The 55,959-nt window shown below is 60.6% G+C and carries 56 protein-coding genes and 3 pseudogenes (2 of these 59 running past the window's edge); 29 read left to right on the top strand and 30 right to left on the bottom strand.

Features of this window, described 5'->3' with window-relative positions:
• The 12 genes and pseudogenes from madM to F8N43_RS14840 all read right to left on the bottom strand — a co-directional run.
• Window positions 1–557, bottom strand: partial view of a malonate transporter subunit MadM gene (madM, locus tag F8N43_RS14895; RefSeq protein WP_150632798.1) — the 5' portion only. 208 nt of this gene lie to the left of the window's left edge; only the first 557 of its 765 coding nucleotides appear in the window; its start codon is at window positions 555–557; its stop codon lies off the left edge, out of view.
• A 1-nt stretch (window position 558) separates the two neighbouring features.
• Complete coding sequence (gene madL / locus F8N43_RS14890) at window positions 559–975, bottom strand: malonate transporter subunit MadL (protein WP_150632797.1); 417 nt, start codon at window positions 973–975, stop codon at window positions 559–561.
• 64 nt (window positions 976–1,039) lie between these two features.
• Window positions 1,040–1,951, bottom strand: a complete 912-nt coding sequence (mdcH, locus tag F8N43_RS14885) for a malonate decarboxylase subunit epsilon (RefSeq protein WP_150632796.1) — start codon at window positions 1,949–1,951, stop codon at window positions 1,040–1,042.
• Window positions 1,948–2,568 carry a malonate decarboxylase holo-ACP synthase gene (locus F8N43_RS14880; protein WP_150632795.1) on the bottom strand — a complete coding sequence of 207 codons (621 nt, stop codon included), beginning with the start codon at window positions 2,566–2,568 and terminating at the stop codon, window positions 1,948–1,950. Before F8N43_RS14880 ends, mdcH begins: the two co-directional genes overlap by 4 nt.
• Window positions 2,562–3,365 carry a biotin-independent malonate decarboxylase subunit gamma gene (gene mdcE, locus F8N43_RS14875; protein WP_150632794.1) on the bottom strand — a complete coding sequence of 268 codons (804 nt, stop codon included), beginning with the start codon at window positions 3,363–3,365 and terminating at the stop codon, window positions 2,562–2,564. Before mdcE ends, F8N43_RS14880 begins: the two co-directional genes overlap by 7 nt.
• The gene (locus F8N43_RS14870) at window positions 3,362–4,204 is read right to left on the bottom strand and encodes a biotin-independent malonate decarboxylase subunit beta (protein WP_150632793.1); all 843 of its coding nucleotides are present in this window, start codon (window positions 4,202–4,204) and stop codon (window positions 3,362–3,364) included. The genes mdcE and F8N43_RS14870 overlap by 4 nt, the downstream gene beginning before the upstream one ends.
• Entirely contained in the window at window positions 4,197–4,496 is a 300-nt protein-coding gene (locus F8N43_RS14865; RefSeq protein WP_150632792.1) for a malonate decarboxylase subunit delta, read from the bottom strand. Before F8N43_RS14865 ends, F8N43_RS14870 begins: the two co-directional genes overlap by 8 nt.
• A complete protein-coding gene (locus F8N43_RS14860) occupies window positions 4,496–5,371 on the bottom strand; it encodes a triphosphoribosyl-dephospho-CoA synthase (RefSeq protein ID WP_150632791.1) in 876 nt (291 codons plus the stop codon). The genes F8N43_RS14865 and F8N43_RS14860 overlap by 1 nt, the downstream gene beginning before the upstream one ends.
• Window positions 5,371–7,041, bottom strand: coding sequence for a malonate decarboxylase subunit alpha (gene mdcA, locus F8N43_RS14855; RefSeq protein ID WP_150632790.1), 1,671 nt, complete (start codon window positions 7,039–7,041; stop codon window positions 5,371–5,373). The genes F8N43_RS14860 and mdcA overlap by 1 nt, the downstream gene beginning before the upstream one ends.
• A gap of 130 nt (window positions 7,042–7,171) precedes the next feature.
• Entirely contained in the window at window positions 7,172–8,020 is an 849-nt protein-coding gene (locus F8N43_RS14850) for an RHS repeat-associated core domain-containing protein (protein ID WP_224787830.1), read from the bottom strand.
• Window positions 8,021–8,034: 14 nt separating this feature from the next.
• Window positions 8,035–8,380: pseudogene (locus F8N43_RS29875) on the bottom strand (hypothetical protein).
• Window positions 8,343–8,972, bottom strand: coding sequence for a transcriptional regulator (locus F8N43_RS14840; RefSeq protein WP_150637989.1), 630 nt, complete (start codon window positions 8,970–8,972; stop codon window positions 8,343–8,345). Before F8N43_RS14840 ends, F8N43_RS29875 begins: the two are co-directional and overlap by 38 nt.
• Window positions 8,973–9,279: 307 nt before the next feature.
• Here F8N43_RS14840 and F8N43_RS14835 point away from each other — a divergent pair, with 307 nt between their 5' ends.
• Window positions 9,280–9,651 carry a DUF6124 family protein gene (locus tag F8N43_RS14835; RefSeq protein ID WP_150637990.1) on the top strand — a complete coding sequence of 124 codons (372 nt, stop codon included), beginning with the start codon at window positions 9,280–9,282 and terminating at the stop codon, window positions 9,649–9,651.
• A gap of 146 nt (window positions 9,652–9,797) precedes the next feature.
• On the opposite strand, the gene F8N43_RS14830 is transcribed toward F8N43_RS14835, so the two are convergent.
• From F8N43_RS14830 to pilG, 6 genes are all read right to left on the bottom strand, one after another.
• Window positions 9,798–10,256 carry a chemotaxis protein CheW gene (locus F8N43_RS14830; protein ID WP_150632786.1) on the bottom strand — a complete coding sequence of 153 codons (459 nt, stop codon included), beginning with the start codon at window positions 10,254–10,256 and terminating at the stop codon, window positions 9,798–9,800.
• Window positions 10,249–16,254, bottom strand: coding sequence for an Hpt domain-containing protein (locus F8N43_RS14825; RefSeq protein ID WP_150653966.1), 6,006 nt, complete (start codon window positions 16,252–16,254; stop codon window positions 10,249–10,251). The genes F8N43_RS14830 and F8N43_RS14825 overlap by 8 nt, the downstream gene beginning before the upstream one ends.
• Window positions 16,255–16,291: 37 nt before the next feature.
• Window positions 16,292–18,349 carry a methyl-accepting chemotaxis protein gene (locus F8N43_RS14820; RefSeq protein WP_150632784.1) on the bottom strand — a complete coding sequence of 686 codons (2,058 nt, stop codon included), beginning with the start codon at window positions 18,347–18,349 and terminating at the stop codon, window positions 16,292–16,294.
• Between the two features lie 148 nt (window positions 18,350–18,497).
• On the bottom strand, window positions 18,498–19,031 hold the full coding sequence (locus F8N43_RS14815) for a chemotaxis protein CheW (protein WP_150632783.1): 534 nt from the start codon (window positions 19,029–19,031) through the stop codon (window positions 18,498–18,500).
• A gap of 10 nt (window positions 19,032–19,041) precedes the next feature.
• A complete protein-coding gene (pilH, locus tag F8N43_RS14810; protein WP_150632782.1) occupies window positions 19,042–19,407 on the bottom strand; it encodes a twitching motility response regulator PilH in 366 nt (121 codons plus the stop codon).
• Window positions 19,408–19,467: 60 nt separating this feature from the next.
• Window positions 19,468–19,872: a twitching motility response regulator PilG gene (gene pilG, locus F8N43_RS14805; protein WP_027926573.1), complete on the bottom strand. Its 405-nt coding sequence runs from the start codon at window positions 19,870–19,872 to the stop codon at window positions 19,468–19,470.
• A 234-nt stretch (window positions 19,873–20,106) separates the two neighbouring features.
• Between pilG and gshB the strand changes: the two genes are divergently transcribed.
• The 7 genes from gshB to F8N43_RS14770 all read left to right on the top strand — a co-directional run bounded on the left by gshB (window position 20,107) and on the right by F8N43_RS14770 (window position 26,123).
• Window positions 20,107–21,060, top strand: a complete 954-nt coding sequence (gene gshB, locus F8N43_RS14800; RefSeq protein ID WP_150632781.1) for a glutathione synthase — start codon at window positions 20,107–20,109, stop codon at window positions 21,058–21,060.
• A 77-nt stretch (window positions 21,061–21,137) separates the two neighbouring features.
• Window positions 21,138–22,037, top strand: a complete 900-nt coding sequence (locus F8N43_RS14795; protein WP_150637994.1) for an energy transducer TonB — start codon at window positions 21,138–21,140, stop codon at window positions 22,035–22,037.
• A 190-nt stretch (window positions 22,038–22,227) separates the two neighbouring features.
• Window positions 22,228–22,800: a YqgE/AlgH family protein gene (locus F8N43_RS14790; RefSeq protein ID WP_150632779.1), complete on the top strand. Its 573-nt coding sequence runs from the start codon at window positions 22,228–22,230 to the stop codon at window positions 22,798–22,800.
• Window positions 22,800–23,237, top strand: coding sequence for a Holliday junction resolvase RuvX (gene ruvX, locus F8N43_RS14785; protein WP_007945492.1), 438 nt, complete (start codon window positions 22,800–22,802; stop codon window positions 23,235–23,237). Before F8N43_RS14790 ends, ruvX begins: the two co-directional genes overlap by 1 nt.
• 82 nt (window positions 23,238–23,319) lie before the next feature.
• A complete protein-coding gene (pyrR, locus tag F8N43_RS14780) occupies window positions 23,320–23,823 on the top strand; it encodes a bifunctional pyr operon transcriptional regulator/uracil phosphoribosyltransferase PyrR (protein WP_008026190.1) in 504 nt (167 codons plus the stop codon).
• 27 nt (window positions 23,824–23,850) lie between these two features.
• Window positions 23,851–24,855 carry an aspartate carbamoyltransferase catalytic subunit gene (locus F8N43_RS14775; protein ID WP_123357320.1) on the top strand — a complete coding sequence of 335 codons (1,005 nt, stop codon included), beginning with the start codon at window positions 23,851–23,853 and terminating at the stop codon, window positions 24,853–24,855.
• A complete protein-coding gene (locus F8N43_RS14770) occupies window positions 24,852–26,123 on the top strand; it encodes a dihydroorotase (protein WP_150632778.1) in 1,272 nt (423 codons plus the stop codon). The genes F8N43_RS14775 and F8N43_RS14770 overlap by 4 nt, the downstream gene beginning before the upstream one ends.
• 94 nt (window positions 26,124–26,217) lie before the next feature.
• Here the strand turns inward: F8N43_RS14770 and F8N43_RS14765 are convergent, their stop codons facing one another.
• A complete protein-coding gene (locus F8N43_RS14765) occupies window positions 26,218–26,649 on the bottom strand; it encodes an NINE protein (RefSeq protein ID WP_150632777.1) in 432 nt (143 codons plus the stop codon).
• Window positions 26,650–26,899: 250 nt separating this feature from the next.
• Here F8N43_RS14765 and F8N43_RS14760 point away from each other — a divergent pair, with 250 nt between their 5' ends.
• Window positions 26,900–27,520, top strand: a complete 621-nt coding sequence (locus tag F8N43_RS14760) for a C40 family peptidase (RefSeq protein WP_150632814.1) — start codon at window positions 26,900–26,902, stop codon at window positions 27,518–27,520.
• 172 nt (window positions 27,521–27,692) lie between these two features.
• Here the strand turns inward: F8N43_RS14760 and F8N43_RS14755 are convergent, their stop codons facing one another.
• Window positions 27,693–28,727 carry a type IV pilus twitching motility protein PilT gene (locus tag F8N43_RS14755; RefSeq protein WP_150632776.1) on the bottom strand — a complete coding sequence of 345 codons (1,035 nt, stop codon included), beginning with the start codon at window positions 28,725–28,727 and terminating at the stop codon, window positions 27,693–27,695.
• A 57-nt stretch (window positions 28,728–28,784) separates the two neighbouring features.
• On the opposite strand from F8N43_RS14755, the gene F8N43_RS14750 reads away from it, so the two are divergent.
• The 9 genes from F8N43_RS14750 (at window position 28,785) to F8N43_RS14710 (ending at window position 35,500) form a co-directional block, all read left to right on the top strand.
• Window positions 28,785–29,471 carry a YggS family pyridoxal phosphate-dependent enzyme gene (locus F8N43_RS14750; RefSeq protein ID WP_150632775.1) on the top strand — a complete coding sequence of 229 codons (687 nt, stop codon included), beginning with the start codon at window positions 28,785–28,787 and terminating at the stop codon, window positions 29,469–29,471.
• 25 nt (window positions 29,472–29,496) lie between these two features.
• Window positions 29,497–30,315: a pyrroline-5-carboxylate reductase gene (gene proC, locus F8N43_RS14745; RefSeq protein WP_150632774.1), complete on the top strand. Its 819-nt coding sequence runs from the start codon at window positions 29,497–29,499 to the stop codon at window positions 30,313–30,315.
• A 24-nt stretch (window positions 30,316–30,339) separates the two neighbouring features.
• Window positions 30,340–30,927 (top strand): YggT family protein, encoded by a 588-nt coding sequence (locus tag F8N43_RS14740; RefSeq protein WP_150632773.1) that lies wholly within the window; start codon window positions 30,340–30,342, stop codon window positions 30,925–30,927.
• A 203-nt stretch (window positions 30,928–31,130) separates the two neighbouring features.
• A complete protein-coding gene (gene metX, locus F8N43_RS14735; RefSeq protein WP_150632772.1) occupies window positions 31,131–32,270 on the top strand; it encodes a homoserine O-succinyltransferase MetX in 1,140 nt (379 codons plus the stop codon).
• 7 nt (window positions 32,271–32,277) lie between these two features.
• A complete protein-coding gene (gene metW / locus F8N43_RS14730; protein WP_046029734.1) occupies window positions 32,278–32,898 on the top strand; it encodes a methionine biosynthesis protein MetW in 621 nt (206 codons plus the stop codon).
• 26 nt (window positions 32,899–32,924) lie between these two features.
• Complete coding sequence (locus F8N43_RS14725; protein WP_150632771.1) at window positions 32,925–33,359, top strand: DUF4426 domain-containing protein; 435 nt, start codon at window positions 32,925–32,927, stop codon at window positions 33,357–33,359.
• Window positions 33,356–33,952 (top strand): RdgB/HAM1 family non-canonical purine NTP pyrophosphatase, encoded by a 597-nt coding sequence (gene rdgB / locus F8N43_RS14720; protein ID WP_150637999.1) that lies wholly within the window; start codon window positions 33,356–33,358, stop codon window positions 33,950–33,952. The genes F8N43_RS14725 and rdgB overlap by 4 nt, the downstream gene beginning before the upstream one ends.
• Entirely contained in the window at window positions 33,949–35,154 is a 1,206-nt protein-coding gene (gene hemW / locus F8N43_RS14715; RefSeq protein ID WP_150632769.1) for a radical SAM family heme chaperone HemW, read from the top strand. The genes rdgB and hemW overlap by 4 nt, the downstream gene beginning before the upstream one ends.
• 22 nt (window positions 35,155–35,176) lie before the next feature.
• Complete coding sequence (locus F8N43_RS14710) at window positions 35,177–35,500, top strand: DUF3392 domain-containing protein (protein ID WP_017341283.1); 324 nt, start codon at window positions 35,177–35,179, stop codon at window positions 35,498–35,500.
• 128 nt (window positions 35,501–35,628) lie between these two features.
• Here F8N43_RS14710 and trmB read toward each other — a convergent pair whose 3' ends face one another.
• The 4 genes from trmB to F8N43_RS14690 form a co-directional block, all read right to left on the bottom strand.
• Complete coding sequence (gene trmB, locus F8N43_RS14705; RefSeq protein WP_150653965.1) at window positions 35,629–36,354, bottom strand: tRNA (guanosine(46)-N7)-methyltransferase TrmB; 726 nt, start codon at window positions 36,352–36,354, stop codon at window positions 35,629–35,631.
• 9 nt (window positions 36,355–36,363) lie between these two features.
• The gene (locus tag F8N43_RS14700) at window positions 36,364–37,158 is read right to left on the bottom strand and encodes a thiazole synthase (protein ID WP_008068101.1); all 795 of its coding nucleotides are present in this window, start codon (window positions 37,156–37,158) and stop codon (window positions 36,364–36,366) included.
• Window positions 37,159–37,218: 60 nt separating this feature from the next.
• Window positions 37,219–37,419: a sulfur carrier protein ThiS gene (gene thiS / locus F8N43_RS14695; RefSeq protein WP_191630134.1), complete on the bottom strand. Its 201-nt coding sequence runs from the start codon at window positions 37,417–37,419 to the stop codon at window positions 37,219–37,221.
• 90 nt (window positions 37,420–37,509) lie between these two features.
• Window positions 37,510–37,881: a DUF423 domain-containing protein gene (locus F8N43_RS14690; protein ID WP_150632767.1), complete on the bottom strand. Its 372-nt coding sequence runs from the start codon at window positions 37,879–37,881 to the stop codon at window positions 37,510–37,512.
• A gap of 74 nt (window positions 37,882–37,955) precedes the next feature.
• Between F8N43_RS14690 and mtgA the strand changes: the two genes are divergently transcribed.
• On the top strand, window positions 37,956–38,678 hold the full coding sequence (gene mtgA / locus F8N43_RS14685) for a monofunctional biosynthetic peptidoglycan transglycosylase (protein ID WP_150653964.1): 723 nt from the start codon (window positions 37,956–37,958) through the stop codon (window positions 38,676–38,678).
• A 188-nt stretch (window positions 38,679–38,866) separates the two neighbouring features.
• On the opposite strand, the gene rpoH is transcribed toward mtgA, so the two are convergent.
• The 4 genes from rpoH to ftsY form a co-directional block, all read right to left on the bottom strand.
• The gene (gene rpoH, locus F8N43_RS14680) at window positions 38,867–39,721 is read right to left on the bottom strand and encodes an RNA polymerase sigma factor RpoH (RefSeq protein WP_007897890.1); all 855 of its coding nucleotides are present in this window, start codon (window positions 39,719–39,721) and stop codon (window positions 38,867–38,869) included.
• A gap of 112 nt (window positions 39,722–39,833) precedes the next feature.
• On the bottom strand, window positions 39,834–40,856 hold the full coding sequence (gene ftsX, locus F8N43_RS14675) for a permease-like cell division protein FtsX (protein WP_150632765.1): 1,023 nt from the start codon (window positions 40,854–40,856) through the stop codon (window positions 39,834–39,836).
• Window positions 40,853–41,524 carry a cell division ATP-binding protein FtsE gene (gene ftsE / locus F8N43_RS14670; protein WP_020295825.1) on the bottom strand — a complete coding sequence of 224 codons (672 nt, stop codon included), beginning with the start codon at window positions 41,522–41,524 and terminating at the stop codon, window positions 40,853–40,855. The genes ftsX and ftsE overlap by 4 nt, the downstream gene beginning before the upstream one ends.
• Window positions 41,521–42,993 (bottom strand): signal recognition particle-docking protein FtsY, encoded by a 1,473-nt coding sequence (gene ftsY / locus F8N43_RS14665; RefSeq protein WP_150653963.1) that lies wholly within the window; start codon window positions 42,991–42,993, stop codon window positions 41,521–41,523. Before ftsY ends, ftsE begins: the two co-directional genes overlap by 4 nt.
• A 344-nt stretch (window positions 42,994–43,337) precedes the next feature.
• Between ftsY and F8N43_RS14655 the strand changes: the two genes are divergently transcribed.
• The 7 genes and pseudogenes from F8N43_RS14655 (at window position 43,338) to F8N43_RS14625 (ending at window position 51,600) form a co-directional block, all read left to right on the top strand.
• On the top strand, window positions 43,338–44,693 hold the full coding sequence (locus F8N43_RS14655; protein WP_150638005.1) for a M16 family metallopeptidase: 1,356 nt from the start codon (window positions 43,338–43,340) through the stop codon (window positions 44,691–44,693).
• A complete protein-coding gene (locus F8N43_RS14650) occupies window positions 44,686–46,176 on the top strand; it encodes a M16 family metallopeptidase (protein ID WP_150632762.1) in 1,491 nt (496 codons plus the stop codon). The genes F8N43_RS14655 and F8N43_RS14650 overlap by 8 nt, the downstream gene beginning before the upstream one ends.
• Window positions 46,176–46,787, top strand: coding sequence for a 16S rRNA (guanine(966)-N(2))-methyltransferase RsmD (rsmD, locus tag F8N43_RS14645; RefSeq protein WP_150632761.1), 612 nt, complete (start codon window positions 46,176–46,178; stop codon window positions 46,785–46,787). The genes F8N43_RS14650 and rsmD overlap by 1 nt, the downstream gene beginning before the upstream one ends.
• Window positions 46,788–46,969: 182 nt before the next feature.
• Window positions 46,970–48,235 (top strand): annotated as a pseudogene (locus F8N43_RS14640) (M16 family metallopeptidase); the annotation flags it as partial.
• Window positions 48,236–48,259: 24 nt separating this feature from the next.
• Window positions 48,260–49,615, top strand: a pseudogene (locus tag F8N43_RS14635) (M16 family metallopeptidase); the annotation flags it as partial.
• A gap of 154 nt (window positions 49,616–49,769) precedes the next feature.
• Window positions 49,770–50,768, top strand: coding sequence for a hydrolase (locus F8N43_RS14630; RefSeq protein ID WP_150632760.1), 999 nt, complete (start codon window positions 49,770–49,772; stop codon window positions 50,766–50,768).
• A gap of 4 nt (window positions 50,769–50,772) precedes the next feature.
• Window positions 50,773–51,600: an AraC family transcriptional regulator gene (locus F8N43_RS14625; RefSeq protein WP_150654021.1), complete on the top strand. Its 828-nt coding sequence runs from the start codon at window positions 50,773–50,775 to the stop codon at window positions 51,598–51,600.
• Between the two features lie 34 nt (window positions 51,601–51,634).
• Here F8N43_RS14625 and F8N43_RS14620 read toward each other — a convergent pair whose 3' ends face one another.
• Both F8N43_RS14620 and F8N43_RS14615 read right to left on the bottom strand, forming a co-directional pair.
• Window positions 51,635–52,489 carry a sulfurtransferase gene (locus F8N43_RS14620; protein ID WP_150653962.1) on the bottom strand — a complete coding sequence of 285 codons (855 nt, stop codon included), beginning with the start codon at window positions 52,487–52,489 and terminating at the stop codon, window positions 51,635–51,637.
• A 33-nt stretch (window positions 52,490–52,522) separates the two neighbouring features.
• Window positions 52,523–53,194, bottom strand: a complete 672-nt coding sequence (locus tag F8N43_RS14615; protein WP_150632758.1) for a TetR/AcrR family transcriptional regulator — start codon at window positions 53,192–53,194, stop codon at window positions 52,523–52,525.
• A 147-nt stretch (window positions 53,195–53,341) separates the two neighbouring features.
• Between F8N43_RS14615 and F8N43_RS14610 the strand changes: the two genes are divergently transcribed.
• The 3 genes from F8N43_RS14610 to F8N43_RS14600 form a co-directional block, all read left to right on the top strand.
• Window positions 53,342–54,772 carry a coniferyl aldehyde dehydrogenase gene (locus F8N43_RS14610; RefSeq protein ID WP_150638012.1) on the top strand — a complete coding sequence of 477 codons (1,431 nt, stop codon included), beginning with the start codon at window positions 53,342–53,344 and terminating at the stop codon, window positions 54,770–54,772.
• A gap of 28 nt (window positions 54,773–54,800) precedes the next feature.
• Window positions 54,801–55,346: a twin-arginine translocation pathway signal protein gene (locus tag F8N43_RS14605; protein ID WP_150638014.1), complete on the top strand. Its 546-nt coding sequence runs from the start codon at window positions 54,801–54,803 to the stop codon at window positions 55,344–55,346.
• 154 nt (window positions 55,347–55,500) lie between these two features.
• Window positions 55,501–55,959, top strand: partial view of a GMC family oxidoreductase gene (locus F8N43_RS14600; protein ID WP_150653961.1) — the 5' portion only. Its footprint extends 1,137 nt past the window's final position; only the first 459 of its 1,596 coding nucleotides appear in the window; its start codon is at window positions 55,501–55,503; the stop codon falls past the right edge of the window.

Here is a 55,959-nt window from a genome sequence, read left to right as displayed (position 1 = left end):
GCCATCGGTGTGCCGACCATCACCAGAATGGCCTTGATCAACCCGGTGGCAATCGACAACGCCATCACATCGGAACTGGCGCCAATCGCCGCACCAGTGACCGGCCCGACGATGTACGTCACCGCGCCCGCACCGATGGTGGTCATGCTCACCGCATCGCGATAACCGAACGCCCAGGCAATGCTCGCCCCGACAATGAACGGCAGAATCGTGCCCAGCAGCAGCGCGATCACGCCGATCATCCCGGCCTTCTTCGCTTCGGTGGCCTGCACTTCGAAGGCCGTGGCGACGATGGCAAAGTCGCGCAACATCGCGCCGCCCATCAAACCGATCCCCGAGAACAGTGTCAGGTCCGCCAGGCCTTTTTGCCCGCCGGTCAGGGTGCCGCCGACCCAGGCCAGTACCAGGCCAATGACGATGGCAATCGCCGAGCCATGAATCCGCCCGAACGTCAGGCGTTTAGACAACACCACCGACACCCACATGATCACGCCGACAAACGCGAACGCCGTGACCAGACCGTTATGTTCCAGACCTTTCTCGATGAGAGCCCACATATCAGCGACCTCCTACGGGTGTGCCAACGGGGATTGTTTCCTCGGGTTCATCGGGCAACGGTTCGCCTTTGTGGGTCCGGCTGATCAAGGCAATGGTGCAGCCGCAAAGCACCACCGAACCGATCGCGGCGAGTACCGCCACCGGGCCGCCGTGCAACGCGGTCACGACGTTCTGCTGTGCCGCCATCGCCACCACCACCGGAATGTACATCGCGCCCCAGAAGCCGACACCCATTTCGCAATCCTTGGTCATGCCGCCGCGCTTTTGCATCCACAACCGCGCGCAGATCAACAGGATCATCGCGATCCCGACACCGCCGACGTTTGATTTCACACCCAGCAACACGCCAAGCATGTCACCCATGATCACCCCTGCCAGCGTACAGATCGCCAACAGCGCCACACCGTAAATAATCATTGTTGTAGTCCTCAAAGTGCATCGTCGAATGTTGTTTTTGTTTTCGAAGGCTTGAGTCGGTGGTCTAGGGTTGGCGGCTTCCCTCCTCACGCAACAGCGCCTGCAAGGTGTCGAGCCGCGCCCCGTCGAACGCAATCACGGTGCCTTGCTCGAACACCCGGCGCGCCAGCCCGGTCAGCACCGCACCGGGCGGCAGTTCGATCTGTAGCCGTACGCCGCGCTCGTAGGCGCTTTGTACCGTGCCGCGCCAATCGACGATGCGGCACATGTTGTAAGCCAGGTCTTCGCGCAAGGCTTCGATGTTGATGATGGGCCGGGCGCGACTGCCGCTGAGATAGCCTAACGTCGGCGATTTCAGCAGCACCCTGGCGAAGGCTTCGGCCAGGGTTTTCGCTGGTGCATCCAGCAGCGGACAGTGCGACGGCACACTGACGGCCAAGCGTTTTGCCAAACCGGCACCGCGACGCTTCGCCAACACCGCCACTGCGTTCATTGCTTCATCGCTGCCGGCAATCACCACCTGGTTATCGGCGTTGATATTGGCCAGATAAACCGGTGAGTCGACGCTGTGAACCTGCGCCAGCAACGCTTCCACTGTCGCCAGATCGAGGCCGATGATCGCCGTCATGCCATAACCGTCTGGGTAAGCCTGCTGCATCAGCTCACCGCGCAGGCTGACCAGATGCAGCGCATCGCTGAAACTCAAGGCACCGGCCACCACCGCCGCGGGATAGGCGCCGATGGACAAGCCCGCCACGTAATCCGGTGCCATGGATAACTGACGCGACGCTGCGACACCGGCAATCAACAGGCATAGCTGAACCGCCCGTGTCGATTTCAGCGCTTCGGCAGAATCGAGCAACAACGCGTCTTCGCCGAGCACTTCACTGGCCTCGATCACCGTCTCGCGCGGCAAACGATGGAGCATGCCCGGCTGCTGCGCGCCTTGCCCTGGGAACACCAGCAAACTGCTCACGCTGCTTGCTCCTGCGGGTTCCACGGATCAATCACCAGACAGGCTTGACTGGCATCTTTCAGCAGCACCCGGCGTGCGGAACCGGCCCATTCACGCAGGGCGACGGCGCCGAAAGGCGTCTGCAATTGCATGTCCACCTGGCACACAGCCGTGTCCAGAATCTTCAGCAGTGCCTGCGCCTTCAAGCGATCCAACGGTTGCGGTGTGCGCAGGATCAAGTCGAGATCGCTGCCCTCGTGCAATGCCTGGAAACCGCTGGCCAATTCAAACCCGACGCTACCGCTGACACCCCACACCCAACCGCAGCCATCGAGCCGCGGCCGCAGTTGGCACAGGGCTCGCACTGCCGGCAGATCCCGATCAATCGAGACATGGCAAAGTTCTTCCGGCCTGACGCAACGGGAAATCGCATCGACCGACATCACCGTCGCAAAGCGCTGCTCACGCAACCGACCACGTACCCCGACCGCGATGACATCCGGCGCACTTGGCGCACGCCGAACCACCACTGGCTGTCCCGCATGGAGCGACTCGACCACCCACGCGGGCGCGTCCACGGGCAACTGCTCCGGGGTCATCCCCCACAGCAGGTCGTGAGCCAGAAACATGTTCACCACTGTTCTCTCAGCAGTTGGCGAACCTTGCTCGATGCGGCGCGGTTGCTCGCGCCCAAGCGGCCGCTCAAATCGCGACCGCTTGTGGCAACATCGCCAATCGCCAGACTCAGGCATTCCGTCACCCGCGCCAGATCCGCTGAGGTCGGCTGCTCAATCTGCTCCACCGACAGGGTTTCCCAAAGCAGACCGAGACTGGCGTAGCTGTCGATGTCATACGCCATCGGCGGCACACTGGCGGCCAGTGCCTCCAATTCTTCAACACTGCGCAAGGTCACCCGCGCCGCTGACGCCTTGCCCATCGCATGCACCATCACGCCCGGATCACGCAGCGCGATCAACCGATTGGCCTGATACCCATGGGCCAGAAACGCCCCGGACATCGCCTTGCCCACCAGCAAACCAATCACCGCATGGCCGGCCAACCGGGCGCGGGCATAACTGTCTGCCGCAGCGGCCAATGCCTGATGAATGCCGAGTGCTTCTTCGCGCCGACCGTAGGCCTGACTCGGCACATCGACGATCGCGATCACGGCGCGCTTGTGCGATTTGTCAGCGTCAGCCGCGATGATTTCATCCACAGCCTTGGCCAACCCCCAACCTTCCAGCAAACCCACTTCACCGTTGCGAGCGCGGACAAAACGGTTGTCGGGATCAGCCACCACCGCGATAAACCGCACGGGTTGTTCGCCCACCACACCATCAGCGACCTTCAACGAAGCCGGCAGGCCGTCCACCGGTTTCGCGCCCGCACTCAAGGCGTTGAACCAGTGCAAACCTCTCAGGGAATACGAACTCATGAGCGCTCTCCTTGATACAGATCGCGAACCGTCGCCGCATCGATTTGCGGCTCGGCGTCCAGGCGGGCCAACCGTTGCAGGAACAGATCGGCCTGACGGCTGCGTTGTTGTTCCGGCAAGCCTTGTTGCAGCAATTCACTGACCTGCTGCCGGATCTGCGCCACGTCATCGGCAACAAAGCGATCCGCCAACCCGCTGGCAAAACGTTGCTCGCCACCGGTCAGGCTCCAGATGAAAGGACGGTCGCGCGAGTCGTATTCCTCAAGCCCGGCTTCCTGTTCGATCACCTGCGGACCGTTCAGACCAAGCCGTGCTTCCTGAGTCACCAACAAATAGCTGCACAACCCGGCGGCAATCGACATCCCGCCAAAGCAACCGACGCTGCCCGCCACCACGCCGACAACGGGTTGGTATTGGCGCAGATCGACAATCGCCGCATGAATGTCGGCAATCGCTGCCAGCCCAAGGTTGGCTTCCTGCAACCGTACACCGCCGGTTTCCAGCAGCAACACGGCGCGGGTCGGAATGCCGTTTCGGTTGTCGTCAGCGGCCAGTTCCAGTGCTCCGGCAATCTTCGCCCCGCCGACTTCACCGAGGCTGCCGCCCTGAAACGCACCTTCGATGGCGGCGATGACCACCGGCAACCCACCGATGCTGCCCTTGGCGATCACTACGCCGTCGTCGGCTTGCGGCACCACGCCCTGGCGCGCCAGCCACGGCGACATGACGCGTTGAAACGGGTCGAGCAATTCGCGCAAGGTGCCGGTGTCGAGCAAGGCTTTCGCCCGTTGCCGCGCGCCCAGTTCGACGAAGCTGTGTTTGTTCAGGAGATCAGTCATGGCCAATCTCCTCAAAGCCTTGTTCCAGACGCAAGCGCACCACGCCGGGTGTCGCGCCGAAGTCGTGGATATCGATGGCCATCGCCGACGGTGTCTGGCCGTCGAACATCCGCGCAAACAGATGCTGCCAGCGTTGTTCGGCGCCATTGACCGAGGTCTGCACCTTGATGGTCAGCTTGCCGGCCTGACCCGGTTCAATCATCACTTCCAGATCGCCCGAGCCGACACAACCCACCAGCGTGCGTCCGCGTGGCGGCTGCCCGGCGGGGAATTCAAAGGATAAGGTTTCCATCAAAACGCTCCCTGGTTGATGCCGTCAGCCGACTCGATACGGTCGATGAACAGGCAGGCGGCGAGCAAGTCCGCAGCACCGCCGGGCGAGGCATTCAACGCGATTAATTGTTGGTCCAGCTCATGCAAACGACGTCGGCCGGCGAGGCTGGCACTGCCGCCCGCGTCAAGCACCGCTTGGGCGCCGAGCTGCATGGTTTGCAGGCCGTGTTCGCCGGCGCGGTAGAGCACGCAGGTGTCGGCCAGTCGGGTCATGATCGCCAGCAAGGCATCGAGTCGGGCGTTCTGTTCGCCATGGCCGGCGGCGCGGCTGCGTTTGAGTTGCGGCAGTGCGCGTTGAATCACCGAAGGGAAACCGAGTTGGGCTTCTTCTCGGGCACCGCGAGCGCCGTAGCGTTGGGCGACCTGGGCGCCGTGACTGAGCGGACGCGGGGCGTAGCGGTCATCGAGCAACGCCAGGCGCGCGGCGCGCAACGTGATTGAACCGCCAACGTTGGCGTGTGGCTCCAGTGCAGCAGCAGCCACCAATAGACCCAAGGCCCAGATCGCCCCGCGATGGGTGTTCACGCCGCCAGTCGTGGTGAGCATCGCTTGCTCCCCTTCCCGACCAATACGCCCGACAGCTTCGCGCAGCGGCAAACCAACGTCGCCAAACTCAATGGCCGCTTCCGCCATTTCCTTGAACGCCGGCCACAGCGACAACGCCGACGCGTGCATCAGCCCGAGGTGCAAATCGGTATGCGCGCCATTGCCGCGACGATCGACCAGCGCCGGTTTCGGCGACAAATCCGCTTCGTCGATCAGCGCGTCCACCGCCAAGTCCGCCAGCCGTTCGGCCAGGGTTAACGTTTTTGGTTGCAGGTTGAAGGCGTGCATTACCAGCTCCTGAATTTGGCGGGCGGGTTGTAGAGGCCACCGGACCACTCGACCAGATCCGCCACGCTTTTGGCGGCGAGCAATTCGCGGGTGGCGTCGGTGCGGCGGATGCCGAGGTCTTCAGGCAAGGCAATCAAGCCTTCGCGGCGCATGCGGGCGGTGTCTTTCGGGTTGTGGCGCAGGCCGATGACGGTCACGCCGGCGACGGCGGCGATCATCGCCTGGCGTTCTTCCAGCGAACGCGCCTTGTACAGATAGGCGATGCCTTCTTCGGTCAGCAGGTGGGTGACGTCGTCGCCGTAGATCATGATCGGCGCCAGCGGCATGCCGCTTTTCTTCGCCACTTCAATCGCGTCGAGGGTTTCGACGAAGGTCGGTTTGCCGCCCTCCTGGAAGGTCTCGACCATTTGCACCACAAGTTTTTTGCCGCGCTCGAGCAAGGGTTCCGGCGCATCGCCGTGGCGCATGTCGAGCCAGGCCGGCGTGCCGTGACGACGCCCACGCGGGTCGTGGCCCATGTTCGGCGCCCCGCCAAAACCGGCGAGGCGACCACGGGTCACGGTGGAAGAATGGCCGTCACCATCGACTTGCAGGGTCGCACCGATGAACAGGTCCACCGCGTATTGCCCGGCCAGTTGGCTGAACATCCGGTTGGAGCGCAGGGAGCCGTCACGCCCGGTGAAGAACACGTCGGGCCGCGCGGCGATGTAGTTTTCCATGCCCAGTTCGGTGCCGAAGCAATGCACGCTTTCGACCCAGCCGCTTTCGATGGCTGGAATCAGGGTCGGGTGCGGATTGAGCGTCCAGTTGCGGCAGATCTTGCCTTTGAGGCCGAGGGATTCGCCGTAGGTCGGCAGGATCAATTCGATGGCGGCGGTGTTGAAGCCGATGCCGTGGTTCAGCGACTGGACGTTGTGTTTTTCGTAGATCCCGCGGATCGCCATCATCGCCATCAGCACATGCACAGGCTTGATGTGCCGTGGGTCGCGGGTGAACAGCGGCTCGATATAGAACGGCTTGTCCGCCACCACCACGAAATCGACCCACGAGGCGGGGATGTCGACGCGTGGCAAGTCAGTGACGTCGTCCACCAACTGATTGACCTGCACGATGACGATGCCGTCGCTGAAAGCCGCCGGCTCGATCAATGCCGGCGTGTCTTCAGTGCTGGGGCCGGTGTAGATATTGCCGGCGCGGTCGGCCATGAAACCGGCCGAGAGCACGACGTTGGGAATCAGGTCGACCACCAATCGTGCGTAGAGCTCGATGTAGGTGTGGATCGCGCCGATTTCCAGCAAGCCATCTTCAAGCAATTGGCTGATGCGCAGGCTTTGAGTGCCGGCAAAGGAGAAGTCGAGCTTGCGCGCAATGCCACGCTCGAACAGGTCCAGGTGCTCGGAACGGCCGACGCTGGGCATGATCATGTGCAGGTCGTGGAGCTTGCCGGGATCAGCCTTGGCCAGTGAGCGGGAAAGAAAATCCGCCTGCTTCTGGTTGTTGCCCTCCAGTACCACGCGGTCGCCGGGCAGGATCAGGGCTTCGAGCGCCGCCACGATATTGTCGGTGGGCAGGACCACACCGTCGGCCAAGCCCTTGACCAACGCCAGACGCCGCTGCTTCTCACTGCGCCGCCGCGTCCATCGCGAGTCGGGGGATATTGTTGTTGTCATGACCACTCCACGGGTTCGCTGTCGTGGGGGTCACCTTAGGAGGGTTGGGTGGGGGGTATCAATCAAGCAGAGTGGTGGATTGTTACGGCTAGGGTAATGAATCATCAAAATCCCGGTTTTTAGCATTTGATCAATTGTTTCCCAAATTTTCATTTCTGATTAATCTTGATGCTGCTTTGATGTTAGAGGGCGAGGGAACAAGCCCTATACCTTCAACGACTTCAAAGCTTTCTTCCAAGTCAAACATCACACTACGGAGCTTATTACTATGTTGTTCTATATGACCGGCCCTTGGTGTTTTTATAAAATGCAGGAGTGCATCTTTCCGATACTTATGGACGCGAGTCTCATAAAAACGCTCCATAAGAGTATTGTTAAAATTACCGTCATCGGGCTGCGCTATGATCACCGGCATTTCCTCTGGAAACAGTCTAGGCCGTTTAACAGCTGGGGCCGGCGAAAAGCGTTTCGATGAAGTTTGAATACCAAACAGTTCTTTTGGTTGCAATTTACTCATACCAAATGGACTCTGTCTCGTACTATGTTTTACTAACTCAATATCCCTGCCGCTCCATGAATACCAAGGTGTTCTGGCAATTAATGCATGACGAGATTTAATATACGTCGTCGACGCGTTCGCGATCCATGGAGCAGAAAAACGGCCGCTTTCATCACTCCGATTAATCGGATCACCCAAACAATAAGCGTAAGTATTCACCCCACCCTTGCCAAACGGACTCAACTTGTCCGGACTATTAAACCGCATCAAAACCGGATTAAACGCCCGATATCCATTGCCCAACAAATAATCTCCGGTACTTGCTTCCGGAAATTCGCCGTTGAAACCAAGCCGACACATTGATGTGCTTTTTTTGCAATGATAGCCATAAGGCGTATAAGCGATTGAACCTGATGAACGCCTGTCAATCGCTTGTATTACCGACCGCTGCTGATCTGTGGCGAGTAACGTGATGTTCAAAGTCCGCACTCCTGCTAAACCTTTGCATAGCGCACATATTCGGCGTTATTGCGAAACTTTTCTACTATCAGAACTGATAGTTCGGGCGCAGACGGAAATTTTTTGGTGTGAATAAGTGTGCTCACACATTGGAACAAACATCCTCGTCGACTTGCCTGATCCTCATCCATATAGCCTTCGTACTCCGCCAGGTTCCGTCGCTCATGACACAAGGCGAATAGCCGAACCTGCACTTTGCCGATATCAGCGGTGTGAATCCACAGCCGAACGCAGCAACCCCTCACATTCCTTGCGATCCGGTGGCTCGGCTTTCAGTCCACCACTACGTAACAGGTTCTCCAGATTCTCGTTGCTGCCCATCCTTGGACTCCAAAGGGTTTCCCCCCATCAGGTTGATCTTGTCTTGCTGCGCTACCCGCACGACAAAACTGTTTTCAGCCGCCAGTTTTGCCGCCCAGTCGTCGGGGGTGTAGAGCGTCGGGTTGAGGACGCGGCCCAGTTGCTCCTCCAGAGGCATCAGCCGCTCCATGACTTCACTGTAGTGCAGGCCTTCGCCGATCAGCATGAGACCAATGTCACTGGATGCGTTTGCCTGATCCTTGGCGATAGAACCGTACACAAATGCCCAGGTGATCTGTTCGGCAAAGGGTTGAAGCGCCTGACGCAGAGGCTCGGCAATGCCAAAAGTTTTGCGGGCGATGCCCAACAGCTCAGCATAAATCGGGCATTGCGGATTGGCCTGATAGTGGGTCTGGTTGCCCTGGCGGCTCAGGGTCAGCACGCCTGCCTGTTGCAACCGATCCAGCTCTCGCATGAGGCTGCCTTTACCCACTTGAGCCCAGCGGGCGATTTCGTTGGCGTAAAAACTTCGATCGGGTTTGCCGAACAACAAGCCCAGCACTTTTTGCTGAGTGGTGGTGAACAAGGCTTCGCTGAGGGAAAGGTTTTTCACAGTGGCAACCGATGAGTCCCAAAAAGGGAACGATAGGTCCCTTTTTGGGAATCTTCAACCTTCGCCAGCCTAGCGGTGGGTTTGTGTTTAAAAGTTTGTCCGCAGGAACGGTGAGAGGCTACGCAGTCTGGCGTCGCAGCCTACAGCAATGCCGGAAGCCGCTGACTGGTGAGCTTTTGCGCGGATCTTTATCGTTTGGGGGTCGCTGCCAATTCAGCGACCGGGGTCTGGAACCTCCGAAAAAACGGGAGCAAATGCGCCATTCATAACGAATGGGACAACTCCAATCTGTAAGCGGAAACTCAATATGTCCAAGGAAACGCCAAACCCAGCAGACAACACTGACACCGATTCCCTAGAAGCTCTCGAAGCCGAGAAACTCAAAGAAGCCGCCGACCGCGTCTTCGCGCACTACTTCCCCCCGGCTGACGAAAAACCGGGCAAGCACCAAAAATTCCAGCTCTTCACCGTCTCCCCCGATATCAACACCGAAGCCCTTCTGGCCAATGCCTCTGAAGACCTGTTGTCCATCAGCGCCATTGCGGCCGATCTTGCGGACGGGGTGGAAGGCTCGCGCCGCTCGGTAGCCTTGGCGATCAGCCGAATGGCGGACGGCGTGCAGTTGTTGGTGGAGCGTGCGCTGGATCATCATGAGGCGTTGGCTCAGGCCAAGGTTTAGCCGTCAGGCTTGCGGTGAATTGAAGGCCGCCATCGCCGGCAAGCCGGTCTCGCTCCCACATTGGATCTGCGGTGTACACAAATCCCCTGTGGGAGCGAGACCGGCTTGCTCGCGATGGGGTCCGTGAAATCACAGCAAAATCAGGATCAGTCGATCAGCCCGGCACTCACCAACAATTCCTCCAGCGCCAACAAATCCGGCACCTTGGCCACCTGATCACCCACCTGCACCGCCGCCTGTTCCAGCGAAGACAACGGCACATCGACATAGCTCAATTGACTGTCGAGCTTGTACGACCGTGGAATCCCCTGCACCAGCAATGCGATGAATTTCAGCTCCGGTCGCCCACCGAGCGCATTGAGAATCACGATCCGCGCCCGCTCGCCAATCACGGTTTTTTCGCCGCACGCCGACTCAAAACTCAGCAACGGAATCTGCCGCTCCCGCCAGCTCACCCGACCGAGATACCACGGTGGCGTATCGAGATCGAACGCCCCCGGCTGATAGTCGATCAGCTCTGCCACCGCCACGTTGGGCAAAATCAGGTTGCGGTCTGCCAGGGGCAATAGCAGCCCGGTGAGGTTGCTGGTGCGATGCTCAAGCATGGGTTTTGCTCCACAGGGCGATGCTTTCGAGCAGCACCGATTCCTGGTACGGCTTGCCGAGGTAGTCGTTGACGCCGATGGCCATGGCGCGGTCTCGGTGTTTCTGGCCGGTGCGCGAGGTGATCATGATGATCGGCAGGTGCTTCAGTCGCTCGTCGGCGCGCACCTGGGTGGCGACTTCGAAGCCGTCCATGCGCGGCATTTCGATGTCCAGCAGCATCAGGTCCGGCATGTGCTCTTCGAGCAGCAGCATGGCATCGACGCCGTCCTTGGCCGTCAGCACACTCATGCCGTGGCGTTCGAGCAAACGGCTGGTGACCTTGCGCACGGTGACCGAGTCGTCGACCACCATGACCAGCAAGGGTTTGTGCGGCTCGGATTCTGCGTCCTGCCTCAGCGGTTGTTGCGGCACCCGCGCCTGCATCGCACGGATCGGCGCCAGCAAATCGATAATCAGCACCACGCGGCCATCGCCGAGAATCGTCGCCCCGGACAAGCCCTGCACCGCCGCGAATTGCGGGCCGAGGCTTTTCACCACGATCTCGCGGGTGCCGGCCATGGCATCGACCTGAACCGCGATGTGGCGCTCGTTGCATTGCACCAGCAACACCGGCAACGGCAGGCTCTGGCCCAGCAGTTTCGGGCGCGTGCTGGTTTTCAGCAGTTCACCGAGGTAGCACAGTTCATAGTGCTGCCCGGCGTATTTGTAGGTCGGCGGATCGAGCCGATAATGCCCTTCGAGCTCGTTGGGCAGCACGCGCACGATACCGTCGATGGTGTTCAGCGGGATCGCGTATTGGTCCTCGCCGCACTGCACCATCAGCGCCCGATTGACCGACACGGTGAACGGCAGACGAATGCGGAAATGCACGCCCTGCCCCGGCACAGAGTCGATGCTCATGCTGCCGCCCAGTTGCCGTACCTCTTCGTGGACCACGTCCATGCCGACGCCGCGCCCCGAAATCTGAGTGATTTTTTCGGCCGTGGAGAACCCCGGTTGCAGGATGAATTGCAGCACGTCGCGGTCGCTGATGTCGCTGTCGGCGGCCAGCAAGCCGCGCTTGATCGCCTTGCGCCGTACCGCGTCCAATGGCACACCGGCGCCGTCGTCGCGGATGTCGAAAATGATGTCGCCGCCCTCGCGCGACAGGTCGAGGGTGATCCGCCCTTGCGCCGGTTTTCCGGCCGCGATGCGCACTTCTGCGGATTCCAGGCCATGGTCCACCGCGTTGCGCAGCATGTGCTCCAGCGGCGCGGCCATGCGTTCAAGAACGTTGCGGTCCATCTCGCCTTCAGCGTTGCCGACCACGAATTCCACGTCCTTGCCCAGTTCGCTGGCGACCTGGCGGACGATGCGTTTCAAACGCGGCAGCATCCGCTCGAACGGCACCATGCGCGTACGCATCAAGCCTTCCTGCAATTCGGTGTTGATGCGGCCCTGCTGTTGCAGCAAGTTTTCCGCGTCCTGATTGCGCCGGTCGAGGGTTTCCTTGAGGTCGAGCAGGTCGGAAGCGGATTCGAACAGTGCCCGCGACAGTTGCTGCAACTGCGAGTGACGGTCCATTTCCAGCGGGTCGAATTCTTCGTAGCCCGAACGCTCGGCATCGACTTGCTGGCGGCTGAGAATCCTGCCCTGGGTTTCGGTATCGAGCCGGCGCAATTGATCACGCATGCGCTCGATGGTGGTTTCCATTTCATTCAGCGCCACGTGGGCGTCGTTGACCTGCTGTTCGATGCGGCCACGGAAGATCGAGGTTTCCCCGGCCAGGTTGACCAAGTCGTCGAGCAGTTCCGCCGAGACCTTGACCATGTCGGCACCGGCATCAACTTGTGGCACAGGCGCCTCGACCTTTGGCGCAGCGGGCACGGCAACCGGTGCTTCGAGCACCTCCGGATGGCTGAAATTCCTGATCGCGTCGATCAGCCGATCCGCTGGCGGCAACGGTTGACCGGCGCGGGTCGCATCGAGCATTTGCGCCAGTAGGTCATGACTGCTTTGCAACAGCCCGAACAGCGCGGCAGTCGGTTTCAGCATGCCCGCGGACAAGCCTTCGTAGAGAAATTCCAGCTCATGGGCGAGGTCGCCGATCGGGCCGATTTCCACCATCCGCGCACCGCCCTTGAGGGTGTGCAGATCACGCAGCAGGGTTTCCATTTCCTGACGACTGGAAGGTTCGGCCTGCCAGCGAACCAACGCAGCGCCGGAGTTTTCGATGATGTCGAAACCTTCCTCGAGGAAGATTTCCAGCAGCTCCGGATCATGCCCCGGTGAGTCCTCGGCCCGCGCAGGCTCGGCGACTTCTGGCGCACTGGCGTTGCCTTGGCGGAACTCGCGAATGGCTTCGATCAGCTCACCCGGATCACCCAGCGGCTTGAGGTTCTGTAATTGCTCAAGCAGTTGCGCCAGTCGGTCATGGCTCTGTTGCAACAGCTGCGCCAGCGTTTCGCCGTGGCTGTAGCGGCGATCGACAAGCCCTTCGTAAAGGCTTTCCAGCTCATGGGCGAGGTCTGCGACCGGCTCGACTTCGGCCATCCGCGCACCGCCCTTGAGCGTGTGCAAATCCCGCTGCAACGACAGCAACGGCGCGGCGTTGTCCGGGTCATTCAGCCAGCGTTGCAGGGCCTGACCGGCGCTTTCGAGGATGTCCACCGCTTCTTCGAGGAAGATCGAAACGATCTCATCGTCTAGCTCATGATCCTTTGTGGGAGCGAGCCTGCTCGCGATGGATTCATAGGCGCCGCGTTTATCCTGCAATAATGCGTCATCGTTGACGTCCATCGCGAGCAGGCTCGCTCCCACAGGGGGTAGCGTGTTTTCAAGTTCGGCGGTGACGCTACCCAGTTCGCGAATGCTCAGGGTACGGCTGCCGTCACTGCGAATCAGGCCCATGGCCGATGGGTCGAGGCTCTCATCGAGCAAACCGCGCAAGGCCCGGATACGCTCCGGTTGCGGGCTGACTTCCTGACCGGCAGCGAGTTCGTCGAGCATGTTGATCAGCGCTTCGTGGGCACTTTGTGCCTCATGGAAAAACGCCTCGCTGACCGCCAGGCTGCTTTCCTCGACGGCACCGTAGAGATCGAGCAAGGCTTCACAGAGCTCATCCACCGGATGCAAGTCGGCCAGGTGCGCGCCTTCGCCGAGGGTGGTCAACTCATCCAGCAGCGCACTGAGTTCCTGACGTTCACCGGGGTGCTGCTGCCAACGCTGCAACAGGCTTTCGGCGTCCAGCAGGATGTCCATGCCCTGGGCGAGAAAGTTGTTGATCAACTGCGGATCGCGCTTGGTTCGCAGCGCCATGCTCGGCGTGTTTAACAGCGCTTGCAGACGCTCGGCCAGCAACGCCTGGGTTCTTTCGATCAACGAACGGGCGCCAGGAATCTCGGCCAGCGGATCGACCTTGAGCTGTCGCAGCCCGACGCGGAACACGCCTTCGGCTTCGAGCAGCAGTTCGACCTCGTCGAGGTCCAGGGCGATCAGGTGCGCCTTGTACTCGCGGGCCAGGTGATCCAGCGGCGCGGCCAACTCGGCAATCGGCAACACACCGGCCATGGACGCGCTGCCTTTGAGCGTGTGCAAGGCGCGTTGCAATTCGTCGCTGGCCTGCAACGGCACATGTTCGGCGGCCTGATCGAGGAAACGGTTGAGGCTGGCCAGATGGGTTTCGGCCTCGTTGCGGAAGATTTCCAGCAACAACGGATCGAGGGCCGCGACATCCTGCTCGTCCTCATCGGCCAACGGCTTGTCACCCTTGGCGAGCGCATGGGCGCGGGCGGCCAACTGGTCCACGTCGTTGCGCTGACGCTGGGCATTGCCGGCAAACTCAGCCACCAGTTCCGGCAGCAGGTTCAATACATCACCGAGCAGTTGCTGCACCGCCGGCCCGGGTTCAACGCTGCGCTCCAACACGCGATTGAGCAGGTTTTCCACAGCCCACGCCAGCTCACCCAGCACCAGCGCGCGCACCATCCGGCCACTGCCTTTGAGCGTGTGGAAGGCTCGGCGCAGTTCGCTCAGGGTCGATTCGCTTTCGGGTTTGGCCGCCCAGCGCGGCAAGTATTCCCGGAGGATTTCCAGGACCTCGTCGGTTTCTTCGAGGAAGACTTCCCGCAGTTCATCGTCTATCGGCTCTTCACCTGGCGGCGGTGGCAACAGGCTGCCCGGCGTACTCAGGGCCGGCGGATTGACCGCCAACACCGGGTTGGCGAGGACATCGGCCAAGGTCTGGACGACGTCGGGATCGTCCAGTTCCTGCAAGTCTTGCATGACCTGCGCCTCACTCGGGCTGAGCACTTCGTCCAGCACCGGCACAGTCTGTTCGCTGGGGAAAAGGCCGAGCGCTGCCAGACCCTTTTCCGCCACATCGAGCAATTGCTCAGCGGACGCTTCGGGGTCGTCGCTCAGACGCTCAAGGTAATACTCGATGCTGGTGATGACGTCGGCCAGGCTGTCCAGCGCCTGCCAGCCGGGCTGGTCCGGGTCCAGCAGCAGATGCTCGCGGATAAAGTGGTTGCAGGCTTCGATCAGGCTCGCCACACGGTTCAGCGGGATCATCGCCAGTGCGCCGCGCACCTGAGTGAGCAAGGCCGGCAACGGTTGCAAATGCTGGCGGTCCCAGTCGGCGTCGATGTAGTCGACGATCATGTCCTTGGCTTGTTGCAGGCAGATACGCGCCTCCTTGATCACGATCTGGTGAATCTGCGTCAGGTCAGTGGTTGGCAGGCGGCTGTCTTCCTGGCTCTCCGGCTCGACAGTGCCAACCATGCCGGCCAGCGTCGCCTCGACGTAAAGCAAGGCGCCGGCAACGTCCATCAGGATCGCGTCGTTGGGTTCGCGCTGGCCTTGGGCAAGGCTGAGCACCACCGCGAGTTGATCGATGATGACCTTGCGCGGCTGGCCGAAACCGAGCACCGCCAAGGTGTCGGCGATTTGCCGCAGCGGTGCCAGCAGGCTTTCGAGGTCCGAGGCGTGCTGGCGGTCGCTGCGCACGAACAGGTCCAGGCGTTCTTTGACCCGTACCAGTTCTTCGCACAGCGCGGCCAGCACCGAGCGCATGGCATCGCGGTCAGGGCCGGCCAGCCGAGCCCGTTCTTCATCGACCATCGCGCTGTCAGGTAGCGCATAGTCCAGTCCGTAGCGATCTTTCATGGTCAGCATCTGCCCGGTGGGGTGTTCGGCTTTGGCGATGTAGAACAGCAAACTCTTGAGCAACTCCGGCGGCGCCGGCTGATTGATCGCGCACATGCCCTGTTCGAGCAGGCGCTTGAGTTCTTTGTCAGCGTCTTTTAACAGGCTGCGCAGGGCCGGGCTGTTGGCGATTGAGCCGCCGCGCATGCCTTCGACCAGCGCCGAGCAAACTTGCCACAACGGGCTCAGCGGCGCATTCCCGCACAGCCCTTCGAGGCGTGAAAACACGGTGTTCAGGTAACCGAGGTGGGTGTCGTCATCTTGCTCGCGCAGCAAGCCGGCCAGGGCCATCTGCAACATCTGGCGCAACTTGCGCAATACGTTCGGCAGGTCCGCCGGTTCCAGCAGCGCCAGCGCCTCTTCATCCAGTGGCGGCAGGTCCGGCAATTGCGGGGTGAACAGGCTCGTTTCCGATAACAGGCTTTCTCCACGGGCGCTGCGCAGGTCGTTGATCAGCGGCAACACCACCAACGGCAAATCGCGGCGCGCGCCTTGTATGCGGTCGAGATAGACCGGCAGCTGACCGATCGCTTGCAGCAACAAGCGGATCGCTTCGTCGCGATGAATGACGCGGTCCTGTTGCAAGGCTGCGGTCAGTTGTTCCATTTCTTCGGCGAGCAGGGCCGCGCCGTAGAACTCGACCATCTGCAAACTGCCGTGAACCTGATGGATGCACGCCAGGCATTCACTGAGGGCGTGCGTCGCCTGAGGGTCATCAAGCAACGTTTCAATCGCCTGGTGAGCCACTTTCAGCGTTTCGGCAATCTCGCCTTTGACCCATTCGAGGGCCACATAGTCGTGCCGATCACCCATAACCACTCCGTTCATCGTTCGAGCGCCCGCGGGCGCTTCACACTTTATCCACAGTCTGCGCCTTGGCGGCCGGCAAGGTGAAACCGGACACCGAGCGTCGCAACTGGCTGGCCATTTTCGCCAGGTTACCAATGCTCTCGGCCGTGGCGGTGGAGCCGGACGAGGTCTGCGTGGTGATCTGCTGGATCACGTTCATCGTCAGGGAAATCTGCCCGGCCGAAGACGTCTGCTGTTGGGCCGCGTTGGAAATACTCTGGATCAATGCCGCGAGGGTTTTCGACACGCCTTCGATTTCCTCCAGGGCCACACCGGCATCCTGCGCCAGACGCGCACCGCGCACCACTTCGGTGGTGGTCTGCTCCATGGAAATCACCGCTTCGTTGGTATCGGCCTGGATCGCCCGCACCAGCGTTTCGATCTGCCGCGTCGCGGCGGACGAACGCTCGGCCAGCCGTTGCACCTCGTCGGCCACCACCGCAAAACCGCGTCCGGCATCACCGGCCATGGACGCCTGGATTGCCGCGTTGAGCGCAAGTATGTTGGTCTGGTCGGCAATGTCATCGATCAGGCTGACAATGTCGCCGATCTCTTGGGAGGACTCGCCCAGACGCTTGATGCGCTTGGCGGTGTCCTGAATCTGTTCGCGAATGTTGTCCATGCCGTGGATGGTGTTGTGCACCACTTCGTTGCCCTTGTTGGCAATTTCCACGGAACGCTCGGCCACCGCCGAAGATTCGGCGGCGTTGGCCGAGACCTGATCGATGGACTGTGCCATGTCGTTGATCGCGGTGGAGGCTTCGCTGATCTGTTGCGCCTGATGCTCCGAGGCCTGCGCCAGGTGCATGGCGGTGGCCTGGGTTTCCTGCACGGCGGCGGCGACTTGGCCGGCGGTGAGGTTGATGGTTGCCACGAGATCGCGCAGCTGGTCCACGGAATAGTTGATCGAATCGGCGATGGTCCCGGTGAAGTCTTCGGTCACCGAAGCGGTCACGGTCAGGTCGCCGTCGGCGAGGTCTTCGATCTCGTCGAGCAGGCGCATGATCGCATTCTGGTTGCGTTCGTTCTTCTCGGCCGTCTCGCGCAGCTGACGGTTGGTTTCGCGTACCATCACCATACCGATGAGGATGATCGACATCAGCGCCGCCAGACCCAGTACGTAGCCGCCAATGGTGTCTGTATTGCGCCCGCCGGCAAGGTTTTCGAACCCGGTGGCCAGGTGCGAGGCTTCGTCGAGCAGGGTTTGCGACAAGCTGAAAATATTGGTCGCCGATTCGCGGACCTTGAACAGCTCCGGCGAGGTTTCGAGGATTTCATCGACCGAACCGGAAACGAATTCGAACAGCTCGGAAATCTCGACCAGTCGGGCACGGGCATCCTGGTCTTCGACCTGGCTGACTTTAAGCGCCGGATTGCCCTGGAGCATGCCCGTGAGCACTTGGCCAAAACGCGCGGCGTCGCGGCCGAACGCATCGGCGGCCTGTTGCGAACTTTCGTCGCCGGACAGCACGGTGTTCACCGCGCCAAGGATACGTTCGGCCAACAACGACTGCCGCTGGGCCATCGCGACCTGAGCGGCAGGTGCGCCGCGTTGCAGGAGGATTTCGACGACTTTTTCGTATTCGACCTGCAACTGTGGCACGGTTTCGGCCAGCGTGGCGGCGACTTGATGCAGCGACAAAACCGTCTGTTCGCTGGAAAGGATGGCGTCGGTGTTTTTCAGCAGACGCTCCCAATCCAACTGCACGGCGCGCATTTCCGGGCGCACGGTGGCCGGTGCCGGCGGCAGCCCGGTGGAAGGGTCGCCTTTCTTCAGATAGCCCCAGCGCTGGGCAAAATCGTTGCGTGCATCGCTCAGCAACTTGAACGCCGCAGCCTTGCCGGCGGCGGCTTCAGTGGCGTTTTTGGCGATACGCTGGGACAGCACGCGTAGCTCACCGGCGTGGCCGATGTACTGTTTGTCGTACGAAGACTGGGTGTTGAGATAAGCGAAGTTGGCGAACAGCAGCATGATGAAGACAATCAGCGCGATGAACAGCGCGATGATCTGCGACCGGCTGCGCGACCCTTCCGGCTTGCCTGTTTTTGCTTTTATCATCGGTCCTCGCCTGTTAACCAACACCCTAATGCCCATCGAAGTTCTCCTGTGGGAGCGAGCCTGCTCGCGATTCAGGCGCCGCGGTGTCTCAGGAACACCGCGTTATCGTTCAATCGCGAGCAGGCTCGCTCCCACAAGGGATCGGGGGTTACAGCGCTACGTGCATAAAGCTTTGCGACTGCGCCAGCGCGAACGGGCTGAACACCTGCCAATTCTGCTCACGCTGAAACCGGCCTTTGATGAACGGTGCAATCGGGCCGCTCACGTTATTCACCGGCTGCAAACTGTCCTGGGCAAAGTGCTGAAGGCCGAAAACCTCATCGACCATCAACCCGGCAAACACCTCGTTATGCTCCACCACCAATACCCGCCGCTGCTTACGCACAGTCGATAGCTCATGGCCAAAGAAGCCGCACAAATCCATCATCGGCAGCAAGCGCCCGCGCAGGTTGGCCACGCCTTTCACCCACGGTTTGACCCCCGGCAGTTGCGTGAACCGCGGCTCGTGCAGGACTTCGCTGACTTCACCCATCGGCGCGACATACCAAGCCTCACCCAAACGAAAACCGATGCCGCTCCAACTGTCCTGTCGGGTCGGCTGCGACGGCAGGTCCGCCGCCAGCAGACGGCAACGCTGGTCGATCTGCAGCAGCAGTTCGAAGGCGGTCAGCGACTCGGTCATGGTCGGGAGATCAACCGGCCAGCACGTTGTTCAGGGTCTTGATCAGGGTGTCTTCGTCGACCGGTTTGGTCAGGTAATCCTTGGCGCCCTGGCGTGTGCCCCAGACCTTGTCGGTTTCCTGATCCTTGGTGGTGATGATGATCACCGGGATGTGCCCGGTTTCCGGGTCTTTGGTCAACTGGCGGGTCGCCTGGAAACCGTTGAGGCCGGGCATGACGATGTCCATCAGCACCGCGTCGGGTTTTTCCAGACGGGCCAGGGCCACGCCGTCGGCGCCGTTTTCGGCTTTCAACACTTCATGACCGTGCTTTTCCAGCATGCCGGTCAATTTGTACATTTCGGTCGGCGAATCATCGACGATCAGAATACGTGCCATGGTTTTCCCCATTCTTCTTGTCGACGCCGGGCCCGCTGGCCGAGCGTCACTGTGCGTGTCCTACTGCGGCAAAACGGCGGCGAAGCCCGGTACATGGGCCTGGATCGCGTTCAGCAGTTCTTCCTTGCTGAAAGGCTTGGTCAAAAACTGGTCGGAACCGACGATGCGCCCCTTGGCCTTGTCGAACAGCCCGTCCTTGGACGACAGCATGATCACTGGCGTGGACTTGAACGCACTGTTGTTCTTGATTAAAGCGCAGGTCTGATAGCCATCCAGACGCGGCATCATGATGTCGACGAAAATGATGCCTGGATGATTGTCGGCAATCTTGGCCAGGGCATCGAAACCGTCGATGGCCGTGATGACCTCACACCCCACGTTCTTCAGCAGCGTTTCGGCGGTGCGGCGAATCGTCTTCGAATCGTCGATCACCATGACCTTCAAGGCGCTGGAATGCTGGTCCATAGATGCTCTGCCGTCGCCTTTGCGAATCAATTTGTCCGTTTCCGATAACCGGAGGCTCGAAACCCTTGATGTTTAAGGGCCAGAACGATATGGCAGCCTTTTTAGCACAGTCTCCAAATGCAATCTATCGGGGGACTGGCGCGGTGGTTTTTCCTTGACCGGGAACACACTCGGCGCCACTCTGACGCCACTTTTTCGTGTCCTTTCGGACCACCCCATTTCGAGGAAAAACCCATGAGCGTTCGCGTCGGGATTGTCATGGACCCTATCGCCAGCATCTCCTATAAAAAGGATAGCTCGCTGGCCATGCTGCTGGCCGCACAGAAGCGCGGTTGGGAACTGTTCTATATGGAACAGGGCGATTTGTATCAGGCCGAAGGTCAAGCGCGGGCGCGGATGCGGCCGCTGAAAGTCTTCGCCAACCCGGAAAAATGGTTCGAACTGGAAGCCGAGACGGACGCGCTGTTGAGCGATCTGGACGTGATCCTGATGCGCAAGGATCCGCCGTTCGACATGGAGTTCGTCTACTCCACTTACCTGCTGGAGCAGGCCGAGCGCGCCGGCGTGCTGGTGGTCAACAAGCCGCAGAGCCTGCGTGACTGCAATGAAAAACTGTTCGCCACGCTGTTTCCGCAGTGCACGCCGCCGACCATCGTCAGCCGTCGCCCGGACGTACTGCGCGAGTTCGCCGATCATCACGGCGACGTGATCCTCAAGCCACTGGACGGCATGGGCGGTTCTTCGATCTTCCGTCACACCGCCGGCCACCCGAACCTGTCGGTGATTCTCGAAACCCTGACCTTGCACGGCAAGCAGCAGATCATGATCCAGGGTTACCTGCCGGCGATTGTCGACGGCGACAAACGCATCCTGATGATCGACGGCGAGCCGGTGGATTATTGCCTGGCGCGGATTCCGGCCGCCGGCGAAACCCGTGGCAACCTCGCGGCCGGTGGTCGTGGCGAAGCCCGTCCGCTGACCGAGAAAGACCGCTGGATCGCCGCGCAAGTCGGCCCGACCCTGCGCGAGAAAGGCCTGCTGTTCGTAGGCCTGGACGTGATTGGCGAGCACCTGACGGAAATCAACGTCACCAGCCCGACCTGCATTCGCGAGATTGATAATGCGTTCGGCACCGACATAGGCGGGATGCTGATGGATGCCATCGATCAGAAGCTCAAGGCTCGTTGATATAGAACAGCCAGGATCGAACCAACATTGCGTTATCATGCGCGGCCTGTGAAAAACGCGATGTTGGTTTTCTTGTCATGACACTTCCGTCCGATCTGCCCGCCGAACTCGCCCACCGTGGTGTGCGCCCGGCCGATCGCCTCGGATTTACCCTGTTTCTCGCGGCGCTGATTCACCTGGCCTTGCTGTTGGGCGTCGGATTCACGATGGTCGAACCCAAGCAAATCAGCAAAACCCTGGAAATCACCCTCGCCACCTTCAAGAGCGAAAAGAAGCCGGCAAAGGCTGACTTTCTCGCCCAGGAAAATCAGGAAGGCAGCGGTACCCTGGATAAAAAGGCGATTCCCAAGACCACCGAGGTCGCGCCGTTCCAGGACAACAAGGTGCAAAAAGTCACGCCACCGCCGGCCGCCAAGCCTGAAGTGCAGGAAGCGCCGCCCAAGGCTGCCGTGACCACTGTCGCACCGAAACCGAAAAAAGCCGCAGCCAAGACCGAAGAACCCAAACCCGTGACCAAACCTGCGGTCGCCGCGCCGACGTTCGACAGTGAACAGTTGTCCAGCGACATCGCCAGCCTCGAAGCGGAACTGGCCAACGAACAACAGCTATACGCCAAGCGCCCGCGCATTCACCGTCTGAGCGCCGCTTCGACCATGAAAGACAAGGGCGCCTGGTACAAGGACGAATGGCGCAAGAAGGTCGAGCGCATCGGCAACCTCAATTACCCCGACGAAGCGCGGCGCCAACAGATTTACGGCAATCTGCGCTTGATGGTCTCGATCAACCGCGACGGCTCGCTGTATGAAGTGCTGGTGCTCGAGTCCTCCGGGCAACCGCTGCTGGATCAGGCGGCACAGCGGATCGTAAGGCTGGCAGCGCCGTTTTCGCCGTTTACCGGGGATTTGTCGGACATCGACCGACTGGAAATCATCCGGACGTGGAAGTTCGCGCGCGGGGATCGCCTCTTCAGTAATTAGTCACGATGCATAACCCTGTGGGAGCGGGCTTGCCCGCGAAAGCGGTCTTTCTGACACATTGATTTTGAATGTAGCGCCCTCATCGCGGGCAAGCCCGCTCCCACAGGGAATCAATTGTTGTCGGGATTTGCGGCATTTCCTACGCATCCCCAGCTTGTCAGTTCGCCCCTCCAACGCCACACTAGCGCTCATGAAAAACGTCAGCCCCAGCTACCTCAAGCATCACTTCCTGATCGCCATGCCGCACATGGCCGACCCGAACTTTGCGCACACCTTGACCTACATCGTCGAGCACACGGCCAATGGTGCCATGGGGCTGGTGGTCAACCGTCCGCAAGACCTGAACCTGGCCGATATCCTCGAGCAATTGCGCCCCGATATCGAACCGCCGATGCTCTGCCAGCATGTGCCGATCTTCATCGGCGGCCCGGTGCAGACTGATCGCGGTTTTGTCCTGCACCCGTCGGGCAAGCAGTTTCAGGCGACCGTTGATCTGGAAGGCGACCTGTCGTTGTCCACCTCCCAGGACGTATTGTTCGCCATCGCCGACGGTGTCGGTCCGGCCAAAAGCCTGATCGCTCTCGGTTATGCGGGTTGGGAAGCCGGGCAGCTTGAGGCCGAACTGGCCGACAACGCCTGGCTGACCTGCCCGTTCGATGCCGACATCCTGTTCAACACCAGCAGCGAACTGCGCCTCGAAGCGGCGGCCAAGCACCTGGGCGTCAATCTCAGCCTGCTCACCAGTCAGGCGGGACACGCCTGATGGCCCTGCGTCTGATTCTGGGTTTCGACTACGGCACCAAACAGATCGGCGTGGCAGTCGGCCAGGTGATTACCGGCCAGGCCCGCGAGTTGTGCACGTTGAAGGCGCAAAACGGGGTGCCCGACTGGAATCAGGTCGAAGCGCTCATTAAAGAGTGGAAACCCGATGCCGTGGTGGTCGGCCTGCCATTGAATATGGACGGCACGCCGAGCGACATGTGCCTGCGCGCCGAGAAGTTCGCCCGCCGCCTCAACGGCCGCTACAACCTGCCCTTCTATACCCACGATGAACGCCTCACCACGTTTGAAGCCAAGGGCGAACGACGTGATCGTGGCGGGCAAAAAGGCAGTTACCGCGACAACCCGGTCGACGCCATCGCCGCCGCCCTGCTGCTGCAAGGCTGGCTCGACGAAAACAGCGCACTGTTCGAATCCTGAAGAGCCGTAACAAGCGACTCTCTATAGCGACAACCCGGGCCACCTCCAGCACCACCCGGCCCGGGCCCAAGAAGGAGCAACCATGAGCCTGCCCAATCCCGCCGAACTGATCAGCCAGATGGCGATCCGTCTCAAGGCACATCTGGAACACCGTGGCATCAGCGAACCGCGCTACATCGGTATTCGTACCGGTGGCGTCTGGGTCGCCCAGGCGTTGCTCGAAGAACTGGGCAGCGATGCGCCGCTCGGCACGCTGGACGTGTCCTTCTACCGCGACGACTTCAGCCAGAACGGCCTGCACCCGCAAGTACGCCCATCCGCGCTGCCGTTCGAGATCGAAGGCCAGGACCTGGTGCTGATCGACGACGTGCTGATGAGCGGCCGCACCATCCGCGCCGCCATGAACGAACTTTTCGACTACGGCCGCCCGGCCAGCGTGACGCTGGTATGCCTGCTGGACCTGGACGCCGGCGAACTGCCGATCCGCCCGAACGTCGTGGGCGCGACCTTGTCGCTGGCGGCCCACGAGCGCGTGAAACTGTCCGGCCCGGAGCTCAAGCTCGAACTGCAAGACCTCGCCCTTTAATTCGCCCTATTGAGAGTCCCCCTCGCGATGACGCCTCTAGAAACCAAGCGCCCGCTGCAGCTCAATGATCAGGGCCAGCTGCGCCACTTCCTCTCGCTCGACGGTCTGCGCCGCGAGCTGCTGACGGAAATCCTCGACACCGCCGACTCGTTCCTCGAAGTTGGCGCCCGGGCCGTGAAGAAGGTCCCGTTGCTGCGCGGCAAGACCGTGTGCAACGTGTTCTTCGAGAACTCGACCCGCACCCGCACCACCTTCGAACTGGCCGCCCAACGGCTGTCGGCCGACGTGATCACGTTGAACGTGTCGACATCGTCGGCGAGCAAGGGCGAAACCCTGCTCGACACCCTGCGCAACCTGGAAGCGATGGCCGCCGACATGTTCGTCGTGCGTCACGGTGATTCCGGCGCTGCGCACTTCATCGCCGAACACGTGTGCCCGCAAGTGGCGATCATCAACGGCGGCGACGGCCGTCACGCCCACCCGACCCAAGGCATGCTCGACATGTTGACGATTCGTCGGCACAAGGGCGGTTTCGAAAACCTTTCGGTAGCCATCGTCGGCGACATCCTGCACTCGCGGGTCGCGCGCTCGAACATGCTGGCGCTGAAAACCCTCGGTTGCCCGGACATCCGCGTGATCGCGCCGAAAACCCTGCTGCCGATCGGCATCGAGCAATACGGCGTGAAGGTTTACACCAACATGACCGAAGGCCTGAAAGACGTCGACGTGGTGATCATGCTGCGCCTGCAACGTGAACGCATGACCGGTGGCCTGCTGCCGAGCGAAGGTGAGTTCTACCGCCTGTTCGGCCTGACCACCGCACGCCTCGCCGGCGCCAAACCGGATTGCATCGTCATGCACCCGGGCCCGATCAACCGGGGCGTGGAGATCGAGTCGGCGGTGGCCGACGGTCCGCATTCGGTGATTCTCAACCAGGTGACCTACGGCATCGCGATTCGTATGGCCGTGCTGTCCATGGCCATGAGCGGGCAGACTGCCCAGCGCCAATTCGAGCAGGAGAACGCCCAGTGAAGCTCAGCATTCTCGGCGCCCGCGTGATCGATCCAGTCAGCGGGCTGGATCAAGTGACTGATATCCACATCGAAGCCTGCAAGATCGTCGCCCTTGGCGCCGCACCGGCCGGTTTCGTTGCCGTCGACACCCTCGACGCCCAAGGCCTGGTGGCCGCACCGGGGCTGGTCGACCTGAACGTCGCCCTGCGCGAGCCGGGCTACAGCCGCAAAGGTTCAATCGTCAGCGAAACCCGCGCGGCCGCCGCCGGTGGCGTGACCAGTCTGTGCTGCCCGCCAAAAACCAAACCGGTGCTGGACACCTCGGCCGTGGCCGAACTGATCCTCGACCGCGCCCGCGAGGCCGGCAACACCAAGGTGTTCCCGATCGGTGCCTTGAGCAAAGGCCTTGAGGGTGAGCAACTGGCAGAGCTCGTGGCTTTGCGCGACGCCGGTTGCGTGGCGTTCGGCAACGGTCTGGAAAGCTTCCGCAACACCCGCACGCTGTGCCGGGCGCTGGAGTACGCGGCGACCTTCGACCTGACGGTGATTTTCAACTCGCAGGACCATGATCTGGCCGAAGGTGGCTTGGCGCACGAAGGCCCGACCGCCAGTTTCCTCGGTTTGCCGGGGATTCCGGAAACCGCCGAAACCGTGGCATTGGCCCGGGATCTGCTGCTGGTCGAGCAAAGCGGCGTGCGCGCGCACTTCAGCCAACTCACCAGCGCTCGCGGCGTGGCCCTGATCGCTCAGGCTCAGGCCCGTGGACTGCCGGTGACCGCCGATGTGGCGTTGTATCAGCTGATCCTGACCGATGAAGCACTGATCGACTTCAGCAGCCTCTATCACGTCCAGCCGCCGCTGCGCACCCGCGCCGACCGCGATGGCTTGCGTGAGGCGGTGAAGTCGGGAGTGGTTTCGGCGATTTCCAGCCATCACCAACCCCATGAGCGGGACGCCAAACTGGCGCCGTTCGGTGCCACCGAGCCGGGTATCAGCAGCGTTGAACTGTTGCTGCCATTGGCGTTGACGCTGGTGGAGGATGGCTTGCTGGATCTGCCGACGCTGCTGGCACGCCTGAGTGCCGGGCCTGCTGAAGCATTGCGCTTGCCGGCGGGGAAACTGGTGGTGGGTGGGGCGGCGGACATCGTGCTGTTCGACCCGACGGCTTCGACCGTGGCCGGTGAAACCTGGTTGTCCAAGGGTGAGAACTGCCCGTTCATTGGGCATAGCCTGCCAGGCGTGGTGCGTTACACGCTAGTGGATGGGCGGATCAGCCACCAGGCTTGATACTGAGCAGTCCCAATCGCTAGCAGTGCTAGCTCCCACACAGGATCTGTGAACAACACAAATCCTCTGTGGGAGCCAGCCTGGTGGCGATGACTTACTGGAAAGTGCCGCGATTCTGCGCGTTGCGCACTGACACCTGATCATTCAGCGTCCAGAAGTCATACAAAACCCCCAGAAAGAACAAACCGCCCGTCACCAGGTACAGCAACCCGCTGATCCACTTCCCCTGATACATCCGGTGCACGCCGAGCACCCCGAGAAACGTCAGCAGAATCCACGCGACGTTGTATTCGATCGGCCCGGGGGTAAAACGCAGGTCCGCTTCGCGGTCCATGGCCGGGATCAGAAAGACGTCGATCAGCCAGCCTATACCCAACAAACCGAAGGTGAAGAACCAGATCGTCCCGGTCACCGGTTTGCCGTAATAAAAGCGGTGAGCGCCGGTAAAACCGAAAATCCACAGCAGGTATCCGATCACTTTGCTGTGGGTATCTTGATGTGGAACGGGGTGTTGATAGGTGTTCATGAATGGCCTCGAATCACACGATAGATAAATATTCTTGAATTCTTTGTGACTTTTTTACAGGTGGCCGACGTATGGCAAGTGTTACCTTGTCTGCCGTCAAACCCTTATAGCACCTGACTTCTGTCCGACAATGGCGTCCATTTGCAGCGTATTTGGTTCCGTTGACCGCCAGGTTGAATCGACCAACGGCCTCGGAATGACAAAAAAAGCTGTTATAAAGTTTCGCGCTAACCCATATGAGCCTTGCCTAATGCGTCCATTTTTCAAGACATGGCTAACCATTTGCCTTTTGATGCCACTGGCCGCCCACGCCACCAATCGTGAGCAACGTCTTCCTAACGTTAATGGTTACACCCCAAAATCCCATGTTTCTGCTCCTTCGAGCAAAAACAAACAAACGGCCAAGCCATCGACTTCGCTGAGCAAAGCCAACAGCAAGCTTGTCCCGCCGATGGCGAACAAAGAAAGCAGCAATGTGCTGAGCCGTGCCGTCAACGTCCTCGGTACACCTTACCGTTGGGGCGGCAGCAGCCCAAGTAAAGGGTTCGATTGCAGCGGCCTGGTGAAATACGCGTTCAACGATGCCACGTTTGACCTGCCGCGCACCTCGAACGCCATGGCCAGCGGTCATGGCGAGAAAGTCGATCGCAAGGATCTGAAGCCGGGCGACCTGATTTTCTTCAACATCAAGAGCCGCCGGGTCAATCACGTTGCCATCTACCTGGGCAATGACCGCTTTATCCACGCACCACGCCGTGGCAAGTCGGTGACCATCGACACTTTGAAGAAACCGTACTGGGAAAGCCACTACGTGGTAGCCAAGCGGGTTCTGCCGAAAGAGAAGAACACGCTGCAGGTTGTTCAGCGTTGATTTGAAAATCCCGGATCTGATCCGGGATTTTTTTTGGCCATGATGCCCCCATCGCGAGCAGGCTCGCTCCCACAGGTTTCAGAGGTGTTCACACAATTTGTGTACGCCATAAATCCTTGTGGAAGCGGGCTTGCCCGCGAAGGGGCCATTGAAAGCACTACACATCTCCCGGTCAAAAATTATCCGGCGACCGCGCCTTCTCCCGCGCATGCTCGCGACTGATCAAACCCTTGGTCACCAATTCCTTCAAGCACATATCCAGCGTCTGCATCCCCAGATTCCCACCGGTCTGAATCGACGAGTACATCTGCGCCACTTTATCCTCGCGGATCAGGTTACGGATCGCCGATGTCCCCAGCATGATTTCATGCGCCGCAATGCGCCCGCCGCCGATCTTCTTCACCAGCGTCTGCGACACCACCGCCAGCAATGACTCGGACAGCATGGAACGCACCATCGACTTCTCATCCCCCGGAAACACGTCTACCACCCGGTCGATGGTTTTCGCCGCCGACGTGGTGTGCAACGTGCCAAACACCAGATGACCGGTCTCGGCAGCCGTCAGCGCCAGACGAATAGTCTCCAGATCACGCATCTCGCCCACCAGAATCACATCCGGGTCCTCCCGCAACGCCGAGCGCAACGCCGTGGCGAAGCTGCGGGTATCGCGATGGACTTCGCGCTGATTGATCAGGCATTTGCGTGATTCGTGGACGAACTCGATCGGGTCTTCAATGGTCAGGATGTGGTGATGACGATTGTTATTCAGGTAATCGATCATCGCCGCCAGGGTGGTGGACTTGCCGGAACCGGTCGGGCCGGTGACCAGCACCAGGCCACGGGGGGAGTCGGTAATCTTGCGAAACACTTCCCCCATCCCCAGGTCGTCCATGCTCAGGACCTTCGACGGAATGGTCCGGAACACCGCGCCGGCGCCCCGGTTCTGGTTGAACGCATTGACCCGAAAACGCGCAACACCCGGCACTTCAAAGGAAAAATCGGTTTCCAGGTGCTTCTCGAAGTCCACCCGCTGGGTGTCGTTCATGATGTCGTAGACCAGCTCCTGAACTTCCTTGTGGTCCAGGGCTGGCAGATTGATGCGTCGTACATCGCCGTCGACGCGAATCATCGGTGGCAGGCCGGCCGACAGGTGCAAGTCGGACGCGCCCTGCTTGGCGCTGAAAGCCAGCAGCTCAGTGATATCCATAGCACTCCTCAATTCCAGTAGAATGCCGCCAACCTCAGACCCGCTGGCGCCTCTTGAATGTCCACGATAGCAGACAACATTGCCCTGGTTAGTTCACGCATCCGGGCTGCCGCCCTTGCCGCCCACCGCGACGAGCACAGCGTCCAGCTCCTGGCCGTGAGCAAGACCAAGCCCGCCGAGGCCCTGCGCGAAGCGCATGCCGCCGGACTGCGCGACTTTGGCGAAAACTACTTGCAGGAAGCCCTGAGCAAACAGCTCGAATTGGCCGACCTGCCCTTGATCTGGCACTTCATCGGCCCCATTCAATCGAACAAGACTCGGGCTATCGCCGAGCACTTCGCCTGGGTGCATTCCGTGGATCGCTTGAAAATCGCACAACGGCTGTCCGAACAACGTCCTGTCGATCTGCCGCCACTGAACATCTGCATCCAGGTCAACGTCAGCGGTGAAGCCAGCAAATCCGGCTGCACCCCGGCCGACCTGCCGGCTTTGGCCAAGGCCATCAGTGAACTGCCACGCATCAAACTGCGCGGGCTGATGGCGATTCCCGAGCCGACGGAAGATCGCGCCGCCCAGGACGCCGCATTTGCGGCCGTGCAGAGCCTGCAAGCCAGCCTGAACCTGCCGCTCGACACACTTTCCATGGGCATGAGCCACGACCTCGAGTCGGCCATCGCTCAAGGCGCCACATGGGTCCGTATCGGTACGGCTCTCTTTGGCGCCCGTGATTACAGCCAACCTTGATGGCTTTCTTTTATAAGGACCTGACATGAGCAACACTCGTATTGCCTTTATCGGTGCCGGCAACATGGCCGCCAGCCTGATCGGCGGCCTGCGCGCCAAAGGTCTGGACGCCGCGCAGCTACGCGCCAGCGATCCGGGCGCTGAAACCCGCGCCAAAGTGAACGCCGAACACGGCATCGACGTATTCGCCGACAACGCCGACGCCATTCAAGGCGCCGACGTCGTTGTTCTGGCAGTCAAACCGCAAGCGATGAAAGCCGTCTGCGAAGCACTTCGCCCGAGCTTGAAACCGAATCAACTGGTGGTGTCGATCGCCGCCGGGATCACCTGCGCCAGCATGAACAACTGGCTCGGCGCGCAACCGATCGTGCGCTGCATGCCCAACACCCCGGCGCTGCTGCGTCAGGGCGTGAGCGGCTTGTTCGCCACCGCCGAAGTCACCGCAGAACAACGCCAACAGGCGCAAGAGCTGCTGTCGGCCGTTGGCATCGCCGTGTGGTTGAACGAAGAACAGCAACTGGACGCGGTCACCGCCGTCTCCGGCTCGGGCCCTGCGTACTTCTTCCTGCTGATCGAAGCCATGACCGCCGCCGGCGTGAAGCTCGGTCTGCCGGCCGATATCGCCGCGCAACTGACCCTGCAAACCGCCCTGGGCGCCGCGCACATGGCGGTTGCCAGCGATGTCGACGCGGCAGAACTGCGTCGCCGTGTAACTTCGCCGGCGGGCACTACAGAAGCTGCAATCAAATCGTTCCAGGCTGGCGGCTTCGAAGCGCTGGTGGAAAAAGCACTCGGCGCCGCTGCGCACCGCTCGGCCGAGATGGCTGAGCAACTTGGCCGCTAATCAGCTCTTACAAAGGAATCAATGATGCTCGGACTCAATGACGCTGCCATTTTCATCATCAAAACCCTGGGCAGCCTGTACCTGCTGATCGTGCTGTTGCGTTTCATCCTGCAACTGGTCCGGGCGAACTTTTACAACCCGCTCTGCCAGTTCATCGTCAAGGCCACCCAGCCGCTGCTCAAACCGCTGCGCCGGGTCATCCCGAGCATGTTCGGGCTGGATATGTCGTCGCTGGTGCTGGCGCTGATCGTGCAGATGCTGTTGATCGCGGTCATCCTGGCGCTCAAAGGCTTCATGGTCGACTGGTTGCTGTTGGTGCCTTGGTCTCTGATTGCGCTGTTCTCGCTGTTTTTGAACATTCTGTTTTACGCAATGATCATCAGCGTGATTCTGTCCTGGGTCGCCCCGGGGAGCCACAACCCGGGCGCCGAGCTGGTCGCGCAGATTACCGAACCGGTACTCGCCCCGTTCCGTCGGATCATTCCGAACCTGGGTGGTCTCGACATCTCGCCGATCTTTGCGTTTATCGTGATCCAGTTGCTGCAAAGCTGGCTGATCCCGCGCCTGGCCTACTTTGCGCTGATGCCGCAAGGGCTGCTCGGGCTGATCTGAAGCGGGCGATAACCTGTTAAACCGAGTCATCGTTCATCGCGGGGCAAGCCCGCTCCCACAGGAGTTGCACAATACCTGTGGGAGCGGGCTTGCCCGCGATGGGCGCGCCTCGGTCTAACTGAATGAATTGAGGCCCGGCCTTCGCTTGCCGCTAACCCCACCGGTCTTTAGACTTACGCCTCATTTCAACGAGAGCAGGGTCGATGCCAACTGCCTTTCCCGCCGATTCTGTTGGTCTGGTGACGCCGCAAGTGGCGCACTTCAGCGAACCTCTGGCCCTGGCCTGCGGCCGTTCGCTCCCAGCGTATGACCTTATTTACGAAACCTACGGCACGCTGAATGCCACGGCGAGCAACGCCGTGCTGATTTGCCACGCCTTGTCCGGTCACCATCACGCCGCCGGTTTCCACAGCCCCGACGACCGCAAGCCCGGCTGGTGGGACAGCTGCATCGGCCCCGGCAAGCCGATCGACACCAACAAGTTCTTCGTGGTCAGCCTGAACAACCTCGGCGGTTGCAACGGTTCCACCGGCCCGAGCAGCATCAACCCGGAAACCGGCAAGCCGTTCGGCGCCGATTTCCCGGTACTGACCGTGGAAGACTGGGTGCACAGCCAGGCACGTCTGGCCGACCGGATCGGCATCAGCCAATGGGCCGCCGTGATTGGTGGCAGCCTCGGCGGCATGCAGGCGATGCAGTGGAGCATCACCTACCCCGATCGAATTCGTCACTGCCTGGCCATCGCCTCGGCACCGAAACTGTCGGCGCAGAACATCGCTTTCAACGAAGTCGCACGCCAGGCGATCCTCACCGACCCCGAATTCCACGGCGGTTCGTTCCAGGAAGCGGGCGTGATCCCCAAGCGCGGCTTGATGCTGGCGCGGATGGTCGGGCACATCACCTACCTGTCCGATGACTCGATGGGCGAAAAATTCGGCCGCGGCCTGAAGAGCGAAAAGCTCAACTACGACTTCCACAGTGTCGAGTTCCAGGTCGAAAGCTACCTGCGTTATCAGGGTGAAGAGTTCTCCGGGCGTTTCGACGCCAACACCTACTTACTGATGACCAAGGCGCTGGACTACTTCGACCCGGCAGCCAACTTTGACGATGACCTGGCGAAAACCTTCGCCAATGCCAAGGCCAAGTTCTGCGTGATGTCCTTCACCACCGACTGGCGCTTCTCCCCTGCCCGCTCCCGGGAACTGGTGGACGCGCTGATGGCGGCCAAGAAGGACGTCTGCTACCTCGAGATCGACGCTCCGCAAGGCCACGACGCCTTCCTGATTCCGATCCCGCGTTACTTGCAGGCGTTCAGCAACTACATGAACCGTATTTCGTTGTGAGAAAGCCATGAGAGCTGATCTGGAAATCATCCAGGAATGGATCCCCGCCGGCAGCCGCGTGCTCGACCTCGGTTGCGGTGACGGCGAGCTGCTGACCTGGCTGCGGGACCACAAGCAAGTCACCGGCTACGGCCTGGAAAACGACCCGGACAACATCGCCGAGTGCGTGGCCAAGGGCATCAACGTCATCGAGCAGGACCTGGACAAGGGCCTGGGCAACTTTGCCAGCAACAGCTTCGACATCGTGGTCATGACCCAGGCGCTGCAAGCCGTGCACTATCCGGACAAGATCCTCGACGAAATGCTGCGGGTCGGTCGCCAGTGCATCATCACCTTCCCCAACTTCGGTCACTGGCGCTGCCGCTGGTACCTGGCAAGCAAGGGCCGGATGCCGGTGTCGGAGTTTCTGCCGTACACCTGGTACAACACGCCGAACATCCACTTCTGCACCTTCGAAGACTTTGAAGCACTTTGCCGCGAACGTGAAGCCAAGGTCATTGATCGGCTTGCCGTGGATCAACAGCATCGGCACGGGTGGGCCAGTAAGCTATGGCCTAATCTGTTAGGTGAGATCGGTATTTACCGCGTCAGCAGTCCAGGGCTGCAGGATCACAAGGTCGCGGTCTGAACCACGACATTCCAAGGAGAACGATCATGGGTCGTCTAGCACTGTTTTTAGTTACTGCCTGCCTGAGCGTCACCGCGATGGCTGCCGACATCATCAAGGGCGAGCGCCAGGAAACCTTTGGCGACGTGACGGTGCACTACAACACCTTCAACTCCACGTTCCTGACACCGGACATCGCCAAATCGGCCGAGCTGATCCGCAGCAAGAACCAGGGCGTGATCAACGTCTCGGTGATCAAGGACGGCAAACCGCTGATCTCTAACGTCAGCGGTACGGTCAAAGACCTCACCAGCCAGACTGTGCCATTGAAGTTCAAGCAGATCACCGAACAGGGCGCGGTCTACTACATCGCTCAATACCCGGTCGAGCAGCAGGAAGTCCGCACCTTCGAGATCAAGGTGCAGAACGGTGACAAAATCAACACCATCAATTTCAACCAAGAGCTTTTCCCCGGCGAATGATCAACTTCACGCAACTCGTACTGGCCAGCCACAACGCCGGCAAACTCAAGGAACTCCAGGCCATGCTCGGCGACTCGGTGCAACTGCGCTCGATCGGCGAGTTCAGCAATGTCGAGCCTGAAGAAACCGGTCTGTCGTTCGTCGAGAACGCCATCCTCAAGGCCCGTAACGCTGCGCGCATTTCCGGCCTGCCGGCGCTGGCCGACGACTCGGGGCTGGCGGTGGATTTCCTTGGCGGTGCGCCGGGGATCTACTCGGCCCGTTATGCCGATGGCCAGGGCGACGCGGCGAACAACGCCAAACTGCTCGATGCCTTGAAGGATGTGCCGCAAGCCGAGCGCGGCGCACAGTTCGTTTGCGTGCTGGCGCTGGTGCGTCATGCTGATGACCCGCTGCCGATCCTTTGCGAAGGGCTGTGGCATGGGCGCATCCTGACCCAGGCCAGTGGTGAGCACGGTTTTGGTTACGATCCGCTGTTCTGGGTGCCGGAACGCGATTGCTCCAGCGCCGAGCTGAGCCCGAGCGACAAGAACCAAATCAGTCACCGCGCCCGTGCAATGGATCTGCTGCGCCAGCGTCTGGGTTTGAAATGACCCACGACTCATCCGCATCGCCGCTGATCTTCGGCGGCGCCGCACAATCGCCTAGGGCCGCGCTTCCCGTGCTGCCGCCCCTTGCGTTGTACATCCACATCCCGTGGTGTGTGCGCAAATGCCCTTATTGCGACTTCAATTCCCACACCGCCAGCCCGGTGCTGCCGGAGCAGGAATACGTCGACGCCTTGTTGGCCGACCTCGATCAGGACCTGCACGCGGTTTACGGCCGTGAGTTGAGTTCGATCTTTTTTGGTGGCGGCACGCCGAGCCTGTTCAGCGCCGAGGCACTGGGCCGTTTGCTCAAAGGCGTCGAGCAGCGCATTGCGTTTGCCAGTGATATCGAAATCACCCTGGAAGCCAATCCGGGCACCTTCGAACAAGAGAAGTTTGTTGCTTACCGCGCATTGGGCATCAATCGCCTGTCGATCGGCATCCAGAGCTTTCAGGAAGAAAAACTCAAGGCACTGGGGCGGATTCACAACGGCGATGAAGCGGTGCGTGCCGCCGGCATGGCGCGTCAGGCCGGGTTCGACAACTTCAACCTGGACTTGATGCACGGCTTGCCCGATCAGTCGCTGGACGACGCCCTGAACGACCTGCGTCAGGCCATCGCTTTGAATCCGACCCACTTGTCCTGGTACCAGCTGACGCTGGAACCTAACACGGTGTTCTGGAACCAGCCTCCGACGCTGCCGGAAGACGACACACTGTGGGACATTCAGGAAGCCGGCCAGGCGTTGCTCGCCGAGCACGGTTACGCGCAATACGAAGTCTCGGCGTATGCCCAGCCCGGGCGTCCGGCGCGGCACAATCTCAATTATTGGAGCTTCGGTGACTTCATCGGCATCGGCGCCGGCGCCCACGGCAAGCTCAGTCATCCGGACGGGCGCATCGTGCGCACCTGGAAGACGCGCCTGCCGAAGGACTACCTGAACCCGGCGAAAAGCTTCAAGGCGGGCGAGAAAGCGCTGACCAATGAAGAAATGCCGTTCGAGTTCCTGATGAACGCCTTGCGCCTGACCGAGGGCGTCGAATCGCGGCTGTACCCGGAGCGGACCGGCCTGAGTCTGGAAAGCTTCGCCGAAGGCCGCCTCGAGGCCGAACAAAGCGGCTTGTTGCAGGTCGAACCGTCACGTCTGGCGGCCACCGAGCGCGGGCAACTGTTCCTCAATGACTTGCTGCAGAAATTTCTGAGCTGATTTCAGCCTTAAGGGAAAACGAATGGATTTGATACTCGACCTGCTCGCCACCGTCTCCCGCTGGAGCCGCAGCAACCTGTCGGAGATCTCTCTGGCACTGGTGGGCTGTTTGCTGGTGCTGTTTGGCGCGGACATAAAGGGCTGGGTCGACCAACGCCTGGGCAGCATCGCCGGCGCCTTGCGCGTCCCGCTGATGGCCTTGGTGTGCATGGTCGGCAGCGGCCTCGCGCTGATCTACGCCACGCCGTGGATCATCAAAGGCCTGAGCCAGTTCAACAACTACAGCCTGGCGCCGGTGTTGTTGGTGGTGCTGGTGCTGATCGGCGTAGTGGCCGACCGCCGCTGAATTTGAGCACATACAAAACATTGTGGGAGCGGGCTTGCCCGCGATGAGGCCGTAACATTCAACATCCACGTTGACTGTCAGACCGCTATCGCGGGCAAGCCCGCTCCCACAGGTTTTTGTATTACCGTTCAGGACTGCTTTTCGAACTTCAAATCCCACACGCCATGCCCAAGACGTTCGCCACGGCGTTCGAACTTGGTGATCGGCCGTTCAGCCGGGCGCGGCACGCACTTGCCGTCTTCGGCCAGGTTGCGATAACCCGGCGCCACGTTCATCACTTCCAGCATGTACTCGGCGTACGGTTCCCAGTCGGTGGCCATGTGCAGAATACCGCCGACCTTCAACTTGCTGCGCACCAGTTCAGCGAACGACGCCTGAACGATACGGCGCTTGTGGTGACGGCTCTTGTGCCACGGGTCCGGGAAAAACAGCATCAGGCGATCGAGGCTGTTGTCGGCGATGCAACGGTTGAGCACTTCGATTGCGTCGCAATCGTAGACCCGCAGGTTGGTCAGGCCCTGAGTCAGCACGCCATTGAGCAGCGCACCGACACCCGGCCGGTGCACTTCCACGCCAATGAAATCCTGTTCCGGCGAGGCAGCGGCCATTTCCAGCAACGAATGGCCCATGCCGAAACCGATTTCCAGCGAGCGCGGTGCCGAGCGACCGAACACCTGGTCGAAGTCCACCGGTGCATCAGCCAATGGCAGCACAAACAGCGGCGTGCCCTGGTCCAGGCCGCGTTGCTGGCCTTCGGTCATGCGCCCGGCGCGCATCACGAAACTCTTGATGCGGCGGTGTTGGCGCTCGTCGCCTTCTTCCGTCTGGATTGGCGTGTCGTTTGATTCAGTCATCAATGGCTCTTACTTGATCAGACCATCCAGCGGCGAAGAGGCGCTGGCATAGAGTTTTTTCGGCATGCGGCCGGCGAGGTAGGCCAGGCGGCCTGCAACGATGGCGTGTTTCATGGCTTCAGCCATCATGATCGGCTGCTGGGCATGGGCGATGGCCGAGTTCATCAGCACCGCTTCGCAACCCAGTTCCATGGCAATGGTGGCGTCGGAAGCGGTGCCGACACCGGCATCAACCAGTACCGGGATCTTGGCTTCTTCGAGGATGATCTGCAGGTTGTACGGGTTGCAGATCCCCAGGCCCGTGCCGATCAGACCGGCCAGCGGCATGACCGCGATAACGCCGATTTCCGCCAGTTGACGGGCGATGATCGGGTCATCGCTGGTGTACACCATCACGTCGAAACCTTCCTTGACCAGCACTTCGGCGGCCTTGAGGGTTTCGATGACGTTGGGGAACAGGGTTTTCTGGTCCGCCAGCACTTCCAGCTTCACCAGGTTGTGGCCGCCGAGCAGTTCACGGGCCAGGCGACAAGTGCGCACAGCTTCGGTAGCGTCGAAGCAACCGGCGGTGTTAGGCAGGAAGGTGTAGCGATCCGGCGACAGGACTTCGAGCAGGTTCGGTTCGCCCGGGTTCTGGCCGAGGTTGGTGCGGCGCACGGCGAAGGTGACGATCTCGGCACCCGAGGCCTCGATGGCCAGGCGGGTTTCTTCCATGTCGCGGTACTTGCCGGTGCCTACCAGCAAACGCGACTGGTAAGTACGACCGGCCAGGACGAAAGGCTTGTCGCTACGAACGATGCTCATGGGAAATCCTCTGTAGGGGTGAGGTTCTTGCAGAATTCTGTGCCCTTGCGGGCCGGGCGACTAGCCGCCGCCGATGGCGTGAACCACTTCGACGCTATCGCCGTTGTTCAACGTGGTGTCCGCATGCTGGCTGCGCGGGACGATATCCAGATTGAGTTCAACCGCCACCCGGCGTCCGGTCAGTTCCAGACGGGTCAGCAGGGCCGCAACGGTTTCACCGTCGGGCAGTTCAAGGGATTCGCCGTTCAACTGAATGCGCATGCCGAATGCCGCCATCATTTTTAGGGGCTGGCATTCTAGCCCGATCAGTCTTGGCGACCCAAGCCATTCGTCATGAAATGGACCGCCCGGTCAGCTCAACCGCCAGGCGGCAAGGCCCAGGCAGAGCCAGCCGACCAGGAATGCCAGGCCGCCGAAGGGTGTGATGATCCCAAGCTTGCTGACGCCAGTCAGGGTCAACAGGTACAGGCTGCCGGAAAACAGCACAATACCGATGGCAAACGAAGCGCCGGCCCAGGTGATCAAGCGCCCCTGAACCTGCGTGGCCACCAGCGCAATACCCAACAGGGCCAGGGTGTGCACCAGTTGGTAAGTGACACCGGTGTGGAAGATTGCCAAGTATTCAGGCGTCAGACGGTTTTTCAGGCCATGGGCGGCGAATGCACCAAGGGCAACGCCGGTGAAGCCGAAGAAAGCGGCCAGCATCAGAAAGCCACGCAGCATGAAGAACTCCAGTCAGACTCGATCAACAGGGTCTGTATAATGGCCCGCTCAACGGGTTCGGCCAAGCCATCTCTATGCTGCGTTTATTTTTACGACGATTTACAAAAGCCGTGCTCTGGTTCGCGGGTGGCAGCGTATTGCTGGTGCTGATTTTTCGCGTGGTACCACCACCGGGCACGGCGCTGATGGTCGAGCGCAAGATCGAATCCTGGTTCGATGGCGAACCCATTGATCTGCAACGCACCTGGAAACCCTGGGATGAAATATCCGACGACCTGAAGGTGGCGGTAATTGCCGGTGAGGATCAGAAATTCCCGGAGCATTGGGGTTTTGACATTGGTGCGATCCGCGCCGCATTGGCGCACAACGACCTGGGTGGTTCGGTTCGCGGTGCCAGTACTTTGAGCCAGCAAGTGTCGAAAAACCTGTTTTTGTGGTCTGGCCGTAGCTGGCTGCGCAAAGGCCTGGAAGCCTGGTTTACCGGGCTGATCGAAGTGTTCTGGCCCAAGCAGCGGATTCTTGAGGTGTACCTGAACAGCGTCGAGTGGGATGACGGAGTGTTTGGCGCGGAAGCGGCGGCTCGGCATCACTTTAGTGTTGGCGCCAAGTCGCTGTCCCGGCAACAGGCGAGTTTGCTGGCTGCGGTGCTGCCTAATCCAAGGTTTTGGAGTGCGAGTCATCCGACTAACTATGTTGCACGACGGGCTGGCTGGATCCGGCAGCAGATGAGTCAGTTGGGGGGCGACAGCTATCTGCTGGGCCTCAACGATTCGCGCCGGGCGCCTTGGTCTCAATAACACTGCAAATCTCCTGTGGGAGCGAGCCTGCTCGCGATAGCGGTAGATTATTCAACATCTGTACCGACTGACCTGACGCCATCGCGAGCAGGCTCGCTCCCACAGGGGCCGGCGCCAGCCGGATAAATGGGCACAAACAAAAACGCCCCGATCAATGATCGGGGCGTTTTTTATTGCCTTCTCGCAGCTTAGGCGGCGATCGACAACTTGAGCTTGTTCATCGCACTCTTCTCGAGCTGACGAATACGCTCGGCCGACACGTTGTACTTTTGCGCCAGGTCGTGCAGCGTGGCTTTCTCTTCAGCCAACCAGCGCTGATAAAGGATGTCACGGCTGCGGTCGTCCAGCACTTCCAGCGCTTCGTGCAGGTTGTGGTTGGAGTTGTCGCTCCAGTCAGCATCTTCCAGTTGACGGGCCGGATCGTACCGGTGGTCTTCCAGATAGTTGGCCGGCGATTGGAAAGCGCTGTCATCGTCCGCTTCTGCGGCCGGGTCGAAGGCCATGTCATGGCCGGTCAGGCGACTTTCCATCTCGCGCACTTCCCGCGGCTCCACGCCGAGGCTTTCCGCCACACGGTGGACTTCCTCGTTGTTCAGCCACGCCAGGCGTTTCTTCTGGCTGCGCAGGTTGAAGAACAGTTTGCGCTGGGCCTTGGTGGTCGCGACTTTCACAATGCGCCAGTTGCGCAGGATGAACTCGTGAATTTCCGCCTTGATCCAGTGCACAGCGAACGACACCAGGCGCACACCCATTTCCGGGTTGAAGCGCTTCACGGCCTTCATCAGGCCGACGTTACCTTCCTGGATCAGGTCAGCCTGAGCCAGACCGTAGCCGGAATAGCTACGGGCGATATGTACGACAAAACGCAGGTGGGCGAGCACCATCTGCCGAGCCGCCCCCAAATCCTGCTCATAGTAGAGACTCTCGGCCAGTTCACGCTCCTGCTCCGGCGTCAGCAATGGAATGCTGTTCACGGTGTGCACATAGGCCTCCAGGTTCGCACCCGGGACCAGAGCATATGCAGGTTGCAAAGAATTGGTCATACGAAAAAACCTCCGTCTTACAAACTCGTGCAGTTCAGCACTGCGAAAATTGACCGGAAACCGAAAGACAAGTTCCCAAAAACGCTGAAAGGTCAATACGAGCAAAGTGATACTACTTAGGCGCAAGCTCCCTCAGGTGGCGTGCGACTGCAATCCATGCACCGATATACCCCAACAGCACCGCGCCAAGCAAGAGAGACAGACCGTCGGCTACTGGCACTCCGGCCAGCGCAAAATTACTGCCGTACAAACCGGCCAGTCCAACCACTGCCTCGTTCAGCCAGTTCAGGCCGAACGCCAATACGCCCCAGGAAAGTATCCCCGCACCGAAGCCATACAACGCGCCCATGTACAGAAAGGGCCTGCGCACATAACTGTCAGTGCCGCCGACGAGTTTAATCACTTCTATCTCTGTGCGGCGGTTTTCAATATGAAGACGAATGGTATTGCCTATCACCAAAAGTAATGCAGAAACCAGAAGCACGGTCAGACCGAAGACAAAACGGTCACCCAGCTTGAGGATGGCTGCCAGACGCTCGACCCAGACTAGATCAAGTTGCGCCTGTTGTACCTTCGGCAGCTCGGAAAGTTTTTGTCGTAATGCTTCAAGCGCAGGCTTGTCGACCTCGTTCGGGGTCACCAGCACCACGCCTGGCAACGGGTTTTCCGGCAATTCCTTCAACGCCTCACCCAGACCGGACTGTTGCTGGAACTCTTCCAGCGCCTGATCGCGGCCGACATATTCAGCATCGGCGACGCCCGGAATGCCTTTGATCTGGTCGCGCAACGACTCGCCTTCAGCCGGGCTGACCTCAAGTTGCAGGTACAGGGAAATCTGCGCCGCTCGCTGCCAGGAACCGCCGAGACGTTCCACATTACTTAGCAAAAGTGACAGACCCATTGGCAAACTCAGGGCCACCGCCATCACCATGCAGGTGAAGAAACTGCCGATGGGCTGCTTGCCCAGGCGACGCAGGCTGTCCAGCAGACTGGCGCGATGGCTTTCAATCCAGGCACGGAACAGCGTGGCAAAGTCCGGGCCGTCGTCATCGTCGCGTTTTTTCTTCTGCGGTTGCGGATCGGCGGCTTTCGGCGCCACGCGCTCGGAAACCTTGGGGCTGCGTGTCGCACTCATACGCCGGCCTCCCCGTCGCCGATCAGTCGGCCGCGTTGCAGGGTCAGCATGCGGTGACGCATGCGAGCGATCAGGGCCAGGTCGTGGCTGGCGATCAGCACGCTGGTGCCCAGACGGTTGATGTCTTCGAACACGCCCATGATTTCGGCCGCCAGACGCGGGTCGAGGTTACCGGTCGGCTCATCCGCCAGCAGCAAGGCCGGGCGGTGAACGATGGCGCGGGCGATGCCGACGCGCTGCTGCTGGCCGGTGGACAGGTCGCCGGGGTACAGATCGGTCTTGTCCGACAGCGCCACGCGCTCCAGGGCCGAATCCACACGCTTGGCGATTTCGGCTTTGGACAGACCCAGAATCTGCAACGGCAGTGCGACGTTGTTGAACACAGTGCGATCGAACAGCAACTGGTGGTTCTGGAACACCACACCGATCTGCCGACGCAGGTAAGGAATCTGCGCGTTGCTGATGGTGCCGAGGTCTTGGCCCGCGAGCAATAATTTGCCGGTGGTCGGCCGCTCCATGGCCAGCAGCAGACGCAACAAGGTGCTTTTACCGGCGCCAGAGTGGCCGGTCACAAACAAGAATTCGCCCCGACGGACTCGAAAGCTCAGCTCATGCAAGCCGACGTGACCGTTCGGGTAGCGTTTACCGACCTGCTCGAAACGAATCATGAACGCTCCCGCTCGGCAAACAGTGCCTGGACAAAGGGTTCTGCTTCAAAAGTACGCAAGTCATCGATGCCTTCACCGACGCCGATGTAGCGGATCGGCAGGCCAAACTGCTTGGCCAGGGCGAAAATCACCCCGCCCTTGGCGGTGCCGTCGAGCTTGGTCAGCGCCAGGCCAGTCAGTTCGACCGTCTGGTTGAATTGCTTGGCCTGGCTGATGGCGTTCTGCCCGGTGCCGGCGTCGAGCACCAACAGCACTTCGTGGGGCGCGTCGGCGTCGAGCTTGCCGATGACCCGGCGCACTTTCTTCAGCTCTTCCATCAGATTGTCTTTGGTGTGCAGACGACCGGCGGTGTCGGCGATCAACACGTCGATACCACGGGCCTTGGCAGCCTGAACGGCGTCGAAGATCACCGAAGCCGAGTCGGCGCCAGTGTGCTGGGCGATGACTGGAATCTTGTTGCGCTCGCCCCAGACCTGCAATTGCTCCACCGCTGCTGCGCGGAAGGTATCGCCCGCCGCCAGCATGACTTTCTTGCCTTCGAGCTGCAGCTTCTTCGCCAGTTTGCCGATGGTGGTGGTCTTGCCGGCGCCGTTGACGCCGACCACGAGGATCACGAACGGCTTGTTCTGCGAGGTTATTTTCAGCGGTTGCTCGACGGGTTTGAGCATCGCCGCCAGTTCAGCCTGCAGGGACTTGTAGAGAGCGTCGGCATCCGCCAGCTCTTTACGCGCAACCTTTTGGGTAAGGCGCTGGATGATCACCGAAGTGGCTTCAACGCCAACGTCGGCGGTCAGCAGACGGGTTTCGATGTCTTCGAGCAGCTCGTCATCGATGATTTTTTTGCCGAGGAACAGACTGGCCATGCCTTCGCCGATGCTGGCGCTGGTCTTGGACAGGCCTTGCTTGAGGCGGGCGAAGAAACCGGCTTTGGTTTCTTCGGTGCGCGCAGGCTCTGCGGGTGTTTCGACCGGCACGACGGGCGCGGCGACCGGTGCAGGCTCTGGCGCTTGAACAACCGGCGCAACAAAGGCTGGAATCACAGGCTCTGGAACAACCGGCGCAGGCTCGGCCACAACAACCGGCTCAATCACTGGCACCTGAACCGGCGCAGGAGAAAACGCGCTCGGCGCTGGAATCGGCGGCGTAAAGTGCGGCGCCAACTCGTCCTCAACCAATGCCACCGGCTCTTCCGCCACCGGCAATGTCAGCCACGGCTCGGCGGCTGGGGTCTGCGGCTGTTCAGCCACAACTTCAGGTTGTGCCTCAACCACCGGTTGCAGCACCGGCTCGGCGATCGGCAAGACGACCGGCGCCGGCGCTTCATCTATTACCGGTGCAGGTTCTGGCTCAGGAATGGGTTGTGGCTGTTCGACGACGGTTTCCTGCGGCTTTTTGCGCAGCCATCCGAACAGGCTTTTCTTCTCGCCAGCCGCAGCTGGGGCTTTCTTGTCGTCGTTGGAACCAAACATGGAGGACGGCTATCTCACAGTAGCGACGCGCCAAAGGGCGCCTCGGCAAATAAATATTCGATGCAGAACAGACTGCGATTGACCCAGCTTGTTCACGCGCAACATTTTGTAGAGGTGCAAACAGCGCCTCAAAGGTCGACTAATACGAAGGACTGGAACGGCATCGTCGGCGAAAACGCAGAGTTTAGCTGACAAACTCAAAGCTTCCGACGCAAACCCAAACAACCTGCTGACCGATCAAAGGCCTGATAGGCGTGGCCGCCAGTAAAACGGATCAGTATCCTAGCACCCTCTCGCCCGCCGACGCTAAGAACAAGCGGGCAGCTCAACAGGTTTAAAAACGAATGAATGCTCTAGCCCGCCGCGCTGCAGGCCTGCTGCTCAGCACAGTTTGTCTGCCACTTTCAGCCCTCGCTGCCGATCCGCAACCCACCCACGAATTCACCCTCGACAACGGTCTGAAGGTCGTCGTGCGTGAAGACCATCGTGCACCGGTGGTGGTTTCCCAGGTCTGGTACAAGGTCGGTTCCAGCTACGAGACGCCAGGGCAGACCGGTTTGTCCCACGCCCTGGAGCACATGATGTTCAAGGGCAGCGAGAAAGTCGGCCCCGGCGAGGCCTCGCTGATCCTGCGCGACCTTGGCGCCGAAGAGAACGCGTTCACCAGCGACGACTTCACCGCCTACTATCAAGTGCTGGCCCGCGACCGTCTGGGCGTGGCCTTCGAACTCGAAGCCGACCGCATGGCCAGCCTGCGCCTGCCGGCCGACGAGTTCGCCCGCGAGATCGAAGTCATTAAAGAAGAACGTCGTCTGCGCACCGACGACAAGCCGATGTCCAAGGCCTACGAACGCTTCAAGGCCATGGCCTACCCGGCCAGCGGCTACCACACGCCGACCATCGGCTGGATGGCGGACCTGGACCGCATGAAAGTCGAAGAGCTGCGCCACTGGTACCAATCCTGGTACGTACCGAACAACGCCACGCTGGTGGTGGTGGGTGACGTGACGCCGGACGAAGTGAAAACCCTGGCCCAACGCTACTTCGGCCCGATCGCCAAACGCGACGTGCCACCGGCGAAAAAACCGGTCGAACTGGCCGAGCCCGGCGAACGGCAGATTACCCTGCACGTGCAGACCCAACTGCCGAGCCTGATGCTGGGCTTTAACGTGCCGAGCATCGCCACCGCCGAAGACAAACGCTCGGTCAACGCCTTGCGCCTGATCTCGGCCCTGCTCGATGGCGGCTACAGCGGGCGTATCCCGACGCAACTGGAGCGCGGCGAAGAGCTGGTGTCCGGTGGCTCGTCGAGCTACGACGCCTACACCCGCGGCGACAGCCTGTTCACGCTTTCGGCAACCCCGAACACTCAGAAAAACAAAACCATGGCCCAGGCCGAAGCGGGTTTGTGGAAGCTGCTCGAACAGCTGAAAACCACCGCGCCGTCCACCGAAGAGCTGGAGCGCGTGCGGGCTCAGGTGATTGCCGGCCTGGTTTACGAGCGTGACTCGATCACCAGCCAGGCCACCGCCATCGGTCAACTGGAAACGGTCGGCCTGTCGTGGAAACTGATGGACACCGAACTGGCCGAACTGGAAAGCGTCACGCCAGAGGACATCCAGAAAGCCGCCAAGCTGTATTTCACCCGCGAACGTCTCAGCGTCGCCCATGTCCTGCCACTGGAGACGACTCATGAGTGAGCGTAAAAAACCACGTCTGGCCTTGATCGGCCTGATCGCTGTCGCACTGATCGGCTCGGCGATCTTCTATTTCTCCAAGACCGATGATTCCAACGCCAGCGAGGCCCTCGACAAGGCCAAGTCCAGCCAGAAACTGCAATCGCTGGCCGAGCTCGACGGCAAGGCGCCGAGTCGCCGCTCGCTCAACGTGCAAACCTGGAACACCGCCGAAGGCGCCAAGGTGCTGTTCGTCGAAGCCCGCGAGTTGCCGATGTTCGACATGCGCCTGATCTTCGCCGCCGGCAGCAGCCAGGACGGCGATGCGCCGGGCCTCGCCGTGCTGACCAACGCAATGCTTAACGAAGGTGTGGCGGGCAAGGATGTCGGCGCCATCGCTCAGGGCTTCGAAGGCCTGGGTGCCGACTTCGGCAACGGCGCGTTCAAGGACATGGCGCTGGCCTCGTTGCGCAGCCTTAGCGCCGCCGACAAGCGCGAACCGGCACTGAAACTGTTCTCTGAAGTCGTCGGCAAACCGACCTTCCCCGCTGATTCGTTTGTGCGCATCAAGAACCAGATGCTCGCCGGCTTCGAATACCAGAAACAGAACCCCGGCAAACTCGCCAGTATCGAGCTGATGAACCGCTTGTACGGCGATCACCCGTACGCGCATTCCAGCGATGGCACGGCGAAAACCGTTCCAGCCATCACTCTGGCTCAGTTGAAGGCGTTCCATGAGAAAGCCTACGCCGCCGGCAACGTGGTGATTGCGCTGGTGGGCGACCTGTCCCGCGCCGAAGCCGAGGCGATTGCTGCGCAAGTCTCCGGCGCGCTGCCAAAAGGCCCGGCGCTGGCGAAACTGCCGCAACCTGCCGAACCGAAAGCCAGCATCGGCCACATCGAGTTTCCATCCAAGCAGACCAACCTGATGCTCGCGCAACTGGGCATCGACCGTGACGACCCGGATTACGCTGCCCTGTCCATGGGCAACCAAATCCTCGGCGGCGGTGGCTTCGGCACCCGTTTGATGAGCGAAGTGCGCGAGAAGCGCGGCCTGACCTACGGCGTTTATTCGGGCTTCACTCCGATGCAGGCGCGCGGCCCGTTCATGATTAACCTGCAAACCCGCGCCGAGATGAGCGAAGGCACGCTGAAACTGGTGCAAGACGTACTCGCCGACTACCTTAAAACCGGACCGACCGAGAAAGAACTCGACGACGCCAAGCGTGAACTGGCCGGCAGCTTCCCGCTGTCCACCGCCAGCAACGCCGACATCGTCGGTCAGCTCGGCGCGATGGGTTTCTACAATTTGCCGCTGAGTTATCTGGAGGACTTCATGCAGCAGTCCCAGAACCTGACCGTCGAGCAAGTCAAAAACGCACTGAACAAACACCTGAGCACGGACAAAATGGTCATCGTCAGCGCTGGCCCGACCGTGCCGCAAAAGCCGTTACCGGCCCCTACTGATAAACCTGCCGAGCAGCCGCTCGGGGTTCCGGAGCATTAATGGCCACTCGTCCTAAAAAACCTGTTCACAACGTGCACAACGGCGTGAACCAACTGCGCATCATCGGCGGTGAATGGGGCAGCCGAAAGCTGAGCTTCCCCGATGCACCGGGCTTGCGTCCGACGCCGGACCGGGTGCGTGAAACCCTGTTCAACTGGCTCGCGCCTTACATCGCCGGCGCCAAGGTACTTGATCCATTCGCCGGCAGCGGCGCGCTGTTCCTTGAAGCGCTGTCCCGTGGCGCTGCGATGGGCCAGGCGCTGGACGCCAGCAACATCGCGGTCTCAAGCATCAAGGAACATCTGGGCACCCTGCGCTGCACCACCGGCCAGATTCAGACGGCCGATGCCTTGCGCTATCTGGAGACCCAGGCCGCGAGCGCTTATGACGTGGTGTTCCTCGACCCACCGTTCAACCAGAACCTGTTGCCGGCCGTTTGCACGCTACTGGAAGAGCGCCAATGGCTGGCGGACGACGCGTGGGTGTACACCGAAAGCGAAACAGCACCCTCTACGCTCGGCCTGCCGGCCAACTGGCGCCTGCACCGTGAGCAGAAATCCGGGCGCGTCTACTATTCGTTGTGGCAGCGAAGCACTGAAACACCTTCTTAAAGGAATCGCCTGGACGGAATACCGTCCGTCCAGGACACCCTCCCGTTTTCTCAAACGGCAACATACCCGGTTTGCCTGGTTCTTTTCCTTTAGTTCATTGTGAACTTGCGAAACAACTCGCATGGACGCAAAGGACTATTAACGGAATGAAAGTATTAACTAACGAGACAACTTCCAGTTCAACTACCGAGTTCACACTCGATAACGGCCTCAAGGTCATTGTGCGCGAGGATCATCGGGCTCCGGTGGTAGCCTCCCAGGTCTGGTACAAGGTCGGCGCCAGCTACGAGCCCCCAGGTCAGACCGGCTTGTCCCACGCTCTGGAACACCTGATGTTCAAGGGCAGCAAAAAAGTCGGCCCAGGCAAAATCCTGCCACTCCTGCGCGAGCTCGGCATCCAATTCAACGCCGTCACCGGTAACGACTTCACCGCGTACTACCAAACGCTGGCTCGTGATCGTCTGGGCGTGGCCTTCGAGCTGGAAGCGGACCGCATGACCAATCTGCTTCTGCCGGTCGACGAGTTCGCCCGGGAGATCGACGTCATCAAGGAAGAACGTCGCCAGACCACCGATGACAAACCAATGGCCAAGGCCTACGAACGCTTCAAGGCCATGGCCTATCCGGCCAGCGGCTATCACACGCCCACCATCGGCTGGATGGCGGACCTCGACCGGATGAAGGTCGAAGAACTGCGTCACTGGTATGAGTCTTGGTATGCGCCGAACAACGCCACGCTGGTGGTGGTCGGCGACGTGACCCCGGACGAAGTCAAAGCCCTGGCCCAACGCTACTTCGGCCCGATCGCCAAACGCGATGTGCCGGCCGCGAAAAGACCGCTGGAACTGGCCAGGCCCGGTGAACGCAAGATTACTCTGCACGTGAAGACGCAATTGCCCAGCCTGATGCTGGCCTTCAACGTGCCGAGTATCGCCACCGCCAAAGACAAACGCTCAGTGCATGCCTTGCGCCTGATTTCGGCCTTGCTCGGCGACGGCCACAGCGCGCGCATCCCGACGCAACTGCAACGCGATGAAGAGCTGGTGTCCGACGGTTCGTCGAGCTATAGCACTTACACCCGGGGCGACAGCCTGTTTCTCCTGTCGGCAACACCCAACAACCAAAAAAACAAAACCATCGCCCAGGCCGAAGCCGGTTTGTGGAGGCTGCTGGACCAGCTGAAAACCACTCCGCCGACCACTGAAGAACTGGGACGCGTACGCGCGCAAGTCATCGCCGGGCTGGTTTACGAGCGCGACTCGGTCACCCGCCAGGCCAGCGCTATCGGCCGACTGGAAACTTTCGGCCTGTCGTGGAAACTGATGGACACCGAACTGGCCGAGCTGGAAAGCGTCACGCCAGAAGACATCCAGAAAGCCGCCACGCTGTATTTCACCCGCGAGCGGCTCAGCGCCGCCCATATACTGCCAATGGAGGCCAATAAAGAGGAGGGGGATGAGTCCGGCGAGGGCGAAGTGCCCGACAAGGAGAACTCCGGCCAAATGCTGCAATCGCTGACTGAACTCGACGGCAAGGCGCCAAGTCACCGCATGGTCGACATTCAGACCTGGAATACCGCCGAAGGCGCCAAAGTGTTGTTCGCCGAAGCCAGAGGGTTACCGATGTTCGACGTGCGTCTGACCTTCGCTGCCGGCAGCAGCCGGGATGGAGACACTCCGGGATTGGCCATGCTGACAAACGTGATGCTCAACGAAGGTGTTGCCGGCAGTGATGCCAACGCTATTGCCCAAGGTTTCGAAAGCCTGGGCGCAAAGTATGCCCCCGGCACTGATCTGGATACGGCGCAAGTCTCCCTGCGCAGCCTCAGCGCCAAGGACAAACGCGAACCGGCATTGACCCTCTTCGCCGAAGTCGTCGGCAAGCCGACCTTCCCTGAAGACGCGTATGCGCGCCTGCGCAATCAGACCCTCGCCACTTTCGAAGATCAGAAGCATGACCCGGGCAAACTGGCGAGCCTTGAGTTGATGAACCGCTTGTATGGCAATCATCCGTACGCGCACGCCAGCGGTGGCACGGCGCAAGCCATTCCGTCCATCACCCCGGCCCAGCTGCGCACGTTCCACGAAAGAACCTACGCGGCCGGCAACGTGGTGATCGCGTTGGTGGGCGACTTGTCCCGTATCGAAGCCGAAGCCATTGCCGCGAAGATATCCGCAACCCTGCCCGAAGGCCCGGCCCTGGCGAAAGTCCCGCAACCGATAGAACCCAATGCCAGCAAAAGCCACATCGAATTCCCATCGCAACAGACCATTCTGATGCTCGCCCAACTGGGCATCGACCATGACAATCCAGACTACGCGGCACTGTTCATGGGCAACCAGATCCTTGGCGGCGGTTTCGGCACTCGTCTGATGAGCGAAGTCCGCGAAAAACGTGGCCTGACATACGGGGTAGTTTCAGCCTTCACCCCGATGCAGGCGCGCGGTCCATTCATGATCAAACTGCAGACCCGCGCCGAAACAAGCGAAGGCACTCTGAAACTGGTACAGGACGTGCTCGCCGACTACCTTAAAACCGGCCCGACCGAAAAAGAACTGGATGATGCCAAACGCGCGTTGGCCGGCAGCTTCCCGCAGTCCACTGCCAGCAACGCACAAATCGTCGCGAAACTGGCGTCTATCGGCTTTTATAACCTGCCGTTGAATCATCTGGACGACTTCATGCAGCAGTCCCAGCGCCTCACCGTAGAGCAAGTCAAAACCGCCTTGAACAAACACCTGAGCATGGACAAATTGGTCATCATCAGCGCAGGACCGATCGTCCCGCAAAAGCCATTGCCGGAGCCTACTGTCGAACCTGCCAGGTAATTGCTCAATCTGTCAGGCGACTTTCGCAGCATCGGAAAGCAGAAAACCGAGCGACTCTACTGTTCGTTGTGGCAACGTATGGCAGAGATCGCCGGTTAACCGACCGGCCTGAAAAGGTGCGCACAGGTTGCGCACCGCTGCATCGAGAGCAATCGTGTCCCCTCCGCCAGAACGCTTCACCCCTGCCTTCGGCCTGGGCAATCCGCACTTGCAGACCTTGTGGGGACCGCTTTGGCGCAAAACCACGCATATCGAGCGCGAGCGCGAACGCTTGTGGCTGGAAGATGGCGACTTTCTTGACCTGGACTGGCATGGCCCACACAGCGCCGATGCGCCGCTGGTGTTGGTGTTGCATGGCCTGACAGGGTCTTCCAATTCGCCTTACGTGGCCGGCGTGCAAAAAGCCCTGGACGCCCAAGGCTGGGCCAGCGTCGCGCTGAACTGGCGCGGCTGCTCGGGCGAACCAAACCTGTTGCCGCGCAGCTACCATTCCGGCGCCAGCGAAGATTTGGCCGAAACCATCAAGCACCTGCGGGCCAAACGACCGCTCGCGCCGCTGTACGCGGTCGGTTATTCCCTCGGCGGCAACGTTTTGCTCAAACACTTGGGCGAGACCGGCAGCGACAGTGGCGTGCTCGGCGCCGTCGCGGTGTCGGTTCCGTTTCGGCTCGATCAGTGCGCCGACCGTATCGGCCAGGGTTTTTCCAAGGTGTACCAGGCGCACTTCATGCGCGAGATGGTCGCCTACATCAAGAACAAGCAGCGGCAGTTCCAGCATGACGGGCGCGAGGATGGCCTGGCGAAGCTGGCCGCGCTGGGCTCGCTGGAAAACATGCGCACCTTCTGGGATTTCGATGGCCGGGTCACCGCGCCGTTGCACGGCTTCACTGATGCGCAGGATTACTATCGCCGCGCCTCGAGCCGTTATTTCCTGGGCGAGATTCGCACGCCGACGCTGATCATTCAGGCAGCCGACGACCCGTTTGTATTTCCTCACAGCCTGCCGCAAGCCGAGGAATTGTCCGCCTGCACTCAATTCGAACTGCAAGCCAAGGGCGGGCATGTCGGCTTTGTCGATGGCTCGTTCCGGCAGCCAGGTTACTACCTTGAACGGCGCATCCCACAGTGGCTGGCCGCCGTGGGTCGCGGGTAAATCGATGCAGACCGATCAGGGTGAGTCGATCCGTTTCTGGCAAACAGCGCCGCTGGCCGGGGTCGAGTTGTTGTCCGCACGCTACATCGAACACCGTTTCGCCCCGCATGTGCATGACGGTTACGTGATCGGCATGATCCTGGCCGGCGCCCAGCGATATCGCTATCGGGGCGCCGAACACCTGGCGGGCAGCGGCACGCTCGTTTTGATCAACCCCGATGAATTGCACACCGGCCACAAAGGGACGGAAGACGGTTGGTTGTACCGGGCGTTTTATCCCGATAGCGGGCAGATTCTGTCGCTGCTCGATGAGCTGGAACTGCCGGCCCATCATTTACCGGCATTTGGCGCCACCCTGTATCGCGATCCGGATCTGGTGAAAGGCTTCTGCCAACTGCATCGTCTGCTCGAAACGCCGTCCACCGCCCTGCAACAGCAGACAGCCTGGCGAGAAATGATGTTGTCGTTGCTGCAACGTCACGCCGCCGTTCCTGACGCCGGCACACCCGGCAAGGAACACCGGGCAGTGACGCAGGCCAAGGAACTGCTGCAAGCGCAATTGGCGGCACCGCCGTCGCTGGAAGAACTTGCGGCAGCGGTCAACCTGTCACCCTTTCACTTCGCCCGGGTGTTTCGCAGCGCCACTGGCATGCCACCGCACACCTGGTTGATGCAGCAGCGCATCGCTCGGGCGCGAGCGTTGTTGCAGGGCGGCTGTTTGCCGTTGGAGGTCGCGACGCAATTGGGGTTTGCCGACCAGAGTCATCTGAGTCGACAGTTCAAGCAGGTGTACGGGGTGGGGCCGGGGGCTTATCGCAGAGCACTCCTGTAGGAGCCGGCTTGCTGGCTCCTACAGGGGATCGGTGTTACTCGCCAGTGGCGACGCCCCGCGCAGGTTCGTTGATCCACTCGCTCCACGACCCGGCATACAACGACCCCAACGGATAGCCAGCCAGGCACAAGGCGAACAGGTTATGGCACGCCGTCACGCCGGAACCGCAATACGCCACCAGATCGGTCGGTGAACGGTTGCCGAGTTTCGCGGCAAACCGCTGCTGGAGCTGATCGGCCGGCAGAAAACGCCCGTCGCTCCCCAGGTTGTCGGTGAACGCCGCACATTGCGCGCCGGGAATGTGCCCGGCAATCGGGTCGATCGGTTCCACTTCGCCCTTGAAACGTGGCAAGGCGCGCGCATCGAGCAAGGTCAAATCGGGCTGACCGAGACGCTGATGAAGCTGTTCGGCGCTCAACAGCAACGCATTGTCCGGCGTTCCCGTGAAGGTGCCACGTTCAACACCGGGAGCATCGAGGCTCAAGGGCAAACCCGCCGCGTGCCACGCCTTGAGTCCGCCATCGAGGATAAACACGCCGTCACGCTTGCCCAGCCAGGCCAGCAACCACCACGCCCGCGCCGCATAGGCACCCGGGCCGTCGTCGTACAAAACCACATCACTGTCGGCATTGATGCCCCAGGCTTGCAGGCGTTCGATCAAGTCCGCAGGTTGCGGCAACGGATGACGCCCGGTCACACCCTTGACCACCGCCCCGCTCAAATCACGTTCAAGATCGGCGAAGCTCGACCCGGCGATATGCCCTTCGGCATAGCTGCGCTGGCCATAGTCCGGGTCATCGAGGGCAAAACGACAATCAAGAATCACCAACCCCGGCTGGTCCTTTTTCAGGTCCAGTGCTTGCGGGCTGATCAGTTGCGCAATGGGCATAACGGGCTCCTGTGAGGTTGTCGATTTTGAATCCTACTGCACTTCTTCCAGCGCCTGGGCCAGCGGCACGTAATACTCCTCGCACAGCGCGTTCACCGCATCGCGAGACTGATCGGTGACGAAGCCGGCCTCCAGCACCAGCACCTGATACACGCCACGCTTGATCGCCTGCTCGCTCAGGTGATTGGAGTTTTCCCGCGTGGTGCACAAAAAACGCACCCAGGACGTGAGGATGATCCACGCATTGAGCGTCAGGGATTCAATCTGCACCTTGTCCATTTGCAGGATGCCCGCATCGACGAAGGCGGCGTAGATGTGCGTGCCATGGATCAGGCAGCGCTGGGAAAAGCGCCGATAACGGGCGGCCAGTTCCGGATCGCTGTCGAGCAAGTGCTCCAGATCACGGTGCAAAAACCGGTAGCGCCACATCGCCGCCAGCAACTCCTGAAGGTAGAAGCGCTTGTCCTCAACCGTCGAGGCGCGCCCCTGGGGCGGGCGCAGGAAGCTGTCCACCAGGCTTTCGTACTCACTGAACAACACGGCGATGATCGCCTGCTTGTTGGGGAAGTGGTAGTACAGGTTGCCCGGAGAAATCTCCATGTGGGCAGCAATGTGATTGGTGCTGATGCTGCGCTCGCCCTGCTGGTTGAACAGCTCCAGGCTGTTCTGCACGATGCGCTCGCTGGTTTTGATCCGAGGGGCCATGGCTTGAGCTTTAATTCAGAGTGCGTTGAGGGGCATCTTACGGCCTAACTGCGAGTGGATAAAACAACACGATGCCAGGATGGCATTTGACTTTATAGAGCACAAACTCTAAAAAGCTCTTCATTACAATAAAATCCGGAGCCGACCATGACTGCTGACATCGCCTATCTGCAGAACCTGCAGCAGCCCCTGGAGGAACTTCAAACCCGGTTCGACGCCCAGCGCGCAGCCTATGCCGCCAACCCGATGCCGCCCGCTGCCCAGCGACTTCAATGGCTCAAAGCCCTGCGCGATTTGTTGAGCAATGAACGTCAGGCCCTGATCGATGCGATCAGCCAGGATTTCAGCCACCGCAGCGCCGATGAAACCCTGCTCGCGGAACTGATGCCCAGCCTGCACGGCATTCATTACGCCAGTCAGCACCTCAATGGCTGGATGAAACCTTCGCGGCGCAAAGTCGGCGTGGCCTTTCAGCCGGCCTCGGCCAAAGTGGTTTATCAACCGCTGGGCGTGGTCGGGGTGATCGTGCCGTGGAACTACCCGCTGTACCTGGCCATCGGGCCGTTGGTTGGCGCGTTGTCGGCGGGCAATCGGGTGATGCTCAAACTCAGCGAGTCGACCCCCGCCACGGGCCTGCTGCTCAAGGAGCTGCTGGGCCGGATCTTTCCCGAAGACCTGGTTTGCGTGGTGCTCGGTGAGGCTGATATCGGCGTAGCGTTCTCCCGCTTGCGTTTCGATCACCTGCTGTTCACCGGCGCCACCAGCATTGGCAAACACGTGATGCGCGCGGCGGCCGAGAACCTGACGCCGGTGACGCTGGAGCTGGGCGGCAAATCCCCGGCCATCGTCTCTCGCGATGTGCCGTTGAAGGACGCCGCCGAACGCATTGCGTTCGGCAAGACGCTGAACGCCGGGCAAACCTGCGTCGCCCCGGACTACGTGCTGGTGCCGGAGGATCGCGTGGGCTCTTTCGTCGAAGCCTACCGTCAGGCGGTTCGTGGGTTTTATCCGACACTGGCTGACAACCCGGACTACACCGCGATCATCAATGACCGGCAACTGGCCCGGCTCAACGGCTACATCAGCGATGCCACCAGCAAAGGCGCGCTGCTGATTCCGCTGTTCGATCAGGGCCAAGGCCGGCGCATGAGCCATAGCCTGCTGCTCAACGTCACCGACGAGATGATGGTGATGCAGGACGAAATCTTCGGCCCGCTGCTGCCAATCGTTCCGTACAAGGATCTGGATGAAGCATTTGCCTACATCAACCAGCGACCTCGTCCGCTGGCCCTCTATTACTTCGGCTACGACAAGCGCGAACAAAACCGCGTCCTGCATGAAACCCATTCCGGCGGTGTGTGCCTGAACGACACGTTGCTGCACGTCGCGCAGGACGACATGCCCTTCGGCGGCATCGGCGCCTCAGGCATGGGCCATTACCACGGCCATGAAGGTTTCCTGACCTTCAGCAAGGCCAAGGGTGTGCTGATCAAACAGCGTTTCAACGCGGCGAAATTGATCTACCCGCCGTACGGCAAATCCATTCAGAAACTGATCCAGAAGCTGTTTATCCGCTAATGACCGTCACCGTCGGGTAATAACAATAATGAGCCCAAGCCTGTCCGATACACCCGCGCTGTCTCGGCGCGGCTTGCTTAAATTCAGCCTCGGCGCGTCTGCTTTCCTGGCGACGGCCGGTTTGGGCGCGAGCCTCAGCGGCTGTTCGTCGAGCCTCCCGGCCGACGGTTTCGCGATGCTGCGCAGCGGCGATCTGCTGTTTTTGCGGGCGCTGATTCCGGTGATGCTCGAGGGCGCCGTGGTCGCCGGAACAATGCCGATGGCGCTCGACCAGACCTTGCACTGCCTGGATAACAGCCTCAATCACCTGTCGCCGGAAATGCTCAAGCTGACTCGGCAATTGTTCGATGTGCTGGGAATGGCCGTGACGCGTGGGCCGTTGACCGGGATTTGGGGCAGTTGGGAAAACGCCAGTGCTGATGAGATTCGGCACTTTCTTGATCGCTGGGAAAACAGTTCATTAAGCCTGTTGCGCATGGGCCACAGCTCGTTGCTGCAACTGGTGATGATGGCGTGGTACAGCCGGGCGGAGTCGTGGGCGCATTGCGGGTATCCCGGGCCGCCTACGGTTTGAGACCCGGTCGACCCAATCGCTGGCAAGCCCGCGCCCACAGAGTTCGAGTCGTTCACAAAAGGGTGGCCCACCTTAAATCCTGTGGGAACGGGCTTGCCCGCGAAGGCGTCAGCCGCTTCACCACAGAATCGAAAAACAATAAGAGAACCCGAATATGCCCGTACCCGATCCGTTCCGCGAAGGCATGGCCCGCGGCTGGAAAACCCGCGACGGCTCGCAACTGACCGAAGACCTGACCCTCGAAGCGGACGTGGCGATCATCGGCAGCGGCGCGGGCGGCGGCACCACCGCTGAAATCCTCAGCGCCGCCGGCTACAAAGTGTTGCTGATCGAAGAAGGTCCGCTCAAAACCAGCAGCGACTTCAAAATGCTTGAAGACCAGGCCTACACCAGCCTCTATCAAGAAGGCATCGGCCGCATGAGCAAGGACGGCGCGATCACCATCCTTCAGGGCCGCGCGGTGGGCGGCACCACGCTGATCAACTGGACCTCGAGTTTCCGCACACCGGAGCCGACGCTCGAACACTGGGCCAGAGAGCACGACGTCAAAGGCCACAGCCCGGCCGAGATGGCGCCATGGTTCGAGAAAATGGAGCAGCGTCTCGGCGTCGCG

It is taken from the genome of Pseudomonas fluorescens (assembly GCF_902498065.1).
In the GTDB taxonomy this organism is placed as follows: Bacteria; Pseudomonadota; Gammaproteobacteria; order Pseudomonadales; family Pseudomonadaceae; genus Aquipseudomonas; species Aquipseudomonas fluorescens_BJ.
This window is presented reverse-complemented; position numbering and strand designations above follow the sequence as displayed.

Coding starts and splice junctions, on each gene's coding strand:
- F8N43_RS14650 (WP_150632762.1), top strand. CDS start 44,686: ATGAGTGAGCGTAAAAAACCACGTCTGGCCTTGATCGGCCTGATCGCT.
- F8N43_RS14820 (WP_150632784.1), bottom strand. CDS start 18,349: ATGATAAAAGCAAAAACAGGCAAGCCGGAAGGGTCGCGCAGCCGGTCG.
- pilG (WP_027926573.1), bottom strand. CDS start 19,872: ATGGACCAGCATTCCAGCGCCTTGAAGGTCATGGTGATCGACGATTCG.
- F8N43_RS14830 (WP_150632786.1), bottom strand. CDS start 10,256: ATGCTTGAGCATCGCACCAGCAACCTCACCGGGCTGCTATTGCCCCTG.
- F8N43_RS14690 (WP_150632767.1), bottom strand. CDS start 37,881: ATGCTGCGTGGCTTTCTGATGCTGGCCGCTTTCTTCGGCTTCACCGGC.
- metX (WP_150632772.1), top strand. CDS start 31,131: ATGCCAACTGCCTTTCCCGCCGATTCTGTTGGTCTGGTGACGCCGCAA.
- ruvX (WP_007945492.1), top strand. CDS start 22,800: ATGGCCCTGCGTCTGATTCTGGGTTTCGACTACGGCACCAAACAGATC.
- ftsE (WP_020295825.1), bottom strand. CDS start 41,524: ATGATTCGTTTCGAGCAGGTCGGTAAACGCTACCCGAACGGTCACGTC.
- F8N43_RS14865 (WP_150632792.1), bottom strand. CDS start 4,496: ATGGAAACCTTATCCTTTGAATTCCCCGCCGGGCAGCCGCCACGCGGA.
- trmB (WP_150653965.1), bottom strand. CDS start 36,354: ATGACTGAATCAAACGACACGCCAATCCAGACGGAAGAAGGCGACGAG.
- mdcE (WP_150632794.1), bottom strand. CDS start 3,365: ATGAGTTCGTATTCCCTGAGAGGTTTGCACTGGTTCAACGCCTTGAGT.
- ftsX (WP_150632765.1), bottom strand. CDS start 40,856: ATGAGTGCGACACGCAGCCCCAAGGTTTCCGAGCGCGTGGCGCCGAAA.
- F8N43_RS14700 (WP_008068101.1), bottom strand. CDS start 37,158: ATGAGCATCGTTCGTAGCGACAAGCCTTTCGTCCTGGCCGGTCGTACT.
- F8N43_RS14760 (WP_150632814.1), top strand. CDS start 26,900: ATGCGTCCATTTTTCAAGACATGGCTAACCATTTGCCTTTTGATGCCA.
- F8N43_RS14750 (WP_150632775.1), top strand. CDS start 28,785: ATGTCCACGATAGCAGACAACATTGCCCTGGTTAGTTCACGCATCCGG.
- mtgA (WP_150653964.1), top strand. CDS start 37,956: ATGCTGCGTTTATTTTTACGACGATTTACAAAAGCCGTGCTCTGGTTC.
- F8N43_RS14655 (WP_150638005.1), top strand. CDS start 43,338: ATGAATGCTCTAGCCCGCCGCGCTGCAGGCCTGCTGCTCAGCACAGTT.
- madL (WP_150632797.1), bottom strand. CDS start 975: ATGATTATTTACGGTGTGGCGCTGTTGGCGATCTGTACGCTGGCAGGG.
- F8N43_RS14615 (WP_150632758.1), bottom strand. CDS start 53,194: ATGGCCCCTCGGATCAAAACCAGCGAGCGCATCGTGCAGAACAGCCTG.
- proC (WP_150632774.1), top strand. CDS start 29,497: ATGAGCAACACTCGTATTGCCTTTATCGGTGCCGGCAACATGGCCGCC.
- mdcA (WP_150632790.1), bottom strand. CDS start 7,041: ATGACAACAACAATATCCCCCGACTCGCGATGGACGCGGCGGCGCAGT.
- F8N43_RS14860 (WP_150632791.1), bottom strand. CDS start 5,371: ATGCACGCCTTCAACCTGCAACCAAAAACGTTAACCCTGGCCGAACGG.
- F8N43_RS14625 (WP_150654021.1), top strand. CDS start 50,773: ATGCAGACCGATCAGGGTGAGTCGATCCGTTTCTGGCAAACAGCGCCG.
- pyrR (WP_008026190.1), top strand. CDS start 23,320: ATGAGCCTGCCCAATCCCGCCGAACTGATCAGCCAGATGGCGATCCGT.
- thiS (WP_191630134.1), bottom strand. CDS start 37,419: ATGCGCATTCAGTTGAACGGCGAATCCCTTGAACTGCCCGACGGTGAA.
- metW (WP_046029734.1), top strand. CDS start 32,278: ATGAGAGCTGATCTGGAAATCATCCAGGAATGGATCCCCGCCGGCAGC.
- F8N43_RS14755 (WP_150632776.1), bottom strand. CDS start 28,727: ATGGATATCACTGAGCTGCTGGCTTTCAGCGCCAAGCAGGGCGCGTCC.
- ftsY (WP_150653963.1), bottom strand. CDS start 42,993: ATGTTTGGTTCCAACGACGACAAGAAAGCCCCAGCTGCGGCTGGCGAG.
- F8N43_RS14825 (WP_150653966.1), bottom strand. CDS start 16,254: ATGGGTGATCGGCACGACTATGTGGCCCTCGAATGGGTCAAAGGCGAG.
- hemW (WP_150632769.1), top strand. CDS start 33,949: ATGACCCACGACTCATCCGCATCGCCGCTGATCTTCGGCGGCGCCGCA.
- F8N43_RS14740 (WP_150632773.1), top strand. CDS start 30,340: ATGCTCGGACTCAATGACGCTGCCATTTTCATCATCAAAACCCTGGGC.
- F8N43_RS14795 (WP_150637994.1), top strand. CDS start 21,138: ATGACACTTCCGTCCGATCTGCCCGCCGAACTCGCCCACCGTGGTGTG.
- rdgB (WP_150637999.1), top strand. CDS start 33,356: ATGATCAACTTCACGCAACTCGTACTGGCCAGCCACAACGCCGGCAAA.
- F8N43_RS14870 (WP_150632793.1), bottom strand. CDS start 4,204: ATGACTGATCTCCTGAACAAACACAGCTTCGTCGAACTGGGCGCGCGG.
- rpoH (WP_007897890.1), bottom strand. CDS start 39,721: ATGACCAATTCTTTGCAACCTGCATATGCTCTGGTCCCGGGTGCGAAC.
- F8N43_RS14775 (WP_123357320.1), top strand. CDS start 23,851: ATGACGCCTCTAGAAACCAAGCGCCCGCTGCAGCTCAATGATCAGGGC.
- F8N43_RS14790 (WP_150632779.1), top strand. CDS start 22,228: ATGAAAAACGTCAGCCCCAGCTACCTCAAGCATCACTTCCTGATCGCC.
- pilH (WP_150632782.1), bottom strand. CDS start 19,407: ATGGCACGTATTCTGATCGTCGATGATTCGCCGACCGAAATGTACAAA.
- F8N43_RS14815 (WP_150632783.1), bottom strand. CDS start 19,031: ATGACCGAGTCGCTGACCGCCTTCGAACTGCTGCTGCAGATCGACCAG.
- F8N43_RS14620 (WP_150653962.1), bottom strand. CDS start 52,489: ATGCCCATTGCGCAACTGATCAGCCCGCAAGCACTGGACCTGAAAAAG.
- F8N43_RS14605 (WP_150638014.1), top strand. CDS start 54,801: ATGAGCCCAAGCCTGTCCGATACACCCGCGCTGTCTCGGCGCGGCTTG.
- F8N43_RS14725 (WP_150632771.1), top strand. CDS start 32,925: ATGGGTCGTCTAGCACTGTTTTTAGTTACTGCCTGCCTGAGCGTCACC.
- F8N43_RS14710 (WP_017341283.1), top strand. CDS start 35,177: ATGGATTTGATACTCGACCTGCTCGCCACCGTCTCCCGCTGGAGCCGC.
- F8N43_RS14610 (WP_150638012.1), top strand. CDS start 53,342: ATGACTGCTGACATCGCCTATCTGCAGAACCTGCAGCAGCCCCTGGAG.
- F8N43_RS14835 (WP_150637990.1), top strand. CDS start 9,280: ATGTCCAAGGAAACGCCAAACCCAGCAGACAACACTGACACCGATTCC.
- rsmD (WP_150632761.1), top strand. CDS start 46,176: ATGGCCACTCGTCCTAAAAAACCTGTTCACAACGTGCACAACGGCGTG.
- F8N43_RS14765 (WP_150632777.1), bottom strand. CDS start 26,649: ATGAACACCTATCAACACCCCGTTCCACATCAAGATACCCACAGCAAA.
- gshB (WP_150632781.1), top strand. CDS start 20,107: ATGAGCGTTCGCGTCGGGATTGTCATGGACCCTATCGCCAGCATCTCC.